Consider the following 57671-nt stretch of genomic DNA (forward strand, 5'->3'; position numbering starts at 1 on the left):
ACGGACGAAGTGCTGGCGAGTCTTGGCTATAGCCAGCAGGAAATCTTCAACCTGCGCGAAGTCAAAGCGGTTTGACGGCGCAAGCACGTAGGGCTCGACGTATCCGGATTTTCATTTTCGGAGCCTGCATGGACGGCGCCTGAGGCGGGCGCCGTCTGCACTTGAACCGCCGCTTTTTTCAATTTCCGGTATCGCTATGCAAACAGCCATCGATTTCGCACAACTGGTCTCAGCCGTCGGCGATGCGATCATCATTTCGGATGCCAAAGGAAATATCACGCTATGGAATCCGGCCGCTGAGCGCATGTTTGGTTTCACCCAAAGCGAGGCACTGGGAAAGTCGCTGGACCTGATCATTCCGGAGCGTTTGCGCGGACGTCACTGGGACGGCTATCAGCAGACCATGGCGACTGGGCAAACCCGTTACGGCAACGATGTGCTGCGAGTTCCCGCGGTGGATAAAGCGGGGCGCTCGCTGTCGATTGCCTTTACGGTGGCGCTGCTGCATTCGCCGGAACATGAGCTGACCGGGATCGTTGCGGTGATTCGCGATGAAACCAGCCGCTTCCAGGAGGAGCGCAATCTGCGCAAACGCCTGGCCGAGCTGGAAGCCCAGGCGGGAGCGTAACGCAGCGCCAGCCGCGTCGATCCGGTTGACTTTCTCTCGTGACGATCTATCAGGAGGCATCCGATGCACGTCGAACTACTTGGACAATATCGGCTCGAGTTGTCCGCGATGCAATTGATCCACAACGGAGGATGGACCGCCTACGTGGCGATTCGCACGGCCGAAGAAAATCATCCGGCGCAACCCGATCTCCTGCCGTACCAGCAGGTCGTCGACGAGGCTGTCTTTGAAAGCGAAGAAGCCGCCATCGCCGGCGCACGTCGCGTGGCGCTGGCGCTGCTCAGTCCGGCAACCCGGTAACCGGGGCGTACAGCGCCGGCGCAGATCAATTTAGGGGAACGCTAGATGGGCAAAGCATTGGAGGATGTGAGGATCCTCGACTTCACGCACGTGCAATCGGGGCCGACGTGCACGCAGTTGCTGGCTTGGTTCGGCGCGGATGTGATCAAGGTGGAGCGCGCCGACGCGGGCGATGTCACGCGCGAGCAACTGCGCGATATGAGCGCGTAAGGCAACCGTCGGCACGCATTTGACGCGCCGCACGCCGTACAAGACATCGCCGCGCGATCGGCCTGATCGGTCGCGTCATTGCAGCAAAAAAATCGCAGGAGACATTTCGATGAAATCGTGGATACGTTTTCGGCTCGCCCATGGCCAGATTGGTTTCGGTGTGCTGGAAAACCATCGCGTCACTGAATACGAAGGAGACATGTTCGGCGACGCGGTCCCAAGCGCCAACGTACTGAGCTTCGATGACGTGACGCTGCTCAATCCGTGTGTTCCTACGAAGGTGGTCGCGTTGTGGAACAACTTCCGCGCGCTGTCGGAGAAACTCGGCAAGGCCGCGCCTTCCCATCCGCTATTTCTGATCAAGCCCTCCACCTCCGTAATCGGCCCGGGCGAACCCATCCAGCGGCCACAAGCCTACGGCGGCAAGATCGCGTACGAAGGGGAACTCGCGATCGTGATCGGCAAGCGCTGCCGCAACGTCCCGGTAGACGAGGCGAACGATTACATTTTCGGTTACACGTGCATCAACGACGTGACCGCTGCCGAACTCCTGACCGAAGACCCCAACTTTGCGCAATGGTGCCGCTCGAAGGGCTTCGATACGTTTAGCTGCATCGGTCCTGCGATCCAGCGTGATTTCGACTGGCGTAATGCGCACGTCGTGACGCGGCTCGACGACGTCGAGCGGCAGAACTATCCGCTGTCGGACATGATCTTCTCGCCCGCCGAACAGGTCAGCCTGATCTCGCACGACATGACGCTGTTGCCCGGCGACGTCATTGCTATCGGCACCTCGATTGGTATCGGCTCAATCAAGGACGGCTCGACGGTCGAGGTGTCGATCGAAGGGATCGGCGTGCTGTCGAACACGCTGTCAACAGGGGCCTGACATGGCGATGACAATTGCAGTGCCGCGCGAAGTCCGCGCGGGCGAACGCCGCGTCGCGGCGACGCCCGAAACCGTCGGCCAGTTGCTGAAGCTCGGCTTCGCGGTGAACGTCGAAGCGGGCGCGGGCCTTAGGGCATCATTCGACGATGACGCGTATCGCGCGGCCGGCGCGCAGACGGTCAGCGACCCCCGTGCGTTGTGGGCCGATGCCGATATCGTGATCAAGGTGCGCGCGCCCGAACTGAATCCGGAACTCGGGCTGGACGAAGCGACCTTGCTGAAAAAAGGCGCGATGCTGATCAGCTTCATCTGGCCCGCGCAGAACCCGGCGCTGCTCACGCGGCTCGCCGACGGAGGCACGAGCGTGCTGGCGATGGACTGTGTGCCGCGCATTTCGCGCGCGCAGAAGCTCGATGCGCTCAGCTCGATGGCGAACATGGCCGGTTACCGCGCGGTGATCGAAGCCGCGCAGCATTTCGGGCGCGTCTTCACCGGACAGATCACCGCTGCGGGCAAGATGCCGCCCGCAAAAGTGATGGTGATCGGCGCGGGTGTCGCCGGGCTCGCTGCAATCGGTGCGGCGCGCGGCTTGGGTGCGATCGTGCGGGCGTTCGACACGCGCCCCGAGGTCGAGCAGCAGGTCGAAAGCATGGGCGCCGAGTTTCTCAAGCTGGATGTCGACGAGGAGGGCAGCGGTTCCGGTGGTTACGCGAAGCAGATGAGCGCGGCGTTCATCGAAGCAGAGATGGCGCTGTTCGCGGCGCAGGCGAAGGACGTCGACATCATCATCACCACCGCGCTGATTCCGGGCAAGCCGGCGCCCAAGCTCATTACTGCGGCGATGGTCGAGGGCATGCGGCCGGGCAGCGTAATCGTCGACATGGCCGCGGAGCAGGGCGGAAACTGCGAACTGACGCGGCCTGGCGAGGTGGTGCCGGTCAGGGGCGTGACGATCATCGGTTACACCGATTTACCGAGCCGGATGGCGACGCAATCGAGTCAGCTTTACGGCACCAACATTCGCCATCTATTGACCGATCTGACGCCGCAGAAAGACGGTGTCGCGCGCATCGACATGGATGACGACGTGATGCGCGGCGCGACCGTCGTGTATCAAGGCGCGGTCAGCTGGCCGCCGCCCCCGCCGAAACAAGCCGCGATCGCCGCGCATCGCCCGCCGCCCGACAAGCCCGCGGCGAGCCCCGTCGATCCCGCGGATCAAGCGGCCGCTGCGGCTCGCTCGCGGTATACATCGCTCGTCTTGCTGGCGATAGCGGCGTTGGCGCTGCTGGCGCTCGGCGCGGTCGCACCGCCCGCATTCGTCGCGCATCTGACGGTGTTCGTGCTGGCGGTGTTCGTTGGCTACCAGGTGGTCTGGAATGTGACGCCGGCGCTGCACACGCCGCTGATGAGCGTGACCAACGCGATCAGCGGAATCATCGTGATTGGCGCGCTGCTGCAACTCGGCACGCCGAACGTGCTGGTAACGGTGCTGGGTGGCGTCGCTTTGCTGGTTGCCACGATCAACATCGCGGGCGGGTTTCTCGTGACCCAACGCATGTTGAAGATGTTCCAGCGCAACTAAGGAGTGGTCATGCTGAACGGAATCGGCAACATCGCGTATTTGGGCGCGAGCACGCTGTTTATCCTGAGTTTGCGCGGACTGAGTCATCCGACCAGCGCGCGCCGCGGCAATCTGTACGGGGTGGCGGGCATGCTGATCGCAGTCGCTGCGACGCTGCTGATCGCACAGGGCGCGGGGATCGAAGTCGTATTGGCGGCGGCCGTGATCGGCGCAGCGGTCGGCGCGCTGCTGGCGCGGCGTGTCGAGATGACCCAGATGCCGCAACTGGTCGCGATATTGCATAGCTTTGTCGGGTTGGCCGCGATGCTGATCGGCTTTACCAACTATCTGATGCCGGCGGGTGAGTTCGGCGGCGCGGAGCGGGTGATTCACCTGTCCGAGATTTATCTTGGCGTGTTTATCGGCACGATTACATTCACCGGTTCGATCGTCGCGTTCCTGAAGCTGCAGGGCACGATCAGCGGCAAACCGCTCGTAATACCGGGCAGGCATTTGCTGAACCTGCTTGCGCTGGTGCTGTGCGTGGCGATCGGCTATCGGTTCCTCACGGCGCCGTCGGGCGCGGACGGCATCGTCGCATTGCTCGTGATGAGCGTGCTCGCCGCGGCGCTCGGCGTGCATCTGGTGATGGCCATCGGCGGCGCGGACATGCCGGTCGTCGTGTCGATGCTGAACAGTTACTCAGGATGGGCCGCCGCGGCCACGGGCTTCATGCTGAGCAACGACCTGTTGATCACGACCGGCGCGCTGGTCGGCTCGAGCGGCGCGATTCTCAGCTACATCATGTGCCGCGCGATGAACCGCAGTTTCATCTCGGTGATTCTCGGCGGCTTCGGCGCGGCGAGCGGCATGAGTTCGGCGGATATCTCGGGGGAGGTGGTGGCGACCAGCGTCGACGAAGTCAGCGCGATTCTGCGCGACGCTTCCGAGGTGATCATCGTGCCGGGCTACGGGATGGCCGTGGCGCAGGCGCAGACAACGATCAGCGAAATCACTCGCAAGCTCGATAGTCTCGGCGTGCGGGTGCGTTTCGGCATCCATCCAGTCGCCGGACGCTTGCCGGGCCACATGAACGTGCTGCTTGCCGAAGCGAAGGTGCCGTACGACATTGTGCTCGAAATGGATGAGATCAACGAAGACTTCACCAACACGGACGTCGTCCTTGTGATCGGCGCAAACGATATCGTGAACCCGGGTGCGCTTGAGGATCCGGGCAGTCCGATCGCGGGGATGCCGGTGCTCGAAGTGTGGAAAGCGCGCACGGTGGTCGTGTCCAAGCGCAGCATGGCGACTGGCTATGCAGGCGTGGACAACCCGCTCTTCTACAAGGACAACACCCGGATGCTGTTCGGCGATGCGAAGGGCAGCGTCGACGCATTGCTCAGACAGCTCGACGCTTGATCGGCTGTTGCCGCGCTCGCTCGCCCGCCCGTAACTTCACCTTACTGACCGATTATGATCCGCCTACGCAAAGCAAAGATCGTCGCGACCCTCGGCCCCGCGACCTCTGATCTCGAAACGATTACCCAACTCTTTCACGCCGGCGCCGATGTATTCCGGCTGAATTTCAGTCACGGCTCGCACGAGGACCATCGGCGGCGCCATGAGCTGGTTCGCGAGGTCGAGCGTGCTTCGGGCCGGCCCATTTCGATTCTCGCGGACATGCAGGGACCGAAGCTGCGCGTCGGTCCGTTCGCCGAGGGCAAGGTGATGCTCGTGACGGGCGCCGAATTCGCGCTCGACCGGAACCCGGCAGACGGCGACGTCAATCGCGTATGCCTGCCCCATCCGGAACTCTTCGACGTTGTCGCGGCCGGCCAGTCGCTGCTGCTCGATGACGGCAAACTGCGCCTGGAAGTGCTCGGCAACGACGGCGAGCGGATCAGCACCCGCGTGTTGCACGGAGGAACGCTTTCGGATCGAAAAGGGGTGAATGTTCCCGACGCGATACTGCCGATTCCCGTGCTGACCCAGAAAGACCTGATCGATCTGGAATTTGCCTTGTCGCTCGGCGCCGACTGGATTGCGCTGTCGTTCGTACAGCGTCCGGAGGATTTGATCGACGCGCGCGAACTCATTGGAGAGCGCGCCGGGCTGATGGTCAAGCTGGAAAAGCCGGCAGCGCTTGATCGGCTCGATGAGATCGTGAATGCGGCCGATGCGGTGATGGTCGCTCGCGGCGACCTCGGCGTCGAGCTTCCGCCCGAACGCGTGCCAGGTGCGCAGAAGCGCATTCTTCGATCCTGCCGCAGCCACGGCAAGCCGGTGATCATCGCGACGCAGATGCTTGAATCGATGATTTCAGCGCCGGTGCCCACGCGCGCCGAAGCATCGGACGTCGCGACGGCGATCTACGATGGCGCGGACGCCGTCATGCTGTCTGCGGAGTCGGCCAGCGGCGGCTTTCCTGTGCAGGCCGTGGCGATGATGGAGCGGATCATCAAGGAGGTCGAACATGATCCGCTCTACCGGAGCCTGCTCGATGCCCAGCATGAACTTCCGCTGGGCACACCGGGAGACGCAATCTGCGCGGCACTGCGCGATGTCGCGCAGACCATCGCTGCGGTTGCAACGGTCACGTACACGACGTCCGGACACACCAGCCTGCGGGCCGCCCGTCAGCGTCCGGTCGTGCCGATTCTCAGCATCACGCCGAAGCTGTCGACGGCGCGGCGTCTTGCGCTGGTGTGGGGCGTGCATTCCACAGTCAGCCCTGACGTCGAATCGGTCGACGAGATGGTGAGTGCCGCGTGCAGCATCGCCGCGAAACAGGGCTTTGCAAATTCAGGCGACCCGGTGGCGATCGCAGCGGGCATGCCGTTCGGCGAATCTGGTACCACCAATTTGCTGCGAATCGCCAGAGTCTAGGCGACGCCGCACGCAAGCTGGACGGGTAGACGGAGAACTGGTTGCGGGTTTCACTCCAGCGCGAACTGGAGGCAGTGAAGCGATGTGGCGTGAGTGCGCAGGGGCGGTTCGAGTTGTGAAAAGAGTCGATCCTTATGTTATTTTGAGTAATAGTTTGTCAGGATTGCAGATGAAGTTGGCGTGACGCTTCATGGCGCCGAACGCCATCGCCACAGTGCTCGCACCGGCGCTGATAGTCAGCCGTAGTGCCGCAGGTTGATCATCGTGTAAGCGAGGGTCTTGAATGCATAGTGAACCGGGCTCAGACGCTCGAAGCGAAGCAGCAGGCGCCGGAACTTGTCCTCCCAGGCGAAGACCCGCTCGATGGTCCTGAAGCGCTCCTCGAAAAATGGCCGGATTGAAGTGCAGTTTGCGGCCCCGCTTCGGCGTTTTACGGCCACGCGGTGCTCGATGGAGGGGGAGATTGTCGCGCCCCATCCGGCCGATCCGCTGGGTCGCCTGCTCGCGAAGCGACGGAGGGGGCGCGTCGTAACCATTCGTGTGCGAGCGTGCCGGGCTTCCCCAATGCGGGTTGCGCCGCAGCACGATCATCAATCAAAACTGGACCATGTCAGAGCGCGTCACATTAATATTCTTCGCGACACTCGCCGGTGCGTTCGACAGAATCCATGTCGCGGACAGTTCGGCGAACGGCTCCGGGGCCGAGAGCGTGTCGACCGGCACCGCCACTTTGAAGCCGCGCAATGAAGCGGCGCTTGCGGTGTAAAGAACCGCGCCGTGCGCGACGGTTCCAGTGACGATTACGGTATGGATGTGTTTCGCCTTCAATGCAGCTTCCAGGTTGGTGCCAAGAAACTTGTCGACGCCCGAGTGCACTACCGTCTCCCCACCCTTGGGCGCAAGCACTGTAGGCACCGACTTGATCGACCCAGTCGGTGTCGTGCTGTAGACGACCATCATCTTGTGCCGGCGCGCAGCGTCGAGCAATGCGGCGACCTTCGGTAATGAGGCGAAACAAGTCGGTCGCTGCGTCGTCGTGCAATTACCAGTGTCGAAATCGAGCACGAGCAGCGCGGTATGGGCGGGATCGACCGTTACGGAGGTCAGACGCGGCGACGGCGGCAGATGCACCGAATTCCAGGATGTAACAATGTCATCCGCCTGTGCCAGGCCGCCGAACAGCGGGACAAGCGCGACCGCATAGCGCAGGATACGAGAGCAACGCATGGAACCTCCTTCTATACGAGCCAAAACAATGGTGGCTCAGTTTCCGTTGAAACGAAACAACGACGATGCTGGATACTACGACGAACCCGATTGCAAAAGACCATCGCATCTCGGAATATCCGATGCGGCCGCTTGCGAAGACTGAACATGAGCTCGGGTACCCTCAAGAAACGGATTTTTTCGTACGCGTGCGACGTGAGGTCGCGCCAGTTATTGTCTCAACCCGCAAGGGATAGTGAGACTCGTTGTTCCCTCGACGATAGCCTACCGAGGCGAGCGTGGCTGGTAACGGCTGGGTTCGGAGCCCTCGGAACAATGAAGTCCCTCGCATGAGAAGAGCACGCCGCGAGGCGAGCTCAACTGCTGCCAGCATCAGGCGGCAAGGACGCTAGGCTGGACAGGATGGTCAACACAAGTGAATCGCCGTAACCCTCGTTAAAAAAGAGCAAGCCAAAGATGCTGGCAGGGTTGGACCAAAAGGTATGTGGCAGGTTGCTCGATGCGTACTGCGGGCACAGGGACAGGACGTCACCGGAGGAAAGGCGGGACCTAAGCTGTTCGTGTAACTGGTGTGGAACACGGTAAGCCCGAATCCTTGCCCTCGTGGCAGGCGAACCGCAAGGAACGCTGATGAGGATGCGGGTAAAGGATGGTCGAGAAAGCGAACGCCGCCCTGTAATGGGGTGGATAGGGGTTGGGCTGCAAGGCGATATCACCCCACGCGAAAGCGGGCAGACTTCGATCGGGTCGTTCTTGACGAGATTGTTTGGTGAACCTTTACAGGAGGGAAAGCAAATGACGGCGTATGCAGAACGCGCTGGTGCACCCTCCGGCGACGCGGGACATTGGCACGCTATCAACTGGGCCGGATGTTACCGGGAAGTCAGGAGGCTTCAGGCAAGAATCGTCAAGGCTACAAAGGAAGGCCGCTGGAACAGGGTGAAAGCCCTGCAATGGCTGCTGACCCACTCGTTCAGCGGCAAAGCTCTCGCCGTCAAACGAGTGACGGAGAACCGAGGCAGGAAAACGCCCGGGGTCGATAAGGTTACATGGTCCTCCCCGGACGCCAAATACCACGCCATCGAAATGCTGCATCGTCGTGGTTACCGGCCGCGGCCGTTGCGTAGAATTCAGATTCCCAAAAGCAACGGCCGAACAAGAGCACTCGGAATTCCCTGTATGAGCGACAGAGCGATGCAAGCGCTGTATTTGCTCGCCCTGGAGCCTGTATCGGAAGCGAGTGCAGACCCACACTCTTATGGGTTTCGTCCGGAAAGATGCACTGCCGACGCGATCGAGCAGTGCTTCATTGCGCTTGCGAGAAAAAGTGCTGCGCAATGGATTCTAGAAGGCGACATTCAGGCCTGTTTCGACGAAATTTCGCATGACTGGATCATTGCTCACGTCCCGACGGACAAAGCGATGCTCCGGAAATGGCTAAAGGCAGGGTACCTCAAAGATCGGCAGTGGTTCCCAACTGAGATGGGCGTACCGCAAGGTGGAATTATCTCGCCTGCGATTGCAAATTGGGTATTGGATGGTTTGCAGCTTCATCTGGCGATTGCCTTTGGGCCACCAAAGTGGATCGACGGAAGGCAAATCAGTTCAAAAATCAATTTCGTTCGTTATGCAGATGACTTTATCGTTACTGGTCCCTCGAAAGGGGTTCTAGAACGAGAAGTCAGACCTATTATCGAACGTTTCATGCAGGAGCGCGGGTTATCGCTCTCGCCAGAGAAGACGAAGGTCACACATATCTCGGAGGGGTTCGACTTTCTGGGGCAGAACGTTCGGAAGTATCGTGGCAAGCTGCTCATCAAGCCATCAAAGAAGAACGTTCAGGCGTTTCTGAGGAAAATTCGCTCGATCATTAATGAAAACCGGACGGCCAAGCAACAGAACCTGATTGGCCTGTTAAACCCGGTGATCAAAGGGTGGGCGGACTATCATCGACATGTTGTCTCCAAGAGAGTCTTCGCGCGCGTCGATTCAGAGATATGGCGGGCGTTGTGGCAATGGTGCTGTCGCCGGCATCCCAACAAGGGACGTCGATGGATCAAGCATCGTTACTTTCGATGCATTGGAACACGGGATTGGATCTTTGCTGCGCAAACGGGTGAGTATTGGCCAGATGGCAAGCCAATCGTGACGACGCTTCGTTATGCGGCAGAGGTACCCATCCGGCGGCACATTAAAATAAAAGCAGAGGCGAATCCCTTCGACCCGGCCTGGGAAGGTTACTTCGAAGATCGTCAAGGTTTCAAGATGTTCAACTCGCTCAAAGGTCGGAAGAAGCTGATTCGGCTTTGGCTTGCTCAACAGGGCATCTGCTGTGTCTGCGACCAACGCATCACCAAGGACACAGGCTGGCACGTTCACCACATTGTCCGTCGTGTTGACGGCGGAGGTAATGCGTCGCGAAACTTGATCATGGTTCACCCGAACTGCCACGCCCAAATTCACAGTCTTGGGCTATCCGTGACGAAACCGGCTCCGCATCAGGGGCTTTGAACGGCTTGAGCGGAGTGCGGGGAAAACTCGCACGCTCCGTTCTTAGGGGGCGGCGACGCAGCGATGCGTTGCTGCTACCCGACTAAGACCGGAGTTTGGTCGATTTCGCGGCACGCAACGGTCGGAATCGGCCCTTGGCGACGCGTTTGTTGGCGTGCCACACATAGTCACCCGTCAGGCTGATGTGATTCCAGCCCAGCGGCGCGACGTGCGGGATCAAGCTGTCGTCTATCTCGCGCTGCAGCCGCAAGGCTTCAATCGACCGCTCCAGATACACGGTGTTCCACAGCGTGATGGCAGCCACGACCAGATTCAGGCCACTTGCCCGGTGTTACGTCCCGGCTTATTTTGGGGGTGGCGGCCCTCGAGGCCACCAACTTCCGTCCAACCTCGCCAGCGAGCCTCGATGCCATCTTCTCCCGCGACGACCCGTCGACGGTCGATCCTAGGGTACCGAAGGCACTCGCCAACTATGAACTCAAGCTCACCAACCGGACGCCGAACGGCACCTACATCGATATGGCGATTCATATGCCGATGGTCGATCCGAAACAGCTGCAGTGTCCCGTTTGCATGACGAGATCTGAGCATGACGGCAATGCGACCGATGCGGAACTGCTCGATTTCTTTTCGCAGTTGCCGAACAAGGACAAGCAGTTTTGCGAGATCAAGGGAGTGGCTCATATCGCCGTGCTGGGCATCAACCGACATCGTATCTGGCATGCGATGCATGCCTTCTTCAAGATGCCGCCACAACGTTCAGCTTGACGTTAAACCGAAGGAAAAGCGTCAGTAGAACGAGCCGTACCGGCCCGCTCGTTGCTGCATGTGGCGGTCTGATGGACCGCAGGGTGGAGCCCCGATCGTCAACGACCAATCAGGCAGTTGACGGCCGGCCGGCTCGCGTTAACGACTCAACGTCACCCTCCAAGCGCCGGATCTGATGCGCTGTCACGCCCGGTTTCCACGTGGCCGGCAATGCGCCACAGGGCGCTTTTGTCGGAGTCGACTGTCACTGTCAGGTCGTACCACCCGAATGAACTTCGGAGATCGATCATTACAACGCCGACATCACCGCCGCGCACGCTGCGCTCGCCGCTTATCGGCGAGTTGTAGACACTGTCGACCTTGAAAACCGATCGCTCTTTACCCGGGTTCGTCAGACGCAGTTGCAGATTGCCGTTTGCGACATCGTAGCCTTCGGCAACCTTAACCGCTGGTCCTTGATTCCCCCTAGGGTCTGCATTGCCCACAAAGCGGCGCAGAAAGCCGTTGGGTCCGAACACGGAAAAGTCGTAGCTTCCCCCCGGAGCGAGCATCAAATCGTCCGAAAGGTCCTTACCTGCTTCGACCGTATAGCTGCGCGGCAGATCCGTCGCATTTCCCGAATAGACCCGCAGGTTGACACCCGCGCGCCCCGTGTTCGTCATGTGCAAACGGAACGCGTTGCCGTGCCCGTTCACGCCTCCGCGAACGAAAAACTCGTACGGCAGTGCGCGTGCCGGCCGTACACCGGGTTCCTGTTTCGGCAGTGACTGGGCGCTCGGCACGACAGGTATGACGTTCGGGTGACGGTTCTTGTCCGCAGGAAACGTGGTGACCGGCAGTTGCGGGAAGTCGTCGTTTGGGTTTCGGAAGTTGAAAACCGATGTCAGGTCTCCACACACCGTGCGGCGCCATGCCGTAATGTTCGGTTCCTGCAGGCTGTTGCCCTGCCCGAAACGTTTCTGGATAAAACGGATGATCGATGTGTGGTCGAAGACTTCGGAGCACACGTAACCACCCTTTGACCATGGCGAGATGGCGATCATCGGTACGCGCGGCCCAAGGCCGTAGGGACCGGGTTGATTGTTGCCCGAACCCGCGAAAAACTCGTTCGCGGTGGAGACCGTTGAAAGACCAGTTGCGGGCGTGGATGATGCATATGGCGGCGGCATGTGATCGAAGAGACCATCGTTCTCGTCGTAGGTTAGAAGCAATACCGTCTTGCTCCAGACTTCCGGGTTCGACGTGAGCGCCTGAAGGACCTGGTCGACATACCATGCCCCGTAGTTCGGCGGCCAGTTGCCGTGTTCCGAAAACGCTTCCGGGGCCACGATGTAAGAAACCTGAGGCAGCGTATTGTTTAGCACGTCCTGTTTGAGTATGTCGAAGTAAGTCCCGCTCACCTCGACCTGCGTACCCGTGCGTGCCTTTTCGAACAACGGATTGCCGGGTTGCGCGTTCTGATACTGCTTGAAGAATAGAAGCGACGTATCTCCGAAGTTGCCGATGAAGGGATTCTTGTCGTCGCCCCAGCCGGTCGACGGATTCAAACCGGAACCCGTGTCCTGGTAGACCTTCCACGATATGCCGGCGGCCTCCAGCTTTTCCGGGAATGTGCCCCATGAGTAACCGGCCTCGGCGTTATCGATCACGGGGCCGCCTCCGCCTCCGTCGTTGCCTACCCAGCCGGTCCACATGTAGTAGCGGTTCGGGTCGGTCGGCGTCATGGCCGAGCAATGATAGGCATCGCAAATCGTGAATGCGTCGGCCAGCTGATAGTGAAACGGGATGTCCTTGCGCGTCAAATGGAACATCGTCGTTGTGCCCTTGGCCGGCACCCACTGGTCATAGCGGCCGTTGTTCCATGCCGCATGCGTGCCGGGCCAACTGTGATCCAGATCCTGCACGAACTGTAAGCCGAGGTTCGGAAGATCGGGACGGAAAGGCAAGACATAGCCGTCGGCGTTGTTGGCGGGCTGGAAGAATACGGACTTACCGGTTGTCAGTGGAATGGGGCGGGTGTCGCCGAAGCCTCGCACGCCACGTAGGGACCCGAAGTAGTTATCGAAAGAGCGATTTTCTTGCATGAAGACAACGATGTGCTGTACGTCTTCGATAGTGCCCGTCGAATTATGCGCAGGTATCGCCAGTGCGCTGCGGATACCGATAGGCACTGCACCTAGTGCTGTGGCCGCGCCGGCCGCTTGCGCAGCGGCTCGCAGGAAATCACGTCGACTATTTGATGTCATGTTCGTTGTTTATCTGCCGTTGATTGGGAGAAACGGCGTGCCGTGCAGCCAGAACATAAGGAACTCGTGGCTTCACGGCACGCACTACAAGGAGGCAACTGTTGACTCACAACCGCGTAAGGCATCCGGGAGAATGTGCCTTGAATATGACCGAGATGTGGCAACTGCACTAGAAATGAGGCGATATGTGGCGGCTTGACGTTGGCGCTGAGTACGTCTGCTTCGCCGATCTGCCGGATCATGCCAACGGCTTCTGGACGAGGCCATGGCAGCGGCGCATGAGTATGTCCCCGGAGTATGTGAAGCGTTAGCAAGTACGGTGAGAAATGTAAGGCGCAGAATCGTTTGCTTGATGCAATTCGCGTCGGCTGTCTGCCAGGAAGAAGCGTGGGGGGAAGGGGCGCATTTCGCTACGCCCATGCGTCGCCGTTTCGACAACCTGGCCGCCATCCATGAACACGATGCGATCCGCTACCTGTCGCGCGAACTCCATTTCGTGCGTGACGATCACCATCGTCGCACCTTCGTTAGCAAGCGACCTCATCACGCTCAGCACTTCGCCAACCAGCATCGGATCGAGCGCGCTGGTCGGTTCGTCGAACAGCAGTACATCCGGTTTCATCGCAAGAGCGCGAGCAATGCCGACCCGTTGCTTCTGCCCCCCAGAAAGGCGTGAGGGAAACTGGTCGTGCTTGTCGGCAAGGCCGACGCGGGTAAGCAGTTCGATCGCTTCCTCGCGCACGGTCGCGCGGTCGCGTTTGGCTGCTCGGACCCACTGCGCCATCGAGCGGGCCGAACCAGGCGGTGTTTCGCATCGGTCTGCACACGCGTTTCTAGAATGGGACAACGATGAACAACGCAGCAGCGCGACGTATGATCGTCGGGATTACGGGGGCGTCTGGAATGGCATACGGGATCCGGACGCTGGAGGTACTCAAGCAGGTCGGCATCGAGACGCATCTCGTTCTCAGCAAGGCCGCGGAACTGACGATGACCTGCGAAACCGACTTCAAGCCTGCCGACGTGCGGGCGCTGGCCTCTGTCTGGTACTCGACCAGAGATATCGGCGCGGCGATTTCCTCGGGGTCCTTTCGGACAATGGGCATGCTGATCGTGCCGTGTTCGGTCAGGACAATGAGCGAGGTCGCGACGGGAGTGACGGGCACGCTCATGAGTCGCGCGGCCGACGTGGTGCTGAAGGAGCGGCGCCGGCTGGTGCTCGGCGTGCGTGAGACACCGCTGCACAGCGGCCATCTGCGTACGCTGTTGCAGTTGTCCGACATGGGAGCGGTGGTGGCGCCGCTCGTGCCGGCGTTCTATTCGCGCCCGCAGTCAATCGAGCATATCGTCGATCATACCGTCGGGCGGCTGCTCGACCTGTTCGACGTCGAGACGGATATCGTGAAACGGTGGAAGCAGGGGTAGGGCGGCACAGACGTGACGCCAAGCGGCAAGCCGTCGCCGCAGCGAAACTCGACGCCGTCCGGGCGCCAGCGGAGATTCTTAATTTCACAGCCCCCCATAGCATCCAGGCATCCGGACGATGGCGTGACCGCAGCGTGCGCCACAAGCGCCGCTCAGTCGCTGTGCAGCGTATCAATAATCGCCTGCGTGATGCCGCGCCGGTCATATGACGCGCGCTGGATCATGCCGACTGTACGCAGCGCCGGCGGATTCGAAATCGACAGCACGCGTAGCAACGGATCGTTGCGCCAGTTGCCGCGATGCAGAAGCGGCAGCACCGTGACGCCGACATTTTCGCGCACCAGCGCGACGATCGTCTCGATCGAGTTGAGTTCGAGGTATTCGTTGACCGTCAGGCCGGCCGTCTGCAGCGCATGCTCGACGACACGCCCGGTGCGCACCCGCCGGTCGAAGCGCAGAAAGGGGTGGCTGCGCAGGATTCGCCGCGGATCGTTGTCGCCGATTTCGCGGCTCACCACCAGCATCAGCGGCTCCGTATATAACGTCGTCCACTTCAGCGTGTCGGGCAGCGTCGTGTCGGCACGCGCGACGACCGCCGCGATATCGACCTCACCCGCCTCGACCATCCGCGCCAGTTCGTCGGAGCGCGACGACAGCAGCCGCACATCCAGTTGCGGATGCGCGGCCTTCAAACGCGCGACGACCAGCGACAGCGCGCCGATCACCGACACCACGGCGCCGATGGTCACCGGCCCGACCATCGACTCCGCCGGCGTCGCCTCGAGTTCGGCCAGCAGGTCGAAGATCTGCTCGACCTTCGGCCAAATCTCTTGTCCGTGGCGGTTCAGCGCGATCTGCCGCCTACTGCGGTCGAACAACTGGCGGCCGAGCGCCTGTTCGAGCCCGCGCATCTGCAAGCTGACCGCCGCCTGGGTCAGCGCGACGCTCCCGGCCGCTGCCGCGAATGATCCGGTGCGCGCGACGGCCCGAAAGGTTCTCAACATGCGCAGCGTCGGCATCGCTCATTCCCAAGGAAAATTTAACTGTAAGTAAGAAATATTAATATTTTCCCACGTGAAGCGCATCACATAATCGCCGGCAGGACAGCCTTGAACAGGACTAGCAGCCCGATATGGAGTTACCCAGCATGACCGATGCCGCCCGCCGAACGGTTCTGGAGGTCCGAGGCTTTTCTTTGAAGTTCTCGCGGGCCGCCGAGGTGCCGAACCTCGTCCACGACGTGTCGTTCTCAGTCGGCACTGGCGAGACGCTATGCATCGTCGGTGAATCGGGCTGCGGCAAGAGCGTGACGTCGCTCGCGCTGATGGGTCTGCTCGCGAGCCCGCCTGCGCAACGCGTCGCCGGCACCGCGCATTTCGAAGGCAAGGACCTGTTCTCGCTGTCCGAGCGCGAACTGGCCGATATTCGCGGCAACCGGCTGTCGATGATCTTTCAGGAACCGATGACGTCGCTGAACCCGGCATTCACGGTCGGCGAGCAGATCGCCGAAAGCATCCGTCGGCATCGCGATGTCGAGCGCGGGCAAGCGCGCGAGCAGGCGCTCGAGATGCTGCGGCTCGTGCGGATCCCGGCGCCGGAAACCCGGCTGGATGCATACCCGCATCAGCTTTCCGGCGGTATGCGCCAACGCGTGATGATCGCGATGGCGCTCGCGAACCGCCCGCGCCTGTTAATCGCCGACGAGCCGACTACCGCGCTCGACGTGACGATCCAGGCCCAGGTGCTGTCGCTCGTGAAAAATCTGCAAGCCGAGACCGGCACCGCGATGGTGTTGATCACGCACGACCTCGGCGTCGTCGCTGAAGTCGCCGACCACGTCGCGGTGATGTACGCGGGCCGCATCGTCGAATACGGCACTGTCGCCGATCTGTTCGACGACCCGCAACATCCCTACACGATCGGCCTGATGGGCGCGATTCCGTCGGTCGGCAAGCGCGAAGGCGCGCTCGCGACGATCCGCGGTTCGGTGCCGGCGCCCGAGTTGATGCCGCACGGCTGCCGCTTCGCGACGCGATGTCCGTTCGCCGAGCAACGCTGCATCGACGCCGCGCCGCCCGACAAGGTGATAGGCGGTGTGCATCGCGTCGCGTGCTGGCTAGCTCCGGTCGAACAGGTCGCCGCGCCGGTATTGCGCAAGGAATTCGCATGACGACGCCCACTACACCGACGCCGCACGCGCACCCGGCCTCGCATTCGCAGACTCCGATCATCGAGGCGCGCGCGCTGACGAAGCATTTTGGCGGTACGCGGCATCTCTTCACGCGCACGCCAACCGTCTATGCAGTCAACGACGTGTCGTTCGCGGTCCAGCCCGGCGAGACGTTCGCGATCGTCGGCGAATCTGGCTGTGGCAAGTCCACGCTAGGCCGCCTGCTGCTCCGTTTGATCGAATCGACAGACGGCCGCGTCTTCTATCAAGGCAAGGACATCACGCATCAGCAAGGCGCGCCGCTGCGGCGGCTGCGCCGCGAAATGCAGATCATCTTTCAGGATCCGTTCGCGTCGCTGAATCCGGGCATGACGATCGGCCAGATCGTCGGTGAGCCGATCGCGCTGCACGGGCTCGCGCGCAACGGCGCCGAGCACCGCGAGCGCGTCGCGCAACTGCTGCGCACGGTTGGCCTGCAACCGGCCTACGCAGACCGTTATCCGCACGAATTCTCTGGCGGCCAGCGACAACGGATCGGCATCGCGCGCGCATTGGCCGGCGAGCCGAAGCTGATCGTCGGCGACGAGCCGGTGTCGGCGCTCGACGCCTCGGTGCAGGCGCAGGTGATCAATCTGCTCGAGACACTGAAACAGGATCTCGGCCTCACGCTGATCATGGTTGCGCATGACCTCGCGGTGATCCGTCATATGAGCGACCGCGTCGCCGTGATGTATCTCGGTGAGATCGTCGAGCTGGCCGATGTCGATGCACTGTTCGACGCGCCGCTGCATCCGTACACGCAAGCGCTGCTGCGTGCTATTCCGGCGAGCAGCCCGCACGGGCGGCGTGCGAAGCCCGCGTTGTCCGGCGATCAGCCAAGTCCGACCGCGCCACCTTCCGGCTGCCGTTTCCATACGCGCTGTCCGCACGCGAAGCCGCACTGCGCGCAAGCGCGGCCGATCAGCGAACGACTCGAGGACGGACGGCAGGTCGCGTGCCACTTCTGGCGCGAGATCCAGAGCGCCGGCGGTGGCGCACCGGTGGTTACGAGCGTCAGCCCGAAATTGATCGAGCGGCTCGCGATCTACCGCGACCGCCAGGCGGCGGTGGCCGCCGGCGGCGACTGAGCTGGCGGTCGAGATGAAACTCGAGTGAAGAATTGAGTTGCCGACGCGCCGATGCCCGTTCAGCACACCGTTTTATGAATTGGAAGAAAAAGGGAAAGTCCTCATGCGAAGAATGTTGATTGCCGCGGCGCTCGCACTCAGCGCTACCGCCGCGATGGCCCAGAACAGCCAGACGATACGGATCGGCTTGCAGGACGACATCGGTTCGCTCGACCCCGCACGCAGCGTACAGCTCGTCGACCGAATCGTGTTTGCATCGCTGTGCAATGCGCTGGTCGATATCACGCCCGACCTGAAGATCGTGCCAATGCTGGCGACGTCGTGGACGACGAGCGCCGACGGCAAGACGCTCACGTTCAAGCTGCGTCAAGGGGTGAAATTCCAGGACGACGAGCCGTTCAACGCGGCGGCCGTCAAGGCGAACCTCGACCGCGACCGCACGCTGCAAACGAGCAACCGCAAGAGCGAACTGGCGTCGGTCGATCACGTCGACGTGATCGACGACTACACGGTCGCGATCGCGTTGAAGCAGCCGGATGCCGCGCTGCTCGCGACGCTGACCGACCGCGCCGGCATGATGCTCGCACCGAAGACGCTGGCCGATCCGGCCGGCGTCGCCGCGCATCCGGTGTGTTCGGGCCCGTACAAGTTCGTCCAGCGCGTGCAGAACGATCGCGTCGTGCTCGAGAAATTCCCAGGCTACTGGGACGCCGACAAATACCCGGTCCAGCGCGTGATTTTCCTGCCGATTCCGGATAGCACCGTGCGCCTTGCAAATCTGCGCTCGGGCTCGCTCGACATGCTTGAGCGCCTCGCGCCGTCCGATGTCGCGTCGGTCAAGAGCGACGCGAGCTACAAGTTCGCGCCGGTCAGCGGCTTCGGCTATTACTACGTTACGTTCAACATCGGCAACGGCAAGCGCAGCAACGCGCTGCTGAGAGACAAGCGCGTGCGGCAGGCTTTCGAACTCGCGATCGACCGTGACGCGATCAACCAGGTGATCGGCGCGGGCATCTTCGCGCCGGCGAATCAGGCGGTGCCGAAGTCGAGCCCATACTACAACGCGTCGCTGCCGATGCCGCATCGCGACGTCGCGAAGGCGAAGGCGCTCCTGAAGGCGGCGGGCCACGAGCACGTCGACATCGAGTTCACTTACCCGAACAACACGGTGTCGAGCCAGATCGTGCAGATGATGCAGGCGATGGTCGGCGAAGCCGGCTTCAACCTGAAGCTGCGGCCGACCGACTATGCGACCGAGCTCAATGCCGCGCACAGCGGCGACTTCGAGGCAATGTACCTCGGCTGGTCGGGCCGTGTCGATCCGGACGGCAACCTGCATCAGTTCAACACGTGCGCCGGCAACCTCAATTACGCGCATTACTGCAACCCCGAAGTCGACCGGTTGCTCGACGCCGCGCGCGTGAAGCTGACCGCCGCGGACCGCAAAACGGAGTACGACACGGCGTCGAAGCTGCTCGCCGATGACGATCCGATCATCTATGTCTATAGCCAGCCGTGGCCGTTCGAGCTGTCGAAGAAGGTGCAAGGCTTCACGCCCTATCCCGACGGCCTGATCCGCCTGCGCGGCGTCAGTGTCAAGGGCTGACCGATCATGCTGCAGATCATCGCAAATCGCGTGCTGGTCGCCATTCCGACGCTGATTCTCGTGTCGATGCTGATCTTTGGCCTGCAGAAGCTGCTGCCCGGCGATCCCGTGATGGCGATGGCTGGGGAAGATCAGGATCCGCAGTTGATCGCGTCGTTGCGCGTCAAGTACCACCTCGACGAGGCGGTGCCGACGCAGTACGCGCTGTGGGTTCGCGACGTCGTGCACGGCGATCTCGGCGCATCGCTGCGCACCGATGTGCCGGTGACGTCGCTGATCGTGCAGAAGCTGCCGGTCACGCTGCAGCTCGCGGCGATGGCGATGATCTTCGCGATCGGTATCGGCATTCCGGCGGGCGTCATCTCCGCCGCAAGCCGCGGCGGCGCCCTCGATTACGGCGCGAACGTCTTCGCGCTGTCCGGCATGTCGATCCCGAACTTCTGGCTCGGGATCATGTTGATCTTCATCGTGTCGGTGCGCTGGCATCTGCTGCCGTCGTCCGGCTACGTGTCGCCGACTGAAGACTTCTGGCTCAGCATCAAGACCATGCTGATGCCCGCGTTCGTGCTCGGCGCGTCGCTCGGCGCGCAATTGATGCGCCACACGCGCAGCGCGATGCTGAGCGTGCTGCGCACCGACTATATTCGTACCGCGCGTGCCAAAGGGCTGCTGCGCGGCACCGCCGTCGTCAAGCACGCTTTTCGCAACGCGCTGGTTCCGATCGTCACCATGCTCGCGCTGCTGTTCGGCGAACTGCTCGCGGGTGCGGTGCTGACCGAGCAGGTTTTCACGATCCCCGGCTTCGGCAAGCTCATCGTCGATGCTGTGTTCAATCGCGACTACGCGGTCGTGCAGGGTGTCGTGCTCGTCACCGCGCTGTGCTTCATCGTCGTGAACCTGTGCGCCGACGTGTTGTACGTCCTTCTCAATCCCCGACTGAGACGCAGCTGATGGCTACTCCCGCCACCCCCGTTCACGCGTCGGCCGCTGCGTCGCAGACGACCGTACTGCCGCGCCGCAAGCGCCGCGGAATCGCGAAATTCATGCGCAATCGCGCCGCCGTGTTCGGCGCGGCGCTCGTGCTGCTCATCGTCTTGATGGCGGTATTCGCGCCGTGGCTGTCGCATTACGACCCGGTTCAGGCAAGCTTCATGACCGTGCGGCAGGCTCCTTCGGCCGCGCACTGGTTCGGCACCGACGAACTCGGCCGCGACGTGCTGAGCCGTCTGCTGTGGGGCGCGCGAGCGTCGCTGCTGGCGGGTGTCGTGTCGGTATGCATCGCGGTCGTGATCGGCGTGCCGCTCGGTTTGCTGGCCGGCTATTTCGGCAAGCTCGTCGACGGAGTGATCTCGCGAATCGCCGATGCGTTGCTGTCGATTCCGTTCCTGATCCTCGCCATCGCGCTCGCCGCGTTCCTCGGACCGAGCCTGACCAATGCAATGGCCGCGATCGGCATCTCCGCGATGCCGCGCTTCGTCCGGCTGACGCGCGGCCAGGCGATCACCGTGAAGGCCGAGGAATACGTCGAGGGCGCGCGGGCAATCGGCCTTGGCCACGCTCGGATCATTGCGCGATACATCCTGCCGAACGTGCTGCCGCCGATCATCGTGCAGGCAAGTCTGACGATCGCGACCGCGATCATCGCCGAAGCGAGCTTGTCGTTCCTCGGGCTCGGCCAGCTGCCGCCGGCGCCGTCGTGGGGTTCGATGCTCAACACAGCGAAGGATTTTGTCAGTCAGGCGCCGTGGATGTCGATTTTCCCGGGCATCGTGATCTTTCTGGCTGTACTCGGTTTCAACCTGCTTGGCGACGGTCTGCGCGATGCGCTCGATCCGCGCGAGTCGTAACCGGATTCCATCATCGCTTCAATGGGCCGACGGCCCCCTCATCACTTTCGTTTGAGTTTTCAATGACACGTTTCAATTGGCAAAACCCGTATCCGACACCCCGTTTGCCCGTGTTCGCGCGCAACATCGTTTCGACGTCTCATCCGCTTGCCGCACAAGCCGGCTTGCGGATGTTGTGGAAAGGCGGCAATGCCGTCGATGCGGCTATTGCCGCGGCCGCGGCAATCACGGTCGTCGAGCCGGTCTCGTGTGGCCTCGGCAGCGACGCGTTCGCGCTCGTCTGGGACGGCACGAAGCTGCATGGGCTGAACGCATCGGGCGTGTCGCCCGCCGCATGGAATGTCGATTACTTCAAGCGCAAGTACGGTGAGGAAAACGGTCTCGCCAAGCACCCCAAGCGCGGTTGGGATGCAGTGACGGTGCCGGGCGTGATCGCCGGCTGGGAAGCGCTGCATCAGAAGTTCGGCTCACTGCCGTTCGCGGACCTGATGGAGCCGGCCATTGAGATTGCCGAGCGTGGGCATGCGGTGGCGAGCGTCGTCGCGTACAAGTGGGCGGCGGCAGTGCCCGAGTTGAAGGACCAGCCGGGCTTCGCCGACACGTTCATGCCGCGCGGCCGCGCGCCGGAAGTGAGTGAACTGGTGCGCTTTCCTGGCCACGCGAAGACGCTGCGCAAGCTGGCCGAGCAGGGCCCGCGCGCGTACTACGAAGGCGAGATCGCCGAACAGATCGCCGCGTTCTCGCGTCAGGGCGGCGGCGCGCTCACGATGGACGATCTGCGCAACTACCGCGTCGACTGGGTCGAGCCGATCAGCAAGGACTATCGCGGCCACACGGTGCATGAGATTCCGCCGAACGGCCAGGGCATCGCCGCGCTGATCGCGCTCGGCATTCTCGAACAGTTCGACGTGGGCGCGCTGCCAGTCGACGGCATCGAATCGCAGCACCTGCAGATCGAAGCGATGAAGCTCGCGTTCGCAGACGTCTACCAGTACGTCGCCGACCCGCGTTCGATGGAGGTAACGCCCGAGCAGATGCTCGACGACACGTACCTGAAGTCGCGTGCGAAGCTGATCGACCCGAAGCGCGCCACGCATTTCGATTTCGGCATGCCGAAGGCGGGCGGCACGATCTACATGTCGGTGGCCGACGAGCGCGGCATGATGGTGAGCTTCATTCAGTCGAACTACATGGGCTTCGGCTCGGGCATCGTCGTGCCGGACGCCGGCATTTCGCTGCAGAACCGCGGCTACGGGTTCTCGATGGATCCGAAGTCGGCGAACGTCGTCGAAGGCGGCATGCGGCCGTTCCATACGATCATCCCTGCCTTCCTGACCCAGCAGGTCGACGGACGTCAGGAAGCGGTGATGAGCTTCGGCGTGATGGGTGGCGATATGCAACCGCAAGGGCATCTGCAATCGATCGTGCGCATGCTCGACTATGGCCAGCAGCCGCAGGCCGCGTGTGACGCGCCGCGCTGGAAGGTCAATCGCGACTTCACGGTCGACGTCGAGGCGACGTTGAATGGGGACACGGTGCGCGCGCTCGAGGGTCTCGGTCATACGATCAAGTCGGTCGAGGATCCGTACATGGATTTCGGCTCAGGGCAGTACATCTGGAAGCTCGACCGCAACGACCCCGAGCGCGGTTATGTTGCAGCGAGCGACACCCGGCGCGACGGACTGGCCGCCGGGTTCTGATCCGGGTAGCCGTACCGTACAAGACGCCTGAGCCTCGCAGGTCTATCAGGACGCAAGCGGTAAAGTGGGCACCGCAGTTTAAAGCTGTCGCTCACGGGACGTCCAGGCTAGATTCAAATGTCCGGTGCCAGCAGCGATAACACCCGTTATCGCCGCAACGCAGCCTGAAACGCCCGGCTTCCGATGCCGCTGTAGCGTCTCCATACGAACTTCCAGTCAGCAGAGTGCTGCATCGGCCGGTTGACCGGTTTCCGCTGCTGACAGGGACGCTGTAAAGGGACGGGCCGCGTTTCCATTTCATCAATAAAGAATAGGGCGCATAGTCAAAAAGTCCATCGAATCGGCCAAAAATCCCGAAACTTTAGTCGGCCAACGCCAGACTTCAACTAATTAAAGTTATGAGATTTTTGGGTGCCGATAGCGCCTGATAGCTTCGATTTTCCCGATTTCCGCGAAAGAGATTCCCCATTCGGCTCTGTGTCTCCACCGTTGACGAATATACACTCGGGCCGAAGTTACACGAGTACAACGACGGAGACGTGCCATGCCGCAAGCAGCCCTATGCTTCGAGATCCCTCGTATTCCGATCAAGCGTGTTCAGCGGACTCGGTTGGCAACCGCGGTCCGAAAGAGCGCGGTGTCTCCCTGTGAGTGATTTGCGCTCCGCATTCCCAACCGGAATCCGGATGCGATGAACGCGGCAACGATACGGGCACTTAAACGGATGTAGGAAACGCGTTTTCCGCGCGATTGATGACGGGCGCAGCCCCAATTTTTTGCATTACAGAATAATCAGGCGCTGCCGACAATATCAAGTCGCCACGATCGGATTTTCACCCAGGCAGGTTATTAATATAGCAGTACTATATAAATAGAGGAGATGTGATGAGGAAGGTTCTGTTTGGGCTGTTCGCAATGACGGCGACGGCGTCTGCAAGTGCGCAAAGCAACGTCACGTTGTATGGCATCGTAGACAACGGGCTTCAATATGAGACTGGTATGCCGAAGGGGCACGTGTTCGGTGCACAGAGTGGAGGATGGGCCCAGTCGCGATTCGGTCTCAAAGGCGCCGAAGATATCGGCGGCGGTACACAGGCTATTTTCCATCTTGAGTCTCGACTCAACACACAAAACGGCAGCCTGGCCAACGGCAGCTTCTTCGAGGGGCAGGCGACTGTAGGCTTGCACAACGACACATGGGGTCAACTGAAGTTTGGCAATATGGGCTCGGCCGAAATCAGCCAATATTCGGGCGACGTCGACCCGCAGCAAACGAAGAAGTATGCGATTGGCACGCTGGTGCGTGGCCGGATCTTCTCGCAGGCCGGCAACGGAATAGAGTATCTGTCACCGACGATCGGCGGATTTACGCTGCAGGGGCAATACGACCTGACGAACTCGACGAAATGGAACTCTGGAAATCCAGGAAGCGCGCCGGGCCAGTTGGGCTCATCGAGCGGTCTGGGTAGTGCGCAGGGGAGGTCGGACGGCATCAAGCTGTCGTATCAGACCGGCGGTCTTTACTGGCAGGCGACATATGATGAGGTCCGCGATCCCAACGGCCAGTTCAGCAACGTGTACCTGGCTTCGCGCTCCATCCTCACGGGTGCGACCTACGCGTTCGGTCCCGTGATTGCGTATATTGGCTATCAGCACCTCAGCGCACCCAACGCCTCCAACGCAGGATACTTTGGTACGGCCACTCCGACAACGTTGCCGTCAGGTACATCGCTGCCGACAGCAGTAAATCACGAATGGATTGGCGCCATCTGGCAGACCACGCCAGCGCTTTCGATCACCGGTGCGGTGTATCACGCAAACGCCAATCACGGCAATGGCAACGCGACGCTATACACACTGGGCACGAACTATTCACTGTCGAAGCGGACGCTCCTGTATACCGAGCTCGGTTACGTCCGGAATAGTTCGACATCCAATCTTGGGCTCGACAGCGGGCTGTATGGCGCAAACACTAATAGCGACCCGGTGAGCAGCGCCGCGTCCAGCACAAATCCGAACTACGGCAAGAGCCAGTTTGGCGTAATCGCGGGTATCGCCCATCAGTTCTAGGAGGAGCGAAGGGTTCGGGACGGTTTATATCTCGAACCTCGTCTGGTGCGGGCGCACTTTTCCCCAGGTCTTCTAACCGTGCCCGCCCGACGAAAACTGACTTCGCGCCAGACGATTTGCAAGTGAGGTTCGACCGCGAGACTGTGGAGCCGACAAGTGGCGGCCAGTCGCAACCCGATCCCGGCTCGCTTCGGACACTGGATCCGTCGACATCGCTATCAACGAAACCGGCTCGCTATGTGCTCCGGAATGTTCTCGGGTGTCACGACTACGACCGATGAAGACGGCGATACGGCAGACGCTGGCAGGAGCTTATGGAAGTGCATGACGTGTTGGCATGCTGAGCGCATGTCCTGACGTAGTTCGTGATGCAGAATCGCTTGGACCTTACCCTCGCGCAGTAGGCGCACGTTGTCCCTGTCCAGGTCATGTCCGATAAAGCACACCGGAGACCGTTGTTGCGCTTCGAGTGCTCGAAGAATGGCGATATTCCCGCCTCCCATCGAGTAGACCGCGGCGATTTTTGTATCTGTGGCGAGAACATTGAGGACTCGCTTTTCGGTAGGCGTGTCAAGGCCGTGGCCGCCACTGGCATCAATCAACGTAAGCTGGGGATAGCGGGTTCTCAACGCGCGTCGAAAGCTTATTTCGCGTTCCTCCTCGCCCCTGAACCGTTCATCGCTCATCGTTATCAGGATGTTGCCAGGAGCTGGACCTAGCCACTGCGCAACAAGATAGGCGGCGGTGGCGCCGGCGACCCGATTGTCCAGCCCCGCGTATGCGACGCGTCCGGACAATGGGATATCGGTGAAGATCGTGATGACCGGAATGCCGCGACGCTGCAGGTCGCCTATTGCTTCGGCAATCTCCGGAACATCGCGCGCCTTCAGGAAAATCCCGTGGCTTCCCCGACGTCCAATCGACTGAAGCGTCTCGACTACCTCGGCCGTTGTCATCGTTTCCCGCATCAGGAAGCGCGGACGAATGACTACCGGGTGCATCCCCGGAAGTTCTGTTTCAAGCGCGTCCTTGATCTCGTCGGCAAAGCGTGCGGGGGCTTCTACGACCACGTCGACCATGAGCTTTCGCCCTATGGTCGCCAACTGCAGTTCCTGCTTTTCGAGTTCCTTGATGGCTTGCTCGACGCGCTTGCGCGTGTGCTCACGAACGTGGGCGCGTTCGTTGAGCACACGGTCGACCGTTGCCACTCCGAGCCCGGCCTGAAGCGCTATCTCCTTGATAAGAAAGCGGTGTGCCATGCCTGCATCTCCCTATTTGATGTATTTTTGATGTTTTTATGATACCCACATATCAGTTCTGGCGCCTATGCTTGATTCACGACGGAGGGCCCTATGAAACAGACTCAAGGATGCCTCGCGAAATGGGGGCAGCAGTGGTATAGCGAACATGATTGCTCCTTGAATGAATTCGTGGCTCAGCTGAACGCGGGCGACGACTGTCCCACGCGTTATGCGGCGGAGATCAGGCAGGGAATTCCCGTATACGACTGTCAACAGCTCGATGACGTCGCACGCGACGCATCCGGTCGCGCCCAGTTGCAGGCGGAATGGGCGTACGTCCTTCGGGATGGTGCCGGAGTGCTGCTGCTCCAGCAGGCATTCGCTGATACACGACTGATCGATGACGCCACAGCTGTCTTCGCCGCCATCATTCGCAGCGAGCGGGAACAAGGCTCGAGCGGAGCGGACCATTTTGCAGCGGCGGACGCAAACGATCGCATCTGGAACGCCCAGGAAAAGCTTTGCCTTCGAGCGCCGGCCGTATTCGCGGAGTATTTCTCGAATCTGATGCTTCGGGCAGTGTCGGAGGCCTGGCTCGGCCCGTGTTACCAGATGACATCGCAGGTCAATGTGGTTCGCCCCGGCGGCGACGCACAACAGGTACATCGCGACTACCACCTTGGTTTCCAGACGGTCGGCGAAGCTGAACGCTACCCGGCGCACGTGCACAGGATGTCCGCCTTTCTTACCCTGCAAGGGGCGGTGGCGCACACCGATATGCCGGTCGAAAGCGGACCAACAAAACTCCTGCCGTATTCACAGCGGTATGCCGAGGGATACGTGGCATGGCGGCGTGCAGATTTCCGGGAATACTTCGAGGCGCACTTCGTCCAGTTGCCGCTCTCAAAGGGCGATGTCGTGTTCTTTAGTCCCGCGTTGTTTCATGCGGCGGGTGCCAATCGCACCACTGACGTTCAGCGCATGGCGAATCTCCTGCAGATCTCGTCGGCATATGGCCGGACGATGGAACTGCTCGACCGTAGAAGGATGTGCGAGGCGGTTTATCCGGTATTGCGCGAGCGCCGGGCAATGGGGCGGATAAGTGACGCCGAAGCCGCCGCGGCAATTGCATCCTGTGCTGAGGGATACCCGTTCCCTACCGACCTCGACCGTAATCCGCCGGTCGGCGGATTGGCGCCGGAAAGCCAGCAGGAACTCATGCAACGCGCACTTGACGAGGATTGGGAGCCCGCCAGATTCATCCGGGCCTTGAACGATCAGGCCTCGCGAAGCTGCATGGCGTAAATTCGCACCGGATCCGGGCGAGCGTTCAAAATTGATGGTTTTTTGAGGTGTTTTTATCCTTCATCGATAGACCGAGTGCCGTATTATTGCCAGCCCACGGCAAACAGGCGGCCGAGCGAAGTTCCCGAAAATCGCGCACCTGTGCGATCTGCTGCGCGACGGAACCTGGGGAAAAGTAGGGTGGTACAGGAAGATGGACCAGTTCAAGGAACTACAGTTATTCGTTGAGGTTGCCGAGACGGGCAGTATCAGCCGGGCTGCGGAGGCTGTAGACCTTTCCATATCCGCGGCAAGCCGCTACCTGATCTCGCTGGAGACCCGGCTTGCTGTCCAGCTCGTGCGCAGAACGACGCGCAATCTCTATCTCACACAGGCTGGGGCAGAGTTCCATCGACGATGCAAGTCCATCCTGGCGGACCTCAGCGAAGCTGAGTCGGTCATCAAGGATGCGACGGTGCGACCGAGTGGTGTACTTCGCGTCACTGCATCGCTCTCGTTTTGCATGCTGCACATCACACCTATGCTTCCGGAGTTTACGGCGCGTTATCCGGACATCACGGTGGATGTCGTGGCGGCCAATCGTTACCACGACATCATCGAAAATGGCATCGACGTCGCAATCCGTACCAAGGTGCTTGAGGCCGACAGCAACATAACGGTAAGGCGACTGGCTGCGACCCGGCGAATACTGTCCGCAGCTCATTCGTACATCGAAGCAAACGGTTTGCCACGCTTCCCGGCAGAACTGGTCAAGCATAAGGTGTTGAACTACGCGCTCGCGGACAATCCGCGCGAGCTTGCCTTTCATCGCACAGGTGAGTCGGTTCTCGTCAAGGTCAAGCCCCTTCTTGAATCGAACGACGGTCAGATACTCAGGGTCGCCGCGCTCGAAGGCATGGGCATTCTCGTGCAGCCCAAGTACATCGTGTACGACGACCTCAAGGCCGGCCGCCTTGTTCCGGTGCTGGATGACTGGGATCTGCCCCGGCTCACGATGAACATTGCATTCCAGACCCGGGCCCATATGCCGGTAAAGGTTCGCCTGTTCATCGATGCACTCGTCGAGCGGTTTCAGCAGAACGAGTACGAGCGGCACTGGACCGCGTGACGCCGGTGCGGGCGGGGCAATCGTGCATGCCTTCCCCCCACTTTCCCGTTTTGCGCGAAAGAGATTCCCTTTCCAGCTCTGTTTTGCCGACTTTTACGAATATAGACTCGCTTCAAAGCTGTACGAGAATATTTAAGGAGACGCATTATGCAGCAAGCAACACCTCCTGTTTTCCAATCCTCCTCACGGTATTTCGATGAAGCTAGCTCGGCGGACGTCGTCAACGCCCGCATGGGGCAGAATGCCGACGCACGACTTCGGCAGGTGATGACGACTCTGGTCAAGCATCTGCATGCAGCGGTGAAGGAAATCGAGCCGACGCACGAAGAGTGGTTTGCCGCCATCCGGTTTCTGACTGAAACCGGCCAGATGTGTACCGACTGGCGACAGGAGTACATCCTGCTGTCGGACATCCTTGGCGTTTCGATGCTCGTTGACGCCATCAACCATCGCCGGCCGAGCGGGGCGACACCCAACACGATTCTCGGGCCTTTTTATGTTGCGAATGCACCCGAGTATGAGAATGGCGCGAATATCTGCCTGGATGGAAAGGGCGAACCTCTGGTTGTTGCAGGACGCGTGACGGACATCGAGGGCACGCCTGTTCCGAACGCGAAACTCGAGGTGTGGCAGACCAACGACGATGGCTTCTACGACGTCCAGCAAAAAGGAATTCAGCCGGACTCGAATCTGCGTGGCGTATTCATCTCGGATGCCGAGGGCCGTTACTGGTTCAAGTCAGTCAAGCCGCGCCACTATCCGATTCCGTCGGATGGGCCGGTCGGAAAACTCCTCGGTGCAATGGGCCGCCATCCCAACCGGGCGGCGCACCTGCACTTCATCGTGACTGCGCCAGGCTACGACCCTGTCATTACCCACATCTTCACGCCCGATTGCCCGTATCTCTCCGAGGACGCGGTGTTCGGCGTCAAGCGTGAACTGATTGCCGACTTCAAAAAGATCGGCGATCCCGAGGCAGCGCGGAAGGTCGGTTTTTCGGCTCCCTTCTGGTCGGTGTCGTGGGACTTCACGCTGGCACCTTCCACGAATGCGGCGCGGGACATCCCGTGATCGCAGGTCACGCAGGTAGGCGTGCCGTCGAGCATTCTGAATCAACCTGAACTACAGGAATCATCTGAAATGAGCACGAAAGAGATCGAACTGCTGGCTGCGTACTGGACCCTCGCCGGCGACGTGTATCCGTGTGCATCCACGGAAATCAGCCCGTTTCCACTGCGTGACCGTGCGGAGGCGGCCTCGCAAGCCGGCTGGCGTGGCTTGGGGCTAATCCTTGACGACGCGGAACACAGCGTCGAAAAGTACGGACTGTCCGGTGTGAAGAAGATTCTCGAGGATACAGGGATGAAATACTTCGAACTCGAAATTCTCATGGACTGGTACCTCGATGGCGAGCCGCGTGCCAAATCGGACAGTTTCCGTCGCCGTGTCATCGAACTGGGCGGCGAACTTGGCATGCGCAACCTGAAGATCGGCGCGAACCCCTTCGACGAAAGCACGGCAGATTTTGCGCGCATGACCGACGAATTCGCGAAACTTTGCGAAGACGTGGCGACGGTCGGCGCGACGGTCGCAATCGAGTTTATGCCCTTTTCCCCCATCCGAAACATCGGGGATGCACTGAAGATTGCTGAAGGTGCCAACCAGCCCAATGGCGGCCTGATGGTTGACCACTGGCACGTAGCACGCGGTGGCAGTCCCTATAGCGAGGTCGCCCGCATCCCGGCGCGCTTCATCAAGGGAGTAGAGCTGGATGACGTAGGCGCGCAGGTTAAGGGATCGCTTTTCGAGGACTCGACCTTTAGCCGCAAGCTTTGTGGCGAAGGGGCGGCCGACTGCCGCGCGTTCGTCGACGCGCTTGAACAGGCTGGCTGCACCCTGCCGTATTACGGCGTCGAGCTGATTTCGGAACCGTATCGCAAACTGCCTCTGGATGTGATGGCGAAGCGGGCATACGACACCACCATGGCGCAATTCTCGACCAGAGCCGGTGCCGCAGCCTAAGGCACTCATCTGGCAAACCAATCATCTCTGGAGACAAAAAATGATTCGAATCGCCGTACTCGGTGCCGGCCGAATTGGTCGCATCCATGCCGGTAACGCAGCAGCTATTCCGAACGCGAAGCTCGTCGTCGTCGCGGACCCGGTTGCCGCCGCGGCCAACTCGCTCGCCGAACGCCTCGGTTGCGAAGCATCGACCGACTGCATGGCCGTTCTGCAACGCAACGATATCGATGCGGTGGTGATTGGCACGCCGACCGACACCCATATAACGTTCATGCTGGAAGCGGTGACGCGCGGCAAGGCCGTTCTTTGTGAGAAGCCCATCGACCTCGACATGGAGAAGTCGCTGGCGGCTGCACGTGAGGTCGAGCGACAGGGCGGCCGCGTGATGCTCGCCTTCAACCGTCGTTTCGACCCGACGTCGCAGGCCTTCCGCAAGGCAATCGATGCAGGTGACGTGGGCGAAGTCCGCCAGGTCATCATATCGAGCCGGGACCCGGGTATGCCCCCGCGCGACTACGTCGAGCATTCGGGCGGCATCTTCCGCGACATGGTGATTCACGACCTCGACATGGCTCGCTGGTTGCTCGGCGAGGAGCCGGTTGAAGTGATGGCGATGGCGAGCCGCCTCGTGGATACGTCGTTGTCGGAGCTTGGCGACTTCGACACCGTCATGGTCCAGCTGCGTACGGCTTCCGGCAGGCAATGTCACATCAACTGCTGCCGCGAGGCTGTATATGGATACGACCAGCGCATGGAGGTGTCCGGCTCCAGAGGAATGCTCCTGCAGGAGAACCTGCGCCCTTCGACCATCCGCCGCTGGACGAAAGAGACGACGGACGCACGCGAACCGCTGCTGAACTTCTTCCTTGAGCGCTACGTCGAGGCGTACAAGGCAGAGCTGCAAGCGTTTGTGGACGCATTGAACAACCATGCGCCGCTGCCGACGTCGGTCGAAGACGGCCTCAAGGCGTTGCGTCTTGCCGACTGCGCACTCGAATCCGCGACGTCCGGTAAAGCCGTCCAGGTCTAACCATTCAGCTGAAGGAGATTCGTCATGGCGCAAAAGATTGGTGCTGGAGAAACGACAGGCGTCGCATGCCTCGGTATCACACACCCCCACACGTCGGGGCGGGTCAAGGCGATTCAACGTCGAACCGACGCCAGGATGCTCGGCGCGTGGGACACGAGCCCTCTGCTTGATCCCTTTGTGAATGCCCTCGGCCTCGAGGCTCGTACGAAAGAGGACATTCTCGGCGACCCGAACGTGCACGTCGTACTCGTGCATTCGAAAAGCGAGAAGATGGCTGAGCTGACCATCGAGGCGCTTGAGGCCGGCAAGGCCGTGCTGTGCGAGAAACCCGCGGGACGCAGTTCTGCGGATGCCAAACGCATCGTCGAGGCGGTGGAGCGCACGGGTGGGATCGTGCAGGTCGGCTACTGCTGGCGTTTTGCTCCGTCCGTTGACGCGATGCAGGCAGCACTCACAAGCGGCCGCCTCGGGAAAGTCGTCCAGGTGCGCGCTCACGGTGGCTGCTCGCACGACGAGGCCGGGACCGCTCACATGACCCAGCCCGGCGACATCGGGGGCGCCGTCTTTGTCATCGGCTGCCACCTCGTCGACCGCATTCTGCTGCATTTTGGCATGCCGCGATCCGTCAATGCCCGTATCACGAAGTTCCCGAACTTCCACGGCGACGAGTCTCGCGAGGATGCGGCTGGCGCGGTGCTGAACTACGAAGACAAGATCGTGGTCATCGACTTCATGTCGTGGGACGTGCTGCCCTGGACCGAAAGCTGGGACATCACGGCGTACGGCACCGAAGGCATCATGTCGTCCCGTTCGCTGCCGTCGAGCTACAAGATCTACGACGCGGGCAAGGGCGCCTATCCGGAAGGATGGACCGAATGGCAGGAAACGAGTTTCCCCGAAATCTGGGCCACGAAGAAGACCGAATATTCGCCCGATATTGCTGAAATCGGCAACCCGGTTTACTTCGACCGCGAATCGAATGCCTTCTTCGGGGCATTTCGCAACGGCACGCCGTCGGTTGTTCCGGCCACGCAGGCGTACAACATCAGCCGCGTCATCGAAGCGATGTTTGCTTCGTCGAAGCAGGCCGGTGCAGAGGTTTTTATCGAGTAGGAAGGTGAACGGCCGGCCTCCGTTCGGGGCCGGCCATCAAAAACTGGCTAACGAGAGCCAGACTCTAATTATGCAGTCCTTATCAGGAGACAAAACGATGAGCATCGTCAAGAACGTAGCGGTAGCTATGGCCGCCTCGATTGCATTGTCTGCGGCATCCGTACCCGCCTACGCGCAGGAAAAGGGTGTCATTGGGATTTCTCTGCCAGACAAGACGGAGTCGCGATGGATCACCGATGGCAAGAGCATGGTCGACGCGCTGAAGGCGAAGGGCTATTCCGCCGATCTGCAGTACGCCAACTATGACGTCCCGACGCAGGTCAACCAGGTCGAAAACATGCTGGCGAAGGGCGTCAAGGCACTCGTGATCGCCCCGATCGACGGCAAGACTTTTTCTGACGCGCTGGCGCTTGCACAAAAGAATCATATCAAGGTCATCTCGTACGACCGCCTGATCAGCCAGACCAGGGACGTCGACTACTACGCGACGTTTGACAACTACGGCGTGGGTGTCCTGCAGGGGCAGAGCATCGTCGCCGCCTGGCAGAAGAAGGGCAGCAAGACCCCGTACAACATTGAAGTCTTTGGCGGCTCGTCGGACGATAACAACGCGCACATGGTCTACGCAGGCGGCATGTCGGTGCTCAAGCCGTATATCGACAGCGGGAAGTTCATCGTTCGCAGCAAACAGGTCGCGTTCGAGAAAGTCGCCACCCGCAACCGGGATGGCGCCACCGCCCAGTCCCGCATGGACAACCTGCTGAGCGCCTTCTACGGCAAGGACCGTCTCGATGCCGTGTGGACGCCGAACGACGCGATCGCGATCGGCGTGATCTCGTCGCTCAGGGGCGTCGGCTATGGTTCGGCGCAGCAACCGATGCCGGTGGTCACGGGCCAGGATGCCGACATTCAGAACGTCAAGGCCATCATCCGCGGCGACCAGACCACGACCGTGTTCAAGGATACGCGCAAGCTGGCGAGCATCACGGCCGACATCGTGGATGACGCGCTGACGGGCAAGTCTGTGCCTGTGAACGACACGAAAAGCTACAGCAACGGCGCCAGGATCGTTCCGACCTATCTCGTGAAGCCTGTCATCGTCGACAAGGATAACTACCAGTCGACGCTAATCAACAGCGGTTACTACACGCAGGCGCAATTGAAGTAACACAGTCGTGGCATTCGTGGGTGCCGGGCATCCGGCGGAGGTCCGGCACCACACAGGCATGTGTCAAACGTGGCCAATCCGAGGAATATGACGATGGACACCATCCTGGAGATGAACGAAATTCAGAAGAGCTTTGGCGCGGTCAAAGCCCTGAATAACGTCAATCTTAAAGTCCGCAAAGGCGAGATTCACGCCATATGCGGCGAGAACGGCGCGGGTAAGTCGACGCTGATGAAAATCCTGAGCGGCGTCTATCCACACGGCACGTACGCGGGCCATGTGGTCTATGACGGTGAAGAGCGTGCGTTCTCGGATATTTCCGACAGCGAGCAAGTGGGCATCATCATCATCCACCAGGAACTCGCACTGGTGCCCATGCTTTCGATTACCGAAAACATCTTTCTCGGTAACGAGCAGTCGAAGCGAGGCGTTATCGACTGGCAGGGCTCCCGCTCGAAGGCGAGGGAACTGCTGGAAAAGGTCGGCCTGGCCGACTCGCCCGATACCCCCGTCGCTACGCTTGGTATCGGCAAGCAGCAACTTGTCGAAATTGCCAAGGCGCTGTCGAAAGAGGTTCGTCTGCTGATCCTGGACGAGCCTACCGCGAGCCTGAACGAAAAGGACAGCGACACATTGCTCAATCTGCTGCTTGAGCTGAAGGAGCGCGGCGTGACGTCCATCATCATTTCGCACAAGCTCAACGAGATCTCACGTGTGGCCGATGGAATCACAGTCATCCGCGATGGCTCGACGGTCGATGCACTTGACTGCAAGGCAGAGAGCGTGAGCGAAGACCGCATCATCAAGGCGATGGTCGGCCGCGAGATGTCGGACCGGTATCCGAAGCGGACGCCGGATATCGGCGATGTGATTTTAGAGGTCAGGGACTGGCATGTGCAGCACCCGACCCAGCGGGACCGCGCCGTCATCAAAGGTGTCAACTTCAAGGCGCGAAAAGGCGAAATCGTCGGCATCGCAGGCCTGATGGGTTCCGGCCGGACGGAGCTTGCGATGAGCGTCTTTGGTGGGACTTACGGACAGGACATTAGCGGGACCGTGCTGATGCGCGGCAAGCCGGTTGACGTTTCGTCGGTGCAAAAGGCCATCAAAGCAGGCCTCGCGTACGTGACCGAAGACCGGAAGGGAAACGGCCTGCTGCTCGACGACAACATCCAGCGAAACATCACACTGGCAAACCTCGCTGGTGTATCGAAGCTCGGGGTTGTCAACGAGCACCAGGAAAGAACGGTTGCGGCGGATTTCCTGAAAATGCTCCGGATCCGTGCCCAAGGCGTAACGCACATCGTTGGCAATCTGTCTGGCGGAAACCAGCAGAAGGTCGTGCTGAGCAAGTGGCTGTTTTCCGGACCCGAGGTGCTCATTCTCGACGAGCCAACGCGCGGCATTGACGTGGGAGCGAAGTACGAGATTTATAGCATCGTCAATCAAGCGGTTGCGGCGGGTAAGTGCGTCGTGATGATCTCTTCGGAAATGCCGGAACTTCTTGGCATGTGCGACCGCATCTATGTCATGAACGAAGGCCGGTTCGTCGGCGAGTTCACCGCGGAAGACGTCTCGCAGGAAAAGATCATGCGGGCAATTATGCGAAATGGAGGCATCTGAAATGCGTAAGGCACTCTTATCGGCGACGCCGCAGGACGCCGAAGTGAAAAATAGCGAAATCGGCCGGGCGCTCAAGCGCGGAGCCAGTGAATACGGGCTGCTGATTTCACTCATCGTCATCATGGCATTCTTCCAGGTGTCGACAAGCGGCGTGTTGATGCAACCGCTTAATCTGACGAATCTGGTACTTCAGAACAGCTACATCGTCATCATGGCCCTCGGCATGCTGATGGTGATCGTTGCAGGCCATATCGATCTGTCGGTCGGTTCGACAGCCGGACTGGTGGGCGCACTCGCAGCGGTGCTGATGGTGCAGTTCAATGTCAACTATGTGCTGGCCACTTTTATCTGTATCGTGACAGGCGCGCTGATCGGTGCAATTCAGGGGTACTGGATTGCGTTCTGGCGGATGCCGTCCTTCATCGTCACACTGGCCGGCATGCTGGTGTTTCGCGGGCTGACAAATCTCGTGTTGCAGGGCCAGTCCATTGGGCCGTTCCCCGACGCTTTCGCTACGGTCAGTTCCGGCTTCATTCCCGACGTATTTCACGGGGAAAGCCTGCACGTCACGTCCATTCTGCTCGGCGTTCTGGTGGGCGTGCTCTTCTTCGTCATTGAATTTCGACACCGCGCGAGTGCGACGAAATACGGTATGGGTAGTGGCTCGTTCTCGATGTTCGTCGCGAAGAACGTTCTCCTCACCGGCCTGATTGTGTTCTTCTGCTACCTCCTTGCTTCGTATCGCGGCCTGCCGACGGTGCTCGTCATCATGGGAGTGCTGATTGGGGTGTACACGTTCGTCATGAATCGCACGACCGTTGGCCGTCGTATCTACGCAGTGGGTGGCAACGCGAAGGCGGCCAGGCTGTCAGGTGTCAGTGTTCCGACGATCAGTTTTTTCACGTTCGTGAATATGGGCGTTCTAGCCGCATTGGCCGGCCTCATCTTCGCAGCCCGATTGAACAGCGGCACGCCGAAAGCCGGAACGGGCTTTGAGCTGGATGTGATCGCTGCATGCTTCATTGGCGGTGCGTCTGCTTCTGGGGGTGTGGGGAGGGTGGTCGGCGCGGTAGTAGGTGCCTTCATCATGGGCGTGATGAACAACGGAATGTCCATCATGGGCATCGGCGTTGACTACCAGCAGGTGATCAAGGGCGTAGTGTTGCTCGCGGCCGTCTTTGTTGACGTGTACAACAAAAACAAGGCCTGAGCTTCGGATTCCCGACGTGCAGCCAGACCGTGCGGACGAAAAGCGGTCAATTTCAACGGCGGAGTGCCAGGCAGACCGAGGCAAAACGGCGACCGGTGAGGATATCTAAACGGATGAATCTCACGCGTATCAGTAGCAAATACGGAATCGACATGATCAAGCACATCGTTATGTGGGATGTTCGCGGTGAAACGCCCGAGCAAAAGAAAAAAGCGGCTCAACTGGTGAAGAGCGCCTTCGAAAGTCTGATCGGAAAAATCCCGGGACTAACGAAGCTCGAGGTCGGCATGGACGTGAGCGGTGTCGATTACGCCTGTGACATCGTGCTCTACACCGAGTTTATGGATCCGGAATCGCTGGAGGCATACGCATCCCATCCCGAGCATCTGCGCGTCAAGCAGGTCATCGGGGACAGCCGTATTGCCCGGCACCAGGTCGATTACGTTCGAGTCGGTGAACGATAGGGAGTCTTATGTACGAATTTACCTACACGACGCTCGCTTCGCGGGTGGTATTCGGCGCCGGCAGCATGAAGCTCATCCAGCAGGAAGTCGAGACGCTGGGAGCTCGCAGGGCGCTGGTTCTGTGCACCCCGGAGCAGAGAGCGCAGGCCGAGATCGTTTCATCTCTGCTCGGTCCGTCGAGTGCCGGAGTCTTTGACGGGGCGCAGATGCATGTACCCATTGAAAACGCTCGCCGTGCACGCGAGTACGCGAAAGCGGTTAACGCGGATTGTGCGGTGGCCATTGGCGGAGGCTCGACGATTGGTCTCGGCAAGGCCGTCGCGCTCGAATCATCCCTGCCGATTATCGCCATCCCGACGACCTATGCGGGTTCGGAAATGACCCCGATCTACGGCATAACCGAGGATGGGCTCAAGCGAACCGGGCGCGACGCAAAGGTTCTTCCAAAAACGGTTCTCTACGATCCGGAGTTGTCAGTCGGTTTGCCGGATCACCTCTCGTTCGTGAGCGGCCTGAATGCAATCGCACATGCGGCCGAGGGGTTGTATGCAAAGGACGGAAACCCGGTCATGTCGCTGATGGCTGAAGAGGGAATCCGGGCACTCGCCAATGGTCTGCGTGGCGTGAAGAAGAGCAGCAGGGACAAGACGGCGCGCAGTGAGTGCCTGTATGGCGCGTGGCTTTGTGGAACGGTTCTCGGCAATGTCGGTATGGCGCTCCATCACAAGCTCTGCCACACACTTGGCGGGACATTCAACCTTCCGCACGCGGAGACGCACGCAATTGTTCTTCCACATGCGCTCGCCTACAACAGTATCGCGGCAGCGGATGCAATGACACGAATTGCGCGGGCACTCAATGCCGACTCCGCCGCAGATGGTTTATATGAACTGAGCCATGAGCTCGGTGTGCCACGAGGGTTGCGTGAGATTGGACTGAGCGAGGCCGACCTCGATCACGCGTGCGAAGTGGCAATGTCGAATCCATACTGGAACCCACGTCCAGTGGAGCTTGCTCCCCTTCGGGAGTTGCTCCAGCGGGCTTGGCAAGGCAGTCGACCTCGTCCTTGAGAAACGGCCCGGTTCATACGCAAATGCATTGATTTCAGGGCCGGTCAGTGTGTGGTTCCGGCGCCGCCGTCCGCCGCGATACAAACGTCGGGCAGCGCTCCAACCGCTCCGACCCGTCAGCCAGGCTATGAATCGCTTGGGCCGCACCTCGCCCGCAGCAGTTGGACACCGGCACTCGACACGATTCACGAGGAAAACGGTTCACAAATGGATCGCTGAAATCGATGTCCGTCAACCGAACTTGAACAGGATGCCGTGACCACCGCGCGGGTAGTCCCACTCGATGTTCTGGTGGTCGGTGCAGAGAATGCGGCGACTGCCGCATTCGAGGCAACCGTCGGTGATCAGCGTCACCGCGCCGTTGCCTTCGGCCTTGTAGCACGGCGCCAGCATGGCCGCTGTGTCCACGCTGCGGTCGGCGGGTGAGCGGCCGCTGCCGACGTTAGCGTTAGATCGCAAACAGCGCTTTATCGGGAGTTCGGTGTAACGCTGCTCTTCGATACGGCCGTGTTGGCAACCTGGACGTTACCGTGTACCAGTTGGCCGTATTTTTCCTTCGATATCCCGCGCTCGGCGTAGATAAACGCAGCCGCTTGCCAAATCGCCTGGTCCGACTGCGTCGTCCCGAACGACGGCATGGCCGTCATGTTCACGCCATGCTTGATCGTCCAGAACATCAGCACTGGCTTATTACGACGGTCTGCAGACAGCAGCGAGGGCGCGGCTGGCTGAATGCCATGTCCAATGGCACTTAGCGGCCGGTCGGGCGCACCGTGACAGAGGGCACAGCTGACGTCGTACATGCGCGCACCCGCACGAATGTTTTCAAGCGACAGCAGGTCGCCAGGCGCAACGTCAGATCCAGCGCGCCGGTGTAAGGAGGCTTCGTACGTCCCGTGCAGCATCTTCGCTACGATCGGGTTGTCTTTGGAACTTGCTGAGACGTCGTACACCCCGGAATACATGAAAGCAAAACCGGCACCGGCAAGCAAAACGAACAATGCTACGGCGGTGGCGATAACTGTCGCAATTCCGGAACGATGGGTCAACATGATGTCGTGCCGCCTGTAGATTGAACATTACTTCTATTCTCCCGTGGCGTTGCTTGCCGAACAGTGTCACCTCGATTACCGATTTGTCATTTGCCAGGAGGGCTTGCCCCGTAACCTCGCTGTCAATACGTCTTGTAAGGCAGGAATTTGCCCGACAGCAGGACCTTCACGCGGTCTCCCTTAGGATCTGCTTCACGCTGGATGTCCATTGAAAAGTCGATGGCGCTCATGATGCCGTCGCCGAATTCTTCGTGGATCAATTCCTTGATCGTCGAGCCATAGACGTTGACGATTTCATACCACCGGTAGATGAGCGGATCGGTCGGCACGGACGTGGCCAGCGAACCCTTATACGGCACGATCTGCAGCCACGCCACCGCCTCCTCGGACAAACCGAAGATCTCGCCAGCGATTTCCGCCTGATGCTTCGTGAACGTCATCTGCCCGAGGCACGCGGCCGTCGTCCATTCCTTGCTCGCGCCAATGCGCTCTGCGATCTCGCTCCATTTGAGACCGTTCGCGACTTTCGCCGAAACGATCATCTGCGTCACTTCACTGCGGCTGGAAATCATTGTGTGCTCCTGTTGAAAATGTCAGGCGATTGCCTTCATTGCCGGCACGGTCGTGCCGATCATTTCGTTGACGTCGTCGAGGCCAGGGCGCACGAGGCGCGGTTGCGTGCTCCTGCCGGGCTTAGCCGCACGCGGGTCGTGCAGTTCGCGCGAGCGACGCACCAGAAAATCGACGAGGTGATTGCGGATCCGGTGGAACTGCGGATCGTGATGGATCGTTTCGCGACGACGGTCGGCAGGCAAGGTATTGATGACGATCTCCGCAATCTGCGCGCGCGGGCCGTTGCTCATCAGCATGATCTTGTTCGACAGCAGAATGGCCTCGTCGACATCGTGGGTGATCATGAACACGGTCTGGTGCGTCGCTTTGCAGATCTTCAGAAGTTCGTCCTGAATCACGCCGCGCGTGAGCGCATCCAGTGCGCCGAACGGTTCGTCGAGCAGTAACATGCGCGGCTCGATCGCGAATGCGCGCGCGATGCCCACGCGCTGCTTCATCCCGCCCGACAGCTCTGACGGCTTTTTGTGGCCCGCGCCCTTCAGCCCGACCATGTCGATGAAGCGCGCGCCGTGCACGGCGATCTGTTCGCGGCTCCAGTCAGGGTGGCGCGAGCGGATCGCGAACGCGATGTTCGCATCGACGGTGAGCCATGGCAGCAACGCATGATTCTGGAACACGACACCGCGATCGAGACCGGGTCCCGACACTTCTCGATTGTCCATGATGACGTGCCCGCTCGAAGGCGCTTCGAGCCCGGCCAGCACGTTGAGAATCGTGCTTTTGCCGCAGCCCGAATGTCCGATCACGCAGACGAATTCGCCCTTGTCGATCGTGAAGCTGACGTCTTCGAAGACGGGCGGCGCATCGTCACGATAGCGCTTGGTCAGCGCTTCGACGCTCAGAAAGCTGGTGGCGCTGGCAGGTTGCGTTCGAGCGGGGTCAGTCGACATAGGTCACCTTGCGCTGTAATTGGGCGAATAACAGATCGAGCACCATGCCCGTCAGTCCTATCAGCAGCACGGAAAACAGTACGTTCGACAGGGACAGGTTGTTCCATTCGTTCCACAGGAAATAGCCGATCCCCGTACCGCCGACAAGCATCTCCGCTGCAACGATCACAAGCCACGCAATGCCCATCGAAATGCGCATGCCGGTCACGATGGTCGGCGCCGCGGCGGGCAGAATCACCGTCAGCGCGCGGCGCAGCGGCGGCACTTCCAGCGTGAGGGCGACGTTCAGCCAGTCGCGCCGCACGGCCGCGACACCGAACACCGTGTTGATCAGCATCGGCCACACCGAACAGATGAAGATCACGAAGATCGCGGACGTCGAAGAGCTTCTGATCGTGTAGAGCGCGATCGGCATCCACGCGAGCGGCGAGATCGGTTTGAGTACCTGGATAAACGGATTGAACGTCATGAACGCGAGCCGCGACATGCCGATCAGAAAGCCGAGCGGCACCGCAACGACAAGCGCGAGCGCATAGCCGCCCGCCACACGGGCAAGCGAATAGCCGAGCTGAATGCCGAAGCCCTTATCGTTAGGTCCGTCGTCGCGAAACGGATGGGCGAGCTGACGCCCAGCTTCGTGCGCGAACTGTGCGGGCGTCGGAAAGCCGGTCACCTTCGTGGCCTGTACGCCGCCCGCGGCCGTCTCAGGAATCTTGCCCATCAGCATCAGGTATTCGGTCTCTTCCGCGCTTCGGGCACGCTGTGCGGGACCGTTGGCGGTGCCGCCAGTGGGCGTGTACGTTGCCGCCTGCCAGATCGCCAGCAGCAACAGGAGCAGCGCGACCGAGCACAACGCCGCTCTGGCACGCAACGATAAAGACATCGGTTGGGTCATACGGGTTCTCCTTCGTGCGAAGTGCGCCTAGACGCGTCTGATGGCAAAGCCGTTGACGTACTCATTCGGGCGGCTGGGATCGAACGCGCGGCCCATCACCGTGACCGGCCGGTAACCCTGACCGGACGAGACGGCCGAGGCGTCCTGCACGTCGCCCACCTGCTTCATCGCCGCGCGCGCATCGGTCAGCAGAAACACCTGCGATGCGAGCGCCTGATAGTCGACACTGCCCTTCACGTAACCCCAGCGCTTCATCTGCGTCATCATCCATGTGGCCATCGAATACCAAGGCAGCGGCTCGAAATCGATGCGGTCAGCAACGCGCTGCACATGGCCGAGACCGTCGGCGAAGGTGCCCGTCAGCACCTGGCGCACGACGAGTTCGGGCTGGTTCAGAAACGCCGGCGCCGACACCATCTTCGCCAGCGCAAGCCGGTTGGCTGGCGCGCGGGCGAAAGCGGACGCCTTGAGGTTCGCGCGCAGCAGCGCGGCGAACGTGTTCGGGTTCTGCTGTACGAACGCTTCGGAGACGCTGAACGAACAGCACGGATGCCCGGCCCAGATGTCCTTCGACAGCACGTGGATGAAGCCGACCTCGTCGAACACCGCGCGCTGGTTGAACGGATCGGGGCCAAGAAAGCCATCGATGTTGCCCGCGCGCAGGTTCGCGATCATCTCGGCGGGCGGGGTGACGCGCAACTGCACGTCGCGATCGGGATCGATGCCGTGATCGGCGAGGTAATAACGCAACAGGAAGTTGTGCATCGAGTAGTCGAACGGAATCGCGAAACGCATGCCCTTCCATTTGCGCGGATCGCGATTCTCTTTATGACGCAGCGAAAGAACGATGGCTTGGCCATTGACGTTCTGGATCGTCGCGACACGCGTGGGCGCAGGTTGCGAACCGATGCCCATCGAAATGGCGAGCGGCATCGGCGCGAGCATGTGCGATGCGTCGAGTTCGTGATTGAGCATCTGGTCGCGCACGAGCGCCCAGCCGCCGACCTTGCGCAGCGTCACGTTGAGCCCCTGCTCGCGATAGAGCCCGAGCGGTTCACCGGCGATCAGCGGCGTCGCGCAGGTGATCGGCAGAAAACCGACTGTGAGATCGCGCTTCTCGAGATTGCCGCGCCGCTCCTGCGCGAACGCCTCCTGCAGCAACGCAATCGGCAGCACGCTGCTGACGGCCGCACATGCTGCGCTCCTGCCGACAGCGCGTATGAACCGGCGACGGGTCGCGTCGTGCGGAAACAGTGCACGCACGCCGGCGGCTTCGACGAAGTCGCGCATCACGGTATCGGCATCGTCGGTTTGCGGAGCGCGCATCGCCTCTTCGTGCTCGAAAGAATCTGCATGACGCCCGCAGGCGCAGCCGCCGAGCGTGGCATCGGCGTCGAACGGCCGGTAACGATTTACGCTATCCATCGCGAATCCCGTATGTGGAAAAACCGGTTGAAGCCGAACAGCGTCGTCAAGTCGCCATCTGTGAATGCGGCCGCCCAACGTCGAGCGACGCGACGATGTGACCATCGCGGCACTGCGCCATCGACAGAACTGTCGGCTCGTCGACGACCGTTTGCCACGCCAGCTCGCGCGACGGCAAACCACGCACGACGATCGGCAGCGAGCGCGTCTTCACGCGGATCACAGGGGGCTGATGCCGGTAACCCGCGTGCTCGATGCCGAGCACCTGATGAGCGATCGCATCGGCCTGCGCCGCAATCGGCTCGATATAGCGGCACGGCTCACCTGCCATGCTGATGCAGTCGCCGAGCGCATACACATCGGCTGCGCTAGTTGCGAGCGTACGCGGATCGACCACGATGCCGCGTTCGAACGCGAGCCCCGCCGAACGCGCGAGCCGCGCTTGCGTGCCGAGTCCGGTCGCACACAGCACGAGATCGGCTTCGATCGCCTCGCCGTGGCCGGTATGCACGACGCGCGCGCCGTGCGGCAACGCGCCCTCAAGCGTCACGCCGGTGATCTGACGCGACGGCAGAAAGCCGATCCCTTGCTGGTGCCAGCATCCGAGAAGACGCTCGGATGCGGCGGGCGGCAACAGCATCGCGAGCGGCCGGTCATGTACATCGAGCACCGTCACCCTGTGCCCGGCGCGCGTGAAATCTTCGGCCAGCTCGCACCCGACGAGCCCCGCGCCGACGATCGCAACGCGCTTGCGCCCGCTCATCAGCACGCGCCGCACGCCCTGCCACATCGCCAGGTCGTTGATGCGCCAGCACAGGTGGCGCGGCAATTGCGGCGGAGTCGTTGCGCGGGCGCCCTGCGCGATCACGAGATGCGTGTAGCGCAACGTGCCGGACGTGGTGCGCAACTGATGCAGCGCGGGCGAGAGTCCCGTTGCGTAAGTGCCGGCGAAGAGCCGGACGCGCAAGCGCGCGGCTGCGTCCTTGCCGCGTTCGCTGACGAGGCGCTCGGGCGTGCGCTGCTCGCTCAATGCGATCGACAGTTCGGGCTTGCGATAGCGGTCGCCGTCGCAGGCCGTGACGAGCGTGATAGGCACCCCCGAATCGACTGCACGGATTGCTTCCACCGCTGCCCATCCGGCCGTGCCTCCGCCCACCACGACGATGCCCTCGCGCCGGTCGGCGTACGCGCTGCCTGCCGCGTCTTGCGCGGCAAGCGTGGCCGCCACGTAGGGAACGAAGTCGGCCTTGGTCACACCGCATAGCGGGCACGACCAGTCGTCCGGAATATCGTCGAAGCGCGTGCCGGGCGCGAGCCCGCTGTCGGGGTCGCCGAGCGCTTCGTCGTATATGACGCCGCAAGCGCGGCAGACGAACTGTTTCCAGTCGACGGAGATCATGCTCATGCCGGCAGTTCCTCTGCGGAAAGACGCGCCATTTCCCAGCGCAGATGCTTGAGCGCGGGCGTCACGATCGCGACGAAATGCGATTCGCGGATCCGGCGTTGCGGCGCAGCGCTCATCAGATAGCCGCGCGCGCCCTGATGCAGCAGCGACGCCTGTGCAGCGCGCAGTGCGAGTTCGGCGCCGCGCGCGCGCAGGTCGAGCACGTCGAGCAGATAGTCGGTACTGCCGTCGTACGCGTTTTGCGCGAGCCGTTGCGCCTGCGCCGACGCTTCGGCAAGTTCAGCTGACAGCTCGTCGGGCCGATCGTGCAGAAAGCGGTTGACGTGACCGAGCAGCGGTTCGACTTCGACGCTCGAATCGATGCTGCCCTGCGCAACGCCAAGCGCCATGCCCACCTGCAGCAGGATGAACGCGGGCTTGATGCGCGCGATGAAGGGCCGCGCGGGATCGGCGATCAGATCCGCCTCGCCAACGAAGTAATCGCGTAGCCGGACGCCCCAGGTGCTGGTGCCTTCCATGCCCGAAAATACCGGACAATGACGCAGTTCGACGCGCTCATCGCACTTCAGGAGAAACATCACTTCGTGCGACACCGAGCCGTCGTCGCGCTGCACGGTGGCAATCGCGCCGCAATACTGCCCGTGTTTGATATGACTGACCCAAGGCAACGTGCCGTTGACCAGATAGCCGCCGGCCGCCGGTGTCGCGCGGAACATCATCGGCTCGATACCCGAGAATGCCTTCATCGGATTCGACAAGGCCGTGCCGCCGAACGTGCGCCCGTGCGCGTGGTCGTCGAGCAGCGCGTCGCGCAGATGCGGATTGCCTGACTGCTCGATGTAGAGACCGCAGACGTCGTGCGCCCACATTAGAAAGCCGGTCGCGCCGCACGCGCGGCTCGCCTCCTGCATCGCCGCGAGCGACAGGCCGAAGCGCCCGCCATGCTGGTCCAGATGCACGCCGAGCGCGCCGGCCGCACCGAGCGACGCCATTACATCGAGCGGGTAATGCCCTTCGTCGATGCGCTGCGCCGCTGCGGCGAGCGGTCCGCGCGCGATGTCGGTCACGCGCTTCATGACGGTTTCGTCGCGCCAGCCGTCGCCGGCATTGCCGCCTTGAACGGCGAGCCCGCACGATTCACGTGCTAACAGTGCGCTTTCCATGAAGATGTCCCTGATGATCCGCAGCCTGAATGCGGCTGCGGAAGAATGACCAGCCGCTCAGTCCGCGAGTTCAACGCTCATCGGGATCGGGTTGCGCATCGAATTCGCGACGGGCGAATAGAAGTTCGCGTGACGCACGATCTCCTCGAGTTGCTGGCGGCTCGCGTTGCCTTCGATGGCGATCTTCACGCGGATATTCTGGAAGCCCATCTGAGCGGGTTCCATCTGCGCGCCGCCTGCGCCCCATGCGGCCGGATTGCCGATGTCGGCTTCAAGAAACACTTCGAGCTTCGACAGCTTGACCTGCTTCCAGGTCGCGACGGCGGTGATGCCGACCGCAAGGCAGCCACCCAGACCGGACAGGACGATTTCGCCGGGCGCCGGCGCAGTATCTTCACCGAACAGATGCAGCGGCTCATCGACGACGACCGGCTGATGATTGCCGACATAGCTGAGCGAGCGGTACATGCCCTGCATCACCGTGTGAACGTTATTCTTGCCGCGCGCGCCCGGGTTATTGCGGCCCTTCTCGGCAAACGCCATCAGGCCGTCGCGGTCAATCGGACGCAGGTAGGTGGAGACGGTGGTCGGAAAATCGGTTGCGGTGTTCAAGTGAGACTCCTGATCGCTGATATTCGGGTATCCGCACGGTGCGCACATGACTGTGCGGCTGTGGGCGATGCCTTAAAAGCAACAGGTATGCCAGGCGGGTCTTTCTCCCCGTGGAGTCTTGCACCATAAGGCTTCGAGCGAGATACAAGGGCTGCCCCGTCATTTCTCCTGGCGCTCGCCGGCCCAACCGATGACTGACAATGTCGACAATGTCGCCATTGTCATCGCGCCCGATTATTCGTCGGCGAGGCCGAGCTTGCGCCAGCGATAGCTGAACTGACGCGCGGTCATGCCGAGCATTTGCGCGGCGCGCGACTTGTTGCCGCCGCATTGCGCAACGGCATCGATGAGCGTCTGCGCCGGGTGAGAACCAACGCGGCCATACGGCCGGATAGCAGGTGCACCGGCGTACGCCGGTGCTTCGACCGTCGGCGTCTCTGCCCTGGCGGACACCGGTTCGTCCGTGCCGGGCGGCAGAAACGCCTCGATGTCGCTCGCGTCGAGCAAAGGCTTTTGCGCCAGCAGCACGATGCGTTCGATCAGGTTCGTCAGCTCGCGAATATTGCCGGGCCACGGATATTCCTGGAGCCGCGTGAGCGCACCGGCAGTCAGATTCACGTTGCGCTGGTTCGTCTGATTGGCGTGGTTGATGAAATGCAGCGCCAGCTCGCGGATGTCGTCGCGACGCTCGGCAAGCGTCGGCAGCCGAATCGGTATCACGTTGAGCCGGTAGAAGAGGTCCTGGCGGAATGTGCCGCGCGCGACTTCGCCTTGCAGATCGCGGTTGGTCGCAGCAACGAGCCTGACGTCGACGCGAATCTCCGACTTGCCGCCGAGCCGGGTGATCGTGCCCTCTTGCAGCGTGCGCAGCAGCTTCGTTTGCATCGTGAGCGGCAATTCGCCGATCTCGTCGAGGAAGATCGTGCCTTCATTGGCCTGCTCGAACCAGCCGGCGCGCGCGGTTGCCGCACCCGTGAACGCGCCGCGTTCGTAGCCAAACAGCTCCGATTCGAACAGCGTGTCGGGAATGGCGGCGCAGTTGATCTTGATGAACGCCTTGTCCGAACGCGGGCTCGCAAGATGCAGCGCGCGTGCGAACAATTCCTTGCCGGTACCTGACTCGCCCAGCAGCAACACGCTCGCCGACGAGTCCGACACGCGCTCGAGTTCGGATATGGCCCGCAACAGCGGTGGCGATGTGCCGATGATTCCGTAGCGCGCGGCCGCGGATTCCAGTGCGCGTGCGAGCGCCGCGTTCTGCATTTCGAGCGTGCGAGTCTTCTGTTCGAGGCTCGCTTCGAGCTGCAGCAACTGCCCGGTTAGTGTCGCGAGAATGCGCAAAAGCGTGACGTCGTCGGCGAGTGCGCGCGAGCGGCGCCGGATACGGTGGCACGCCAGCACGCCGACCGTGATCCGCTCGACGACGACAGGCAGTGCGATATACGCAACCGGCCCCGGCGGCAGCTTTTCGCGTTCTACGGCACGCCCGAGGAAGGCAGGCTCGTTGTCGATGTCCTGCACGATCGTAAGTTGCCCGTCGCGCAGCACGCGCCCCGTGATGCCTTCGCCGAACGCGTAGACGCCGCGTGCTACTTCCTCTTTCGTGAGGCCATACGCGTAACGAATGCGGCCGTGGCGACGATCGGGATCGGCGAGCACGACGCGTCCGCGGTTTAGCCCGAGCAGTTCGGACATCAAATGCAGCATCTCGCGCAGTACGGGTGCCGGCGACAAAGACTTGCCGACGTGCGCCATCACCTGTTGCAGCAGCAACATTTCGTGCTCCCGCCAGTAAGCGGGTGTTTCCGATTCGGGCGCGTCCGGCTCAGACTGACTGTCGCGGGTTTTCACAGTGGCGCGTCGCAGAAAAAGGTTTGACCATTATCTCTGCACATAAATCAGATGCCTTCGGGTATCCAGGCTATTTTTTCAGGCCAGCGCTCCTTTGCCCGCCGCATCCGCTTTCAATGCGGACACGAGGTCATCGGTATCATCCGACGATACCAGACGAGACATCGGTTTCGCATAGCGCCTCGCGGCGTCGCGCTGTGCGCGAAACCGAATGCTGTATGCCCGTCCCTTGTTCGGCAGAAGTCGACCCACTTCGGCCCGCCGGCTTTCTCCACAACGGATGGCCAGCCTCGGCATAAAAAGTACCTCATGGCAAATCTGTAATGGCCCTGTCCGTTTCGCGTCAGCTTCTATCTGCTATCCTCGAAGCGGTTTCCGCAATTGCATCACGACTGGGGCACATTCGTAGACAGTCCGACGTCGTGTTCCTTCCCCCGCATGAACCTGAGTTTCTTCAAGCAATGGTTAAGAAGCCCTGCAACCGTAGGCGCAGTGGCTCCTTCGTCGCGTTGTCTCGCCGATGCCATGGCTGACGGCGTCGAGGCGTTCGAGGCGATCGTCGAGGTGGGAGCTGGCACCGGAGTCGTGACGGACTCCCTCGTGCGCCGGCACCCGTCGGCGCGGCTGATCGTATTCGAGCTAGGAGATCAATTGGCCACCGAACTGAGAGGGCGATTTCCACAGGCCCATGTGGTCGGCGGCGCATTCCATGAGAACGTTTCGATTCTGCAAGAACTGCCAGCCAAGACGATTATTGTCTCAGGCCTGCCGTTTCGTTCGCTTTCGTCTGGCGTCGTCGAACCAACGGTTGCGGCCTTCGCCGAACTCCTCTACGCGGACCGCGCTCGACGTCTTGTGCAATTCACGTATCAACCGAGAGTTCCATTTACGGCCCCTATAGGCTTGCGTTGGCATCGCATCAAAACTGTCTGGCTGAATGCGCCGCCAGCGAACGTCTGGCATCTCAGCAGCAAGACCGACTGGCGAGGTAGCGACGCGGCGCATCTTGTCGCGTCGCCCTGATCCCTCCAGCACGATATAACGCGACGCGTGCCGTCTTACCAGTGGCATGCAGCATAGTTAATGCTGCAGATATTTGTGGGCGAACGCGATTGCCATGCTGCCCTCACCGACCGCTGAAGCGACGCGCTTGACCGGGCTCAATCGCACATCCCCACAGGCAAATACGCCAGGAACACTCGACTCAAGGAGGTAGGGATCCCGGCTATGGGACCAGCGTCCTGCCTTAACGACGTCGTCTCCGGTGAGAACATATCCGCGCACGTCGCGCGCGATTTCCTCTGGCAACCACTCGGTCTGTGCATCGGCGCCAATGAACACGAACAATCCACCACTGTCGTGCCGACGCACTTCTGCGCTCAGTCCATCGCGTACATCGATCGCTGTCAGATGGGTATCGCCGTATGCACCGACTACTTCCGACCGCAGTTGCACCGCTACGTTTAACTTCTCGCGAAGCTGCTCGACAAGGTAGCGAGACATGCTCTTCTCAAGCGAATCGCCTCGCAAGACAAGCGTAACCATGCGCGCATGATTGGCAAAGTACAAAGCGGCCTGGCCGGCCGAGTTTCCTCCACCGATCAGATAGACGTCGAGTCCGTGAGTAGCGCTTGCCTCGCTGCGTGACGCGCCGTAGTAAATTCCTTTACCGATAAACCGGTCGAAGCCATCGATCAGGAGGCGGCGCCACGTGACGCCAGTCGCGAGAATGATCGTTCGCGCCCGGATGACGTCGCCGCCGTCGAGGTGAACGTTACGCCCATCGACATCGATTCGAGCGACAGACCGTGTCACCAGAATCTCTGCACCGAGCCGCCTTGCCTGCTGCAGTGCACGGCTCGCGAGTTCGTCGCCCGACACACCGTTGGGGAAGCCGAGGTAATTCTCAATACGCGAGGATGTCCCGGCCTGCCCGCCCGGAGCTTCGCGCTCCAGCACAACAGTACGCAAGCCTTCCGACGCACCGTACACTGCCGCAGCAAGACCGGCCGGCCCGCCCCCAATGATCACCGTGTCGTATTCGGCCAGGCGGGGCTGCGTCTGCAGACCCAGCAACCCAGCAAGCTCGCGTGTTGCAGGTCGGCTCAGCACCGTCCCGTCGACCAGCCGCAACACCGGGCAATCCTCCTCTGACGGACAGGTTCCAGGCCAGCGCGTCGTCAGTTCGGGCGCATCCGGTGTCATCCAGTCGTAGCTGATCTGGTTGCGGGCGAGGAATTGGCGCAACGCTGTACAAGCGTTGTCCCAGCGACTTCCAATCATGGTCACGCGGGGCTTGGGCGGCTCTGCCGAGAGGCCTTGCAACCCGCCGATGCGCTCGCGCGCAAGGGTGCCCATCTTGAACGCAATTTCTGGCGACGCGGCAGCAAGTACGTAGTAACGCTGGGCGTCCACGCGCATGACACGCGACGGCTCTGCGGCCCGATAGGCGCCTGGAAACGGCGAACTCAGCGCGAGCGGCACTTCGCCAAAAATGGTTCCGGGCAGACGCCAGCCCAGCGTGCGCTCGATACCGTCGAACGTCTTGATGACTTCCATCTTGCCGGCCAGAACGGCATACAGCGCGCGCTCTCCACCTTCATGGACCGCGAATTCACCCGCACACAGATGCAGGTCTGCCGACGTGTGCGCGAGATGCTCCAGTTCGTCGTCAGGGAGTGTTGAAAACAGTGGAATCGCCCGGATGTCGTCGATCGTCAGCATGGCTTCGTCCAAACAGGCAATTGAGGTGAAGCTCGGTCCACCTGGTTTCAGGTCGTCGGCTTGGCCAAAAGAACATGCGCAGGCAGACGGCTCAGCCCCTGGTGTTTGATCCGAGGCGGGCACGACGCCGTTAGTCTTCCCGCACCGGGCGCGCCAATACTGCTCGAATAGTTATGCGAACGCATACCACAACTGCGCGAGAGCCAGCAGGCAGACCGAGCCAGTATATGACTTTCGGATGCGAATGTTTATTCGCTGGAGCCACTTCCCCGGTCTAAGCGCGGCGATAGCGTTCGCCGCTCCTCCGAGACAGCCGAGTAGCGCTACCAGCTCGTCCTTAAGCCGCCCAGGTCGAACAGCGTCGCGCCGCGCGGGTCGACGCGCTGCTCGAACTCACCGAACTGACGCGCAGCCGCCGAGCCGTCTTGTCGGGCGGGCAGCAGCGCCTGGCACTGGCTCGTGCGCTCGCCTGCGGGCCGGAGCTGTTGTTGCTGGACGAGCCCTTTGCCGCGCTGAACCCGCTGCTGCGCCACGACCTGCGCGGACAACTCGCCGATGTGTTCACGCACTGGAAGATGCCCGTCGTGACGATCACGAACGATGCCGTCGACGCGCTTGCGCTAGCCGTTGGGCAACCGGCGACAGCGGTCTTCAAGGCCTACTCGGTGATGGTGGCTGTCGCGTCGGCGTGAGCGTCGGGCACGTCATACGGTGCCTGCACTGACTGCCCAAAAGAAAAACGCCCCGTAGGGCGTTTTCCAGAACCGCGGGACAGCAGGGAGCTCGCGCTCCCCGCCGACAACACCCGATCAGAACTTGTGACGCAGGCCTGCGCGAACCGCCAGCTGCGTGCTTGCGCCTGCGGCCGGCAGGTAGCTGCTCGCGCTGGAGCCGATTTGCGCTTGCAGATCGGTATTTTTCGCCGTCTTGCCCGAAGCTTGCTGATAGACGCCCAGCAGGTACACATCGGTGCGCTTGCTCAAAGCGTAGTCGACGCTGGCGTCGATCTGATTCCAGTGACCGTTGGTCAGATCCTTTGCCTGCATGTACGTGTAGCCGAGTGCGCCCGTCAATGCCGGCGTGAATGCGTACTTGCCGCCTGCTTCGTACGCGTTGAACGTCGTCATGTGACCGGTGATCTGCTCGATGTTCGTGTGCGTCCAGAGAGCCCACATCGTAGCCGCGCCGATCGAGTACTTGCCGCCGACGCCGACCGTGGACAGATCCTTGGCCGTACCGCTGATCGCCGAGTTTGCGAGCGTCGTCGAGAAGGTCGTCGGCGATGCCGAACCCGGGTAGCGGATGTCCGTGTACGCAGCGCCGATGCCGAACGGGCCGTTCGCGTAGTTCAGGCCAAAGCTGTAAGCCGACGACGAACCGGTGGCGCCCGGTGCGCCGGCAAATGCGCCGGCCTGGTTCGAGAAGCCGTACATCGCGCCGAACGTCAGGCCCGCGAAGTTCGCGCTGCTGAACTTGACCGAGTTGCTGATACGGCTCGACGTGAGCTGGTCGATATCGTTGATGTGATAGGCGTAGTTACCTGCGACGGTTTGGCCGCCGTTGGCGTACGAGCCGCCGAGATAGTCGGTCGAGAACGAGTATTGACGGCCGAACGTGAGCGAGCCGATGCCGTTCTGCGAAAGACCGACGAATGCCTGACGGCCGAACAGCGAGCTGCCTTGACCCAGCGCGCCGGTGCCGGAGTTAAAGCCGTTTTCCAACGTGAAGAGCGCCTTCAGGCCACCACCGAGGTCTTCAGAACCACGCAGGCCCCAACGGCTACCTTGAGAGACGCCGTCGCCGTACTGATAGAGGTGCTGGCCTTGGGTGCCGGCATGATTGACATACGTGAAACCGGCATCGATCAGGCCATACAGCGTGACGCTGCTTTGCGCATGGGCGGCGCTGGCGAAGACGGCGAGAGTAGCGGCGGTTAATACTTTCTTGTTCAAGGAAATTCTCCGATTAAAAATTAAGCGATCGCGACGCCGGCTCTCCGGCGAGGTCGTGCGATGGGGCGAAATTTAAGGGAATGCAGAGTAAGGTCTGTGACAGCTTCGGTTATTTTTGTCATGTGTCGCGCTGGCGCGACACTCGGATAGCTTCGCTATCGGAAATCGCGCATATCGCCCGCGTATAAGCTTTTTCCATTCCGTGCGGTTATGCGTATGAAAAATGATTGGTTTCAGGGCGCTGCAGCGGCATGCGACGATGCGCGCCTGTCAATCAGAATCACTCGTGGGGAAACGCATGCAACGCCGGACAATCATTCAAAATCTGCTGGTTATAGCCGCCGTTTCGTCGACGGCAACGTTTGCGCACGCGGACGACAAACAACTCAAGGTCGGCACGATGAGCGGCCCAGATGCGCAGATCTGGTCGGAGGTGGCCGCCGCCGCATGAATGCAAATCGCCCGCTTGAGCAGCGGGCGATTTGCTTTATAGCTGAAGACTTGCCGGGCAGCGAGCGGCCGAGCCACGAACCGGGTTGCCGGTTAATTGCTCAACAGCGAGCCGCTTCTGAACGCGTTCGCGCCGGCAATGCGCGCGAACTCCAGCCCAGCCGTTGCAAAGCGCGTCAGATGCCGCGCGTACAACACGCCGGCCACGCTGCTCTTCAACGTCACCACGCGATCGGTCAGCGGATCGACGATGTCGGCGATCTCATGACCCACGTCGACCCAGCTGCCGACTTCGCAGCGGTACACCAGCACGCCGCTGATCGGCGCGACGATCGGCTCGGCGCCGGCCAGCGGCGTCGCGGCGAATTCGAGCGCCGGCAGCGGCGCGGGCGTGCCGTCGATCACGCCGCGCGAGCTCAGGTACTCGATGATTGCTTGCGCGTCGTGATCGGCGTACTCGTACGACACCTCGCGCTGGCCGCGCAGTTCGATCGTCACCGAAATCGAGCCGTTCGGAATCGGAAAGCGGTCGCCGTAACGGGCGCGCAGATCCGACCAGCAGAAGCTGTGAATTTCGTCGAACGGATTGCCCACCGAATTCAGCGCGAGCAGCGATGCCTTGGCGTCCAGATAGCAGGCGAGCGGCTCGACTTCCGGCCACAGATCGGGGTTCGTGTAGAGGTGCATCGCGGCTTCCCAGTCGCAATGCAGATCGAGCACGACATCGGCGTCGCAGGACAGCTTTTGCAGCATCAGACGTTGCGATTCGAGCTCGGTTTCCGGCTTTTGCTCGTCGAGCGCCTCGCGCATCGCCGCGCGGATCGCGAGGCGATTGGCGTCGATGTCCCCGGTCAGGCGCGCCTCGATGCCCGGCTGCACCAGCGCCGACAATTCGTAGAAGTTGCGGTTGAAGTTCTGCGCGGTGTTGGTCTCGAAGCGGCCGCTCAGGTGGCCGAGAAAGTGCTGATTCAGGCCGATAGGATTTGCCACCGGCACGATCACGACCTCGCCGCGCACCTTGCCGGCGGCTTCCAGCGCCGCGAGCTTGCGGCGCAACGCCCACGACACCAGCATGCCGGGCAACTCGTCGGCATGCAGCGACGACTGGATGTAAATCTTCTGCCCGCCGCCGGGACCGTAGTGAAAACTCGTCAGGTTACGGGCGGTGCCGAGCGTCGGGGCAATCAGCGGATGGGTTTGGGTTTGCATGGTTTTCAAAGTGCGCCGGCAAGTGACGCGTGCCGTGCTATGTCGTTGATTACAAAGGAAAGAGTGATTCGTGGTCAGTCTGGGGCAGGCCGTTGCGCGGCGCCTCGATCGCACGATCTTAGCCGATATGGTGCGGCAGGTGGTTTTGTGCGGCGTTCTGTGGATCGCCGTGCAAAAGAAACGGGCCCCGCGTGTGGCGGGGCCCGTCTTCATTACGCTTGGCTGGGGCGTGCCGTCAGGTACGCCGTGACGGCCCGGTTGCCGGATTAGCTGCCGTACACGTCGAAGTCGAAGTACTTCTTCTCGAGCTTCTTGTACGTACCGTCCTTGATGATGTCGGCGATGGCCTTGTCGACCTTCGTCTTCAGATCGGTGTCTTCCTTGCGCATGCCGATGCCTGCGCCGTTGCCGAGGATCTTCGGATCGTCCAGATCCTTGCCGACGAAGTCGAAGCCAGCGCCGCGCGGCGTCTTCAGGAAGCCGATCTCAGCTTGCACCGCGTCTTGCAATGCAGCATCCAGACGGCCGGAGATCAGGTCGGCGTAGACCTGGTCCTGGTTCTGATACGGCACGACCTTCGTGCCCTTCGCTTCCCAGTACGTCTTCGCGTAGGTTTCCTGGATCGTGCCTTGCTCGACGCCCACCGTCTTGCCCTTGAGCGAATCAGCCGTCGGCAGGATGCCCGAACCCTTCTTCGCGACGAGGCGCGTCGGCGTGTTGAACAGCTTTGCCGAGAAAGCGATCTGCTCAGCGCGTTGCGGCGTCATCGACATCGACGACAGCACGCCGTCGAACTTCTTCGCCTTCAGTGCCGGGATCATGCCGTCGAAGTCGTTTTCAACCCAAACGCATTTGGCCTTCAGGCGTGCGCAGATTTCATTGCCGAGGTCGATGTCGAAGCCAACGAGCTTGCCGTCCGAGCCCTTCGACTCAAACGGGGGGTAGCTGGCGTCAACGCCGAAACGGATAGTCGACCAATCTTTAGCGTGTGCGCCAATCGAGACGGTGGCAAGCAAAGCAACCGTCAAAGCCGCTAGCAGTTTTTTCACTGTTTAACTCCTCGGTGTAGTTCGAATACTCCCGCATGCGGTTGTGCCGCGGCGGGAAGTCCGGCGCGACTCACGACCGGACTTGGGTTTAAGCTGCCGGCCGGGGCGGCCAGCAGCGCGCGCCAAGCTTATCAGGTCAAAAAGATTGGGTAGCTAGTGAAACACCGGATAGCGGGCGAGAATTGCTTCTAAAGCCTGAATATGGTGGAAATCTGACGGCGCCGCCAATGCACGCTGCGTCGCGGTTACGCGTCGTTTAACGCCTTGTAAAGATGTTGCAAAGAAATTGGCTAATGTCTGAATTCGAAGGGAATTGCGGCGTCGATTTTCGGCGTCTTTAACGTTGTCGATCAGCATGCTGTAAAAACCGCCTGATTCCTTACCGGAAGAATTCGTAAGTTCAGGGCTGACGGCGCCACTTCAGGCGCGCCGGAACGCGCACGCTGAACGCCCCGGTTCGGTTAAAGATCCTGCGAGACTGGTCGTTATATATAAAGTGAGCGCGTTTAGTGCATCCTGCCAGCAGCCTGTTTCTGTCGCCGCCGGCAAGGCCCGGCCAAAAACGCGCTTCCTGGCGCTATGATCAACGCGCTGCGTGCCTACCGCGCGGCATAAGCAATATCTGTCTGAACAAGGTCATCGAAGCCATCGAGCACCACGCCGGCAGCCGAATGCCATGCGGCTGTGGACTGTGGTCGTTACGGCATCCTGCCGAATGGTGTTGAGTGAATGCACACGATTTGGAGGCAGATGAAATGCGCTGCGGCATCCCATCCTTCTGGCGGCGAATCGTATCCGGTGCAAGACGCTCGAAGCCATCGCGCAACGGCCTTGCTTCCGGTTTTTTGACACTGCTGCCAAGCGCCGTTTTCTGCGCTAGCCTTTTGTCGGCGGCACCGGTCGCCGCCGGCGAGAAAGTCCTGCGTGTGCTGGCATGGCCGGGATACGCGGACAGCGACGTGGTCAAGGCTTTCGAAACGCGTTTCCACGCGAAGGTGGAAGTCACGCTGGTCGATTCCGACGAGGCGCTATGGAACCAGATGCACGCCCACGGCGCGCCGCAATTCGACGTGCTGGCAGCCAATACCGCCGAAATCCAGCGCTATACCCGGGCGAATCTGCTGGCGCCGCTCGATCTGGCCAGTCTGCCCAATACCAGAAGACAATTGCCGCGTTTTCAGGCGCTGTCGTCGATCGCGGGACTGACCGCGGCAGGCAAGGTGTACGCCATTCCATTCACGTATTCGTCGATGGGACTGATCTATGATCGCAAGCAGTTCGCCGTTGCGCCGCGCTCGATGCGCGAATTGTGGAATCCGCGTTACCGCGGCAAGGTCCTCGACTTCAACAGTGCCCAGCATAATTTATCGTTCACCGCGCTGGCGCTGGGTTATGCCCATCCCTTTCAACTCGATGCCGTACAAATGCGCGTGATCGCTCGCAAACTGGTCGATTTGCGCCGCAATCTGCTGACGTATTACACGTTGCCGGAAGAGGCGACCGCGTTCTTCATCCAGCATAAGGTTGCCTTGATGTTCGGCAACTATGGCACCCAGCAGGTCGCTTTGCTGCGCCGCGCCGGCGCGGATGTGGGCTATGTGATTCCCGACGAAGGCGTGCTCGCGTGGCTCGACTGCTGGGCGATGACGAGTTCGGCGGCCGATCGTCCGCTCGCGCTCGCGTGGATCAATTACATGCTCGAACCGGACGTGAGCGCATTGTTGACGCAGCGCCAGGGGCTGGCCAACACGTTGACGGCGCCCGCGGAAAACAGCGACGACGCGCACATCGTCTGGATCGGTCCGGTGGAGGACATTCAGCGGCGCG

At 61.1% G+C, this 57671-nt stretch carries 48 protein-coding genes and 6 pseudogenes (1 of these 54 running past the window's edge); 32 read left to right on the top strand and 22 right to left on the bottom strand.

The window, feature by feature from the left end; all coding sequences use genetic code 11:
* The first annotated feature begins 196 nt into the window (after positions 1-196).
* The 7 genes and pseudogenes from SB772_RS33700 (at position 197) to pyk (ending at position 6480) form a co-directional block, all read left to right on the top strand.
* Entirely contained in the window at positions 197-628 is a 432-nt protein-coding gene (locus tag SB772_RS33700; protein WP_410837457.1) for a PAS domain-containing protein, read from the top strand.
* A gap of 63 nt (positions 629-691) precedes the next feature.
* The gene (locus SB772_RS33705; protein WP_410837458.1) at positions 692-928 is read left to right on the top strand and encodes a hypothetical protein; all 237 of its coding nucleotides are present in this window, start codon (positions 692-694) and stop codon (positions 926-928) included.
* 45 nt (positions 929-973) lie between these two features.
* A pseudogene (locus SB772_RS33710) lies at positions 974-1129 on the top strand (CoA transferase); the annotation flags it as partial.
* A 118-nt stretch (positions 1130-1247) separates the two neighbouring features.
* Entirely contained in the window at positions 1248-2027 is a 780-nt protein-coding gene (locus SB772_RS33715) for a fumarylacetoacetate hydrolase family protein (RefSeq protein WP_410837459.1), read from the top strand.
* A gap of 1 nt (position 2028) precedes the next feature.
* Entirely contained in the window at positions 2029-3612 is a 1584-nt protein-coding gene (locus SB772_RS33720) for a Re/Si-specific NAD(P)(+) transhydrogenase subunit alpha (protein WP_410837460.1), read from the top strand.
* 9 nt (positions 3613-3621) lie between these two features.
* Complete coding sequence (pntB, locus tag SB772_RS33725; protein WP_410837461.1) at positions 3622-5013, top strand: Re/Si-specific NAD(P)(+) transhydrogenase subunit beta; 1392 nt, start codon at positions 3622-3624, stop codon at positions 5011-5013.
* A 54-nt stretch (positions 5014-5067) separates the two neighbouring features.
* Complete coding sequence (pyk, locus tag SB772_RS33730) at positions 5068-6480, top strand: pyruvate kinase (protein ID WP_410837462.1); 1413 nt, start codon at positions 5068-5070, stop codon at positions 6478-6480.
* Between the two features lie 236 nt (positions 6481-6716).
* Here the strand turns inward: pyk and SB772_RS33735 are convergent, their stop codons facing one another.
* The gene (locus SB772_RS33735; protein ID WP_410837463.1) at positions 6717-6920 is read right to left on the bottom strand and encodes a hypothetical protein; all 204 of its coding nucleotides are present in this window, start codon (positions 6918-6920) and stop codon (positions 6717-6719) included.
* A gap of 154 nt (positions 6921-7074) precedes the next feature.
* Positions 7075-7707 carry an isochorismatase family protein gene (locus SB772_RS33740; RefSeq protein ID WP_410837464.1) on the bottom strand — a complete coding sequence of 211 codons (633 nt, stop codon included), beginning with the start codon at positions 7705-7707 and terminating at the stop codon, positions 7075-7077.
* Between the two features lie 795 nt (positions 7708-8502).
* Here SB772_RS33740 and ltrA point away from each other — a divergent pair.
* Positions 8503-10218, top strand: a complete 1716-nt coding sequence (gene ltrA, locus SB772_RS33745) for a group II intron reverse transcriptase/maturase (RefSeq protein ID WP_410837561.1) — start codon at positions 8503-8505, stop codon at positions 10216-10218.
* Between the two features lie 82 nt (positions 10219-10300).
* Here the strand turns inward: ltrA and SB772_RS33750 are convergent.
* A pseudogene (locus SB772_RS33750) lies at positions 10301-10549 on the bottom strand (Tn3 family transposase); the annotation flags it as partial.
* 23 nt (positions 10550-10572) lie between these two features.
* Here SB772_RS33750 and SB772_RS33755 point away from each other — a divergent pair.
* A complete protein-coding gene (locus tag SB772_RS33755; protein WP_410837465.1) occupies positions 10573-10986 on the top strand; it encodes a hypothetical protein in 414 nt (137 codons plus the stop codon).
* Between the two features lie 152 nt (positions 10987-11138).
* On the opposite strand, the gene SB772_RS33760 is transcribed toward SB772_RS33755, so the two are convergent.
* Together SB772_RS33760 and SB772_RS33765 are read right to left on the bottom strand one after the other, a co-directional pair.
* Complete coding sequence (locus SB772_RS33760) at positions 11139-13232, bottom strand: phosphocholine-specific phospholipase C (RefSeq protein ID WP_410837466.1); 2094 nt, start codon at positions 13230-13232, stop codon at positions 11139-11141.
* Between the two features lie 307 nt (positions 13233-13539).
* Positions 13540-13989 (bottom strand): annotated as a pseudogene (locus tag SB772_RS33765) (amino acid ABC transporter ATP-binding protein); the annotation flags it as partial.
* A gap of 92 nt (positions 13990-14081) precedes the next feature.
* On the opposite strand from SB772_RS33765, the gene SB772_RS33770 reads away from it, so the two are divergent.
* Positions 14082-14657 carry a UbiX family flavin prenyltransferase gene (locus tag SB772_RS33770; RefSeq protein WP_410837467.1) on the top strand — a complete coding sequence of 192 codons (576 nt, stop codon included), beginning with the start codon at positions 14082-14084 and terminating at the stop codon, positions 14655-14657.
* A gap of 152 nt (positions 14658-14809) precedes the next feature.
* Here the strand turns inward: SB772_RS33770 and SB772_RS33775 are convergent, their stop codons facing one another.
* Positions 14810-15676, bottom strand: coding sequence for a LysR substrate-binding domain-containing protein (locus tag SB772_RS33775; protein WP_410837468.1), 867 nt, complete (start codon positions 15674-15676; stop codon positions 14810-14812).
* 128 nt (positions 15677-15804) lie between these two features.
* Between SB772_RS33775 and SB772_RS33780 the strand changes: the two genes are divergently transcribed.
* The 7 genes from SB772_RS33780 to SB772_RS33810 all read left to right on the top strand — a co-directional run bounded on the left by SB772_RS33780 (position 15805) and on the right by SB772_RS33810 (position 25177).
* Complete coding sequence (locus tag SB772_RS33780) at positions 15805-16827, top strand: ABC transporter ATP-binding protein (RefSeq protein ID WP_410837469.1); 1023 nt, start codon at positions 15805-15807, stop codon at positions 16825-16827.
* Positions 16824-17954 carry an ABC transporter ATP-binding protein gene (locus SB772_RS33785; RefSeq protein ID WP_410837470.1) on the top strand — a complete coding sequence of 377 codons (1131 nt, stop codon included), beginning with the start codon at positions 16824-16826 and terminating at the stop codon, positions 17952-17954. The genes SB772_RS33780 and SB772_RS33785 overlap by 4 nt, the downstream gene beginning before the upstream one ends.
* A gap of 103 nt (positions 17955-18057) precedes the next feature.
* On the top strand, positions 18058-19560 hold the full coding sequence (locus tag SB772_RS33790; RefSeq protein WP_410837471.1) for an ABC transporter substrate-binding protein: 1503 nt from the start codon (positions 18058-18060) through the stop codon (positions 19558-19560).
* A gap of 6 nt (positions 19561-19566) precedes the next feature.
* On the top strand, positions 19567-20511 hold the full coding sequence (locus SB772_RS33795; RefSeq protein WP_410837472.1) for an ABC transporter permease: 945 nt from the start codon (positions 19567-19569) through the stop codon (positions 20509-20511).
* The gene (locus tag SB772_RS33800; protein ID WP_410837473.1) at positions 20511-21407 is read left to right on the top strand and encodes an ABC transporter permease; all 897 of its coding nucleotides are present in this window, start codon (positions 20511-20513) and stop codon (positions 21405-21407) included. Before SB772_RS33795 ends, SB772_RS33800 begins: the two co-directional genes overlap by 1 nt.
* Before the next feature lie 62 nt (positions 21408-21469).
* Positions 21470-23107 (top strand): gamma-glutamyltransferase family protein, encoded by a 1638-nt coding sequence (locus tag SB772_RS33805; protein WP_410837474.1) that lies wholly within the window; start codon positions 21470-21472, stop codon positions 23105-23107.
* Positions 23108-23992: 885 nt separating this feature from the next.
* Positions 23993-25177: a porin gene (locus tag SB772_RS33810; RefSeq protein ID WP_410837475.1), complete on the top strand. Its 1185-nt coding sequence runs from the start codon at positions 23993-23995 to the stop codon at positions 25175-25177.
* 218 nt (positions 25178-25395) lie between these two features.
* On the opposite strand, the gene SB772_RS33815 is transcribed toward SB772_RS33810, so the two are convergent.
* On the bottom strand, positions 25396-26436 hold the full coding sequence (locus SB772_RS33815) for a LacI family DNA-binding transcriptional regulator (RefSeq protein WP_410837476.1): 1041 nt from the start codon (positions 26434-26436) through the stop codon (positions 25396-25398).
* Positions 26437-26529: 93 nt separating this feature from the next.
* Between SB772_RS33815 and SB772_RS33820 the strand changes: the two genes are divergently transcribed.
* The 11 genes from SB772_RS33820 (at position 26530) to SB772_RS33870 (ending at position 38534) form a co-directional block, all read left to right on the top strand.
* Complete coding sequence (locus SB772_RS33820) at positions 26530-27723, top strand: phytanoyl-CoA dioxygenase family protein (RefSeq protein ID WP_410837477.1); 1194 nt, start codon at positions 26530-26532, stop codon at positions 27721-27723.
* A gap of 193 nt (positions 27724-27916) precedes the next feature.
* Entirely contained in the window at positions 27917-28831 is a 915-nt protein-coding gene (locus tag SB772_RS33825) for a LysR family transcriptional regulator (protein WP_410837478.1), read from the top strand.
* Positions 28832-28978: 147 nt separating this feature from the next.
* The gene (locus tag SB772_RS33830; protein ID WP_410837479.1) at positions 28979-29902 is read left to right on the top strand and encodes an intradiol ring-cleavage dioxygenase; all 924 of its coding nucleotides are present in this window, start codon (positions 28979-28981) and stop codon (positions 29900-29902) included.
* Positions 29903-29923: 21 nt separating this feature from the next.
* Positions 29924-30853: a sugar phosphate isomerase/epimerase family protein gene (locus tag SB772_RS33835; protein WP_410837480.1), complete on the top strand. Its 930-nt coding sequence runs from the start codon at positions 29924-29926 to the stop codon at positions 30851-30853.
* A 40-nt stretch (positions 30854-30893) separates the two neighbouring features.
* Complete coding sequence (iolG, locus tag SB772_RS33840; protein ID WP_410837481.1) at positions 30894-31886, top strand: inositol 2-dehydrogenase; 993 nt, start codon at positions 30894-30896, stop codon at positions 31884-31886.
* A 24-nt stretch (positions 31887-31910) separates the two neighbouring features.
* Complete coding sequence (locus SB772_RS33845; RefSeq protein WP_410837482.1) at positions 31911-32999, top strand: Gfo/Idh/MocA family protein; 1089 nt, start codon at positions 31911-31913, stop codon at positions 32997-32999.
* A gap of 97 nt (positions 33000-33096) precedes the next feature.
* Positions 33097-34167, top strand: a complete 1071-nt coding sequence (gene chvE, locus SB772_RS33850) for a multiple monosaccharide ABC transporter substrate-binding protein (RefSeq protein WP_410837483.1) — start codon at positions 33097-33099, stop codon at positions 34165-34167.
* A 93-nt stretch (positions 34168-34260) separates the two neighbouring features.
* On the top strand, positions 34261-35790 hold the full coding sequence (mmsA, locus tag SB772_RS33855; RefSeq protein WP_410837484.1) for a multiple monosaccharide ABC transporter ATP-binding protein: 1530 nt from the start codon (positions 34261-34263) through the stop codon (positions 35788-35790).
* Position 35791: 1 nt separating this feature from the next.
* Positions 35792-37000 carry a multiple monosaccharide ABC transporter permease gene (gene mmsB / locus SB772_RS33860; RefSeq protein ID WP_410837485.1) on the top strand — a complete coding sequence of 403 codons (1209 nt, stop codon included), beginning with the start codon at positions 35792-35794 and terminating at the stop codon, positions 36998-37000.
* 152 nt (positions 37001-37152) lie between these two features.
* On the top strand, positions 37153-37464 hold the full coding sequence (locus SB772_RS33865; RefSeq protein ID WP_410837486.1) for a Dabb family protein: 312 nt from the start codon (positions 37153-37155) through the stop codon (positions 37462-37464).
* 8 nt (positions 37465-37472) lie between these two features.
* Entirely contained in the window at positions 37473-38534 is a 1062-nt protein-coding gene (locus tag SB772_RS33870; protein ID WP_410837487.1) for a maleylacetate reductase, read from the top strand.
* Positions 38535-38765: 231 nt separating this feature from the next.
* Here SB772_RS33870 and SB772_RS33875 read toward each other — a convergent pair.
* The 10 genes and pseudogenes from SB772_RS33875 to SB772_RS33920 all read right to left on the bottom strand — a co-directional run.
* A pseudogene (locus tag SB772_RS33875) lies at positions 38766-38921 on the bottom strand (ferredoxin family protein); the annotation flags it as partial.
* Positions 38922-39001: 80 nt separating this feature from the next.
* A complete protein-coding gene (locus SB772_RS33880) occupies positions 39002-39586 on the bottom strand; it encodes a c-type cytochrome (RefSeq protein ID WP_410837488.1) in 585 nt (194 codons plus the stop codon).
* Positions 39587-39708: 122 nt separating this feature from the next.
* A complete protein-coding gene (cynS, locus tag SB772_RS33885; RefSeq protein WP_410837489.1) occupies positions 39709-40158 on the bottom strand; it encodes a cyanase in 450 nt (149 codons plus the stop codon).
* A 21-nt stretch (positions 40159-40179) separates the two neighbouring features.
* Positions 40180-41109 (bottom strand): ABC transporter ATP-binding protein, encoded by a 930-nt coding sequence (locus SB772_RS33890; protein ID WP_410837490.1) that lies wholly within the window; start codon positions 41107-41109, stop codon positions 40180-40182.
* Positions 41099-42004, bottom strand: a complete 906-nt coding sequence (locus SB772_RS33895) for an ABC transporter permease (protein WP_410837491.1) — start codon at positions 42002-42004, stop codon at positions 41099-41101. The genes SB772_RS33890 and SB772_RS33895 overlap by 11 nt, the downstream gene beginning before the upstream one ends.
* 27 nt (positions 42005-42031) lie before the next feature.
* Entirely contained in the window at positions 42032-43429 is a 1398-nt protein-coding gene (locus tag SB772_RS33900) for a CmpA/NrtA family ABC transporter substrate-binding protein (RefSeq protein ID WP_410837492.1), read from the bottom strand.
* A gap of 46 nt (positions 43430-43475) precedes the next feature.
* The gene (locus tag SB772_RS33905; protein WP_410837493.1) at positions 43476-44834 is read right to left on the bottom strand and encodes an FAD-dependent oxidoreductase; all 1359 of its coding nucleotides are present in this window, start codon (positions 44832-44834) and stop codon (positions 43476-43478) included.
* A complete protein-coding gene (locus SB772_RS33910) occupies positions 44831-45997 on the bottom strand; it encodes an acyl-CoA dehydrogenase family protein (RefSeq protein WP_410837494.1) in 1167 nt (388 codons plus the stop codon). The genes SB772_RS33905 and SB772_RS33910 overlap by 4 nt, the downstream gene beginning before the upstream one ends.
* Positions 45998-46054: 57 nt before the next feature.
* Positions 46055-46540, bottom strand: a complete 486-nt coding sequence (locus SB772_RS33915) for an OsmC family protein (RefSeq protein ID WP_410837562.1) — start codon at positions 46538-46540, stop codon at positions 46055-46057.
* Between the two features lie 303 nt (positions 46541-46843).
* Positions 46844-48385, bottom strand: a complete 1542-nt coding sequence (locus SB772_RS33920; protein WP_410837495.1) for a sigma-54 interaction domain-containing protein — start codon at positions 48383-48385, stop codon at positions 46844-46846.
* Between the two features lie 600 nt (positions 48386-48985).
* Here SB772_RS33920 and SB772_RS33925 point away from each other — a divergent pair.
* Positions 48986-49483: a hypothetical protein gene (locus tag SB772_RS33925; RefSeq protein ID WP_410837496.1), complete on the top strand. Its 498-nt coding sequence runs from the start codon at positions 48986-48988 to the stop codon at positions 49481-49483.
* Positions 49484-49540: 57 nt separating this feature from the next.
* Here the strand turns inward: SB772_RS33925 and SB772_RS33930 are convergent, their stop codons facing one another.
* Complete coding sequence (locus SB772_RS33930) at positions 49541-51184, bottom strand: FAD-dependent oxidoreductase (RefSeq protein WP_410837497.1); 1644 nt, start codon at positions 51182-51184, stop codon at positions 49541-49543.
* A gap of 362 nt (positions 51185-51546) precedes the next feature.
* Here SB772_RS33930 and SB772_RS33935 point away from each other — a divergent pair.
* Positions 51547-51876, top strand: a pseudogene (locus tag SB772_RS33935) (ATP-binding cassette domain-containing protein); the annotation flags it as partial.
* A gap of 117 nt (positions 51877-51993) precedes the next feature.
* On the opposite strand, the gene SB772_RS33940 reads toward SB772_RS33935, so the two are convergent.
* On the bottom strand, positions 51994-53136 hold the full coding sequence (locus SB772_RS33940; RefSeq protein WP_410837498.1) for a porin: 1143 nt from the start codon (positions 53134-53136) through the stop codon (positions 51994-51996).
* Between the two features lie 298 nt (positions 53137-53434).
* Between SB772_RS33940 and SB772_RS33945 the strand changes: the two are divergent.
* Positions 53435-53584: pseudogene (locus SB772_RS33945) on the top strand (metal ABC transporter substrate-binding protein); the annotation flags it as partial.
* 95 nt (positions 53585-53679) lie between these two features.
* On the opposite strand, the gene SB772_RS33950 reads toward SB772_RS33945, so the two are convergent.
* From SB772_RS33950 to SB772_RS33960, 3 genes are all read right to left on the bottom strand, one after another.
* Entirely contained in the window at positions 53680-54795 is a 1116-nt protein-coding gene (locus SB772_RS33950) for a succinylglutamate desuccinylase/aspartoacylase family protein (RefSeq protein WP_410837499.1), read from the bottom strand.
* 266 nt (positions 54796-55061) lie between these two features.
* On the bottom strand, positions 55062-55844 hold the full coding sequence (locus SB772_RS33955) for an ABC transporter substrate-binding protein (RefSeq protein WP_410837500.1): 783 nt from the start codon (positions 55842-55844) through the stop codon (positions 55062-55064).
* A gap of 153 nt (positions 55845-55997) precedes the next feature.
* A complete protein-coding gene (locus SB772_RS33960; protein ID WP_410837501.1) occupies positions 55998-56201 on the bottom strand; it encodes a hypothetical protein in 204 nt (67 codons plus the stop codon).
* A 398-nt stretch (positions 56202-56599) separates the two neighbouring features.
* Between SB772_RS33960 and SB772_RS33965 the strand changes: the two genes are divergently transcribed.
* Positions 56600-57671, top strand: the 5' portion of a protein-coding gene (locus SB772_RS33965; protein WP_410837502.1) for an extracellular solute-binding protein. The gene runs 50 nt beyond the window's last position; the window shows 1072 of its 1122 coding nt (coding positions 1-1072); it begins with the start codon at positions 56600-56602; its stop codon lies beyond the right edge, outside the window.

This window comes from Paraburkholderia sp. SIMBA_030, from assembly GCF_046535245.1.
In the GTDB taxonomy this organism is placed as follows: domain Bacteria; phylum Pseudomonadota; class Gammaproteobacteria; order Burkholderiales; family Burkholderiaceae; genus Paraburkholderia.

Excerpts from the sequence above, each read along its gene's own strand:
- SB772_RS33700 (WP_410837457.1), top strand. The coding sequence starts at position 197 with ATGCAAACAGCCATCGATTTCGCACAACTGGTCTCAGCCGTCGGCGAT.
- SB772_RS33705 (WP_410837458.1), top strand. The coding sequence starts at position 692 with ATGCACGTCGAACTACTTGGACAATATCGGCTCGAGTTGTCCGCGATG.
- SB772_RS33715 (WP_410837459.1), top strand. The coding sequence starts at position 1,248 with ATGAAATCGTGGATACGTTTTCGGCTCGCCCATGGCCAGATTGGTTTC.
- SB772_RS33720 (WP_410837460.1), top strand. The coding sequence starts at position 2,029 with ATGGCGATGACAATTGCAGTGCCGCGCGAAGTCCGCGCGGGCGAACGC.
- pntB (WP_410837461.1), top strand. The coding sequence starts at position 3,622 with ATGCTGAACGGAATCGGCAACATCGCGTATTTGGGCGCGAGCACGCTG.
- pyk (WP_410837462.1), top strand. The coding sequence starts at position 5,068 with ATGATCCGCCTACGCAAAGCAAAGATCGTCGCGACCCTCGGCCCCGCG.
- SB772_RS33740 (WP_410837464.1), bottom strand. The coding sequence starts at position 7,707 with ATGCGTTGCTCTCGTATCCTGCGCTATGCGGTCGCGCTTGTCCCGCTG.
- ltrA (WP_410837561.1), top strand. The coding sequence starts at position 8,503 with ATGACGGCGTATGCAGAACGCGCTGGTGCACCCTCCGGCGACGCGGGA.
- SB772_RS33760 (WP_410837466.1), bottom strand. The coding sequence starts at position 13,232 with ATGACATCAAATAGTCGACGTGATTTCCTGCGAGCCGCTGCGCAAGCG.
- SB772_RS33770 (WP_410837467.1), top strand. The coding sequence starts at position 14,082 with ATGAACAACGCAGCAGCGCGACGTATGATCGTCGGGATTACGGGGGCG.
- SB772_RS33775 (WP_410837468.1), bottom strand. The coding sequence starts at position 15,676 with ATGCCGACGCTGCGCATGTTGAGAACCTTTCGGGCCGTCGCGCGCACC.
- SB772_RS33780 (WP_410837469.1), top strand. The coding sequence starts at position 15,805 with ATGACCGATGCCGCCCGCCGAACGGTTCTGGAGGTCCGAGGCTTTTCT.
- SB772_RS33785 (WP_410837470.1), top strand. The coding sequence starts at position 16,824 with ATGACGACGCCCACTACACCGACGCCGCACGCGCACCCGGCCTCGCAT.
- SB772_RS33790 (WP_410837471.1), top strand. The coding sequence starts at position 18,058 with ATGCGAAGAATGTTGATTGCCGCGGCGCTCGCACTCAGCGCTACCGCC.
- SB772_RS33795 (WP_410837472.1), top strand. The coding sequence starts at position 19,567 with ATGCTGCAGATCATCGCAAATCGCGTGCTGGTCGCCATTCCGACGCTG.
- SB772_RS33800 (WP_410837473.1), top strand. The coding sequence starts at position 20,511 with ATGGCTACTCCCGCCACCCCCGTTCACGCGTCGGCCGCTGCGTCGCAG.
- SB772_RS33805 (WP_410837474.1), top strand. The coding sequence starts at position 21,470 with ATGACACGTTTCAATTGGCAAAACCCGTATCCGACACCCCGTTTGCCC.
- SB772_RS33810 (WP_410837475.1), top strand. The coding sequence starts at position 23,993 with ATGAGGAAGGTTCTGTTTGGGCTGTTCGCAATGACGGCGACGGCGTCT.
- SB772_RS33815 (WP_410837476.1), bottom strand. The coding sequence starts at position 26,436 with ATGGCACACCGCTTTCTTATCAAGGAGATAGCGCTTCAGGCCGGGCTC.
- SB772_RS33820 (WP_410837477.1), top strand. The coding sequence starts at position 26,530 with ATGAAACAGACTCAAGGATGCCTCGCGAAATGGGGGCAGCAGTGGTAT.
- SB772_RS33825 (WP_410837478.1), top strand. The coding sequence starts at position 27,917 with ATGGACCAGTTCAAGGAACTACAGTTATTCGTTGAGGTTGCCGAGACG.
- SB772_RS33830 (WP_410837479.1), top strand. The coding sequence starts at position 28,979 with ATGCAGCAAGCAACACCTCCTGTTTTCCAATCCTCCTCACGGTATTTC.
- iolG (WP_410837481.1), top strand. The coding sequence starts at position 30,894 with ATGATTCGAATCGCCGTACTCGGTGCCGGCCGAATTGGTCGCATCCAT.
- SB772_RS33845 (WP_410837482.1), top strand. The coding sequence starts at position 31,911 with ATGGCGCAAAAGATTGGTGCTGGAGAAACGACAGGCGTCGCATGCCTC.
- chvE (WP_410837483.1), top strand. The coding sequence starts at position 33,097 with ATGAGCATCGTCAAGAACGTAGCGGTAGCTATGGCCGCCTCGATTGCA.
- mmsA (WP_410837484.1), top strand. The coding sequence starts at position 34,261 with ATGGACACCATCCTGGAGATGAACGAAATTCAGAAGAGCTTTGGCGCG.
- mmsB (WP_410837485.1), top strand. The coding sequence starts at position 35,792 with ATGCGTAAGGCACTCTTATCGGCGACGCCGCAGGACGCCGAAGTGAAA.
- SB772_RS33865 (WP_410837486.1), top strand. The coding sequence starts at position 37,153 with ATGATCAAGCACATCGTTATGTGGGATGTTCGCGGTGAAACGCCCGAG.
- SB772_RS33870 (WP_410837487.1), top strand. The coding sequence starts at position 37,473 with ATGTACGAATTTACCTACACGACGCTCGCTTCGCGGGTGGTATTCGGC.
- SB772_RS33880 (WP_410837488.1), bottom strand. The coding sequence starts at position 39,586 with ATGTTGACCCATCGTTCCGGAATTGCGACAGTTATCGCCACCGCCGTA.
- cynS (WP_410837489.1), bottom strand. The coding sequence starts at position 40,158 with ATGATTTCCAGCCGCAGTGAAGTGACGCAGATGATCGTTTCGGCGAAA.
- SB772_RS33890 (WP_410837490.1), bottom strand. The coding sequence starts at position 41,109 with ATGTCGACTGACCCCGCTCGAACGCAACCTGCCAGCGCCACCAGCTTT.
- SB772_RS33895 (WP_410837491.1), bottom strand. The coding sequence starts at position 42,004 with ATGACCCAACCGATGTCTTTATCGTTGCGTGCCAGAGCGGCGTTGTGC.
- SB772_RS33900 (WP_410837492.1), bottom strand. The coding sequence starts at position 43,429 with ATGGATAGCGTAAATCGTTACCGGCCGTTCGACGCCGATGCCACGCTC.
- SB772_RS33905 (WP_410837493.1), bottom strand. The coding sequence starts at position 44,834 with ATGAGCATGATCTCCGTCGACTGGAAACAGTTCGTCTGCCGCGCTTGC.
- SB772_RS33910 (WP_410837494.1), bottom strand. The coding sequence starts at position 45,997 with ATGGAAAGCGCACTGTTAGCACGTGAATCGTGCGGGCTCGCCGTTCAA.
- SB772_RS33915 (WP_410837562.1), bottom strand. The coding sequence starts at position 46,540 with ATGGCGTTTGCCGAGAAGGGCCGCAATAACCCGGGCGCGCGCGGCAAG.
- SB772_RS33920 (WP_410837495.1), bottom strand. The coding sequence starts at position 48,385 with ATGTTGCTGCTGCAACAGGTGATGGCGCACGTCGGCAAGTCTTTGTCG.
- SB772_RS33925 (WP_410837496.1), top strand. The coding sequence starts at position 48,986 with ATGGCTGACGGCGTCGAGGCGTTCGAGGCGATCGTCGAGGTGGGAGCT.
- SB772_RS33930 (WP_410837497.1), bottom strand. The coding sequence starts at position 51,184 with ATGCTGACGATCGACGACATCCGGGCGATTCCACTGTTTTCAACACTC.
- SB772_RS33950 (WP_410837499.1), bottom strand. The coding sequence starts at position 54,795 with ATGCAAACCCAAACCCATCCGCTGATTGCCCCGACGCTCGGCACCGCC.
- SB772_RS33960 (WP_410837501.1), bottom strand. The coding sequence starts at position 56,201 with ATGCTGATCGACAACGTTAAAGACGCCGAAAATCGACGCCGCAATTCC.